At 56.1% G+C, this 57671-nt stretch carries 52 protein-coding genes (2 of these 52 running past the window's edge); 21 read left to right on the forward strand and 31 right to left on the reverse strand.

Translation table 11 applies throughout. From position 1 onward, the window contains the following. From FCL49_RS20845 to FCL49_RS20865, 5 genes are all read right to left on the reverse strand, one after another. Positions 1–375: the 5' portion of a Zn-dependent oxidoreductase gene (locus FCL49_RS20845; protein WP_174355036.1), read on the reverse strand. Its footprint begins 642 nt before the window's first position; the window shows 375 of its 1017 coding nt (coding positions 1–375); it begins with the start codon at positions 373–375; the stop codon falls past the left edge of the window. Positions 376–389: 14 nt separating this feature from the next. After that, positions 390–1604, reverse strand: coding sequence for a D-mannonate dehydratase ManD (gene manD, locus FCL49_RS20850; protein WP_174354974.1), 1215 nt, complete (start codon positions 1602–1604; stop codon positions 390–392). 181 nt (positions 1605–1785) lie between these two features. Next, on the reverse strand, positions 1786–2703 hold the full coding sequence (gene yegS, locus FCL49_RS20855; RefSeq protein WP_174354975.1) for a lipid kinase YegS: 918 nt from the start codon (positions 2701–2703) through the stop codon (positions 1786–1788). A 489-nt stretch (positions 2704–3192) separates the two neighbouring features. Continuing rightward, positions 3193–4545: a prephenate-dependent tRNA uridine(34) hydroxylase TrhP gene (gene trhP, locus FCL49_RS20860; protein WP_174354976.1), complete on the reverse strand. Its 1353-nt coding sequence runs from the start codon at positions 4543–4545 to the stop codon at positions 3193–3195. A gap of 178 nt (positions 4546–4723) precedes the next feature. After that, on the reverse strand, positions 4724–5062 hold the full coding sequence (locus FCL49_RS20865) for a YegP family protein (RefSeq protein ID WP_037417767.1): 339 nt from the start codon (positions 5060–5062) through the stop codon (positions 4724–4726). A gap of 352 nt (positions 5063–5414) precedes the next feature. On the opposite strand from FCL49_RS20865, the gene FCL49_RS20870 reads away from it, so the two are divergent. Next, on the forward strand, positions 5415–5678 hold the full coding sequence (locus FCL49_RS20870; protein WP_174354977.1) for an antitoxin: 264 nt from the start codon (positions 5415–5417) through the stop codon (positions 5676–5678). Positions 5679–5680: 2 nt separating this feature from the next. Then, complete coding sequence (locus FCL49_RS20875; protein WP_012146267.1) at positions 5681–6067, forward strand: type II toxin-antitoxin system VapC family toxin; 387 nt, start codon at positions 5681–5683, stop codon at positions 6065–6067. Here FCL49_RS20875 and baeR read toward each other — a convergent pair. From baeR to FCL49_RS20905, 6 genes are read right to left on the reverse strand one after another with little or no spacing between them, the layout of a single operon-like run. Continuing rightward, positions 6064–6780 (reverse strand): two-component system response regulator BaeR, encoded by a 717-nt coding sequence (baeR, locus tag FCL49_RS20880; protein WP_041418654.1) that lies wholly within the window; start codon positions 6778–6780, stop codon positions 6064–6066. The two genes, FCL49_RS20875 and baeR, sit on opposite strands and share 4 nt — an antisense overlap. Then, positions 6780–8162, reverse strand: coding sequence for a two-component system sensor histidine kinase BaeS (gene baeS, locus FCL49_RS20885; RefSeq protein ID WP_174354978.1), 1383 nt, complete (start codon positions 8160–8162; stop codon positions 6780–6782). Before baeS ends, baeR begins: the two co-directional genes overlap by 1 nt. Further along, complete coding sequence (locus FCL49_RS20890) at positions 8162–9592, reverse strand: MFS transporter (protein ID WP_174354979.1); 1431 nt, start codon at positions 9590–9592, stop codon at positions 8162–8164. The genes baeS and FCL49_RS20890 overlap by 1 nt, the downstream gene beginning before the upstream one ends. Before the next feature lie 10 nt (positions 9593–9602). Then, positions 9603–12683: a multidrug efflux RND transporter permease subunit MdtC gene (gene mdtC / locus FCL49_RS20895; protein WP_174354980.1), complete on the reverse strand. Its 3081-nt coding sequence runs from the start codon at positions 12681–12683 to the stop codon at positions 9603–9605. After that, complete coding sequence (locus FCL49_RS20900; RefSeq protein ID WP_174354981.1) at positions 12680–15799, reverse strand: MdtB/MuxB family multidrug efflux RND transporter permease subunit; 3120 nt, start codon at positions 15797–15799, stop codon at positions 12680–12682. Before FCL49_RS20900 ends, mdtC begins: the two co-directional genes overlap by 4 nt. Continuing rightward, entirely contained in the window at positions 15799–17040 is a 1242-nt protein-coding gene (locus tag FCL49_RS20905) for an MdtA/MuxA family multidrug efflux RND transporter periplasmic adaptor subunit (protein ID WP_174354982.1), read from the reverse strand. Before FCL49_RS20905 ends, FCL49_RS20900 begins: the two co-directional genes overlap by 1 nt. Positions 17041–17309: 269 nt before the next feature. Between FCL49_RS20905 and FCL49_RS20910 the strand changes: the two genes are divergently transcribed. Continuing rightward, positions 17310–18263: an aldo/keto reductase gene (locus FCL49_RS20910; RefSeq protein WP_174354983.1), complete on the forward strand. Its 954-nt coding sequence runs from the start codon at positions 17310–17312 to the stop codon at positions 18261–18263. Between the two features lie 24 nt (positions 18264–18287). Here the strand turns inward: FCL49_RS20910 and FCL49_RS20915 are convergent, their stop codons facing one another. Both FCL49_RS20915 and yegD read right to left on the reverse strand, forming a co-directional pair. Continuing rightward, a complete protein-coding gene (locus tag FCL49_RS20915) occupies positions 18288–18854 on the reverse strand; it encodes a GNAT family N-acetyltransferase (protein ID WP_174354984.1) in 567 nt (188 codons plus the stop codon). 152 nt (positions 18855–19006) lie between these two features. Beyond that, entirely contained in the window at positions 19007–20359 is a 1353-nt protein-coding gene (gene yegD / locus FCL49_RS20920; protein ID WP_174354985.1) for a molecular chaperone, read from the reverse strand. Positions 20360–20525: 166 nt separating this feature from the next. On the opposite strand from yegD, the gene alkA reads away from it, so the two are divergent. Continuing rightward, complete coding sequence (alkA, locus tag FCL49_RS20925) at positions 20526–22022, forward strand: DNA-3-methyladenine glycosylase 2 (protein ID WP_174354986.1); 1497 nt, start codon at positions 20526–20528, stop codon at positions 22020–22022. A 5-nt stretch (positions 22023–22027) separates the two neighbouring features. Here alkA and FCL49_RS20930 read toward each other — a convergent pair whose 3' ends face one another. The 5 genes from FCL49_RS20930 to FCL49_RS20945 form a co-directional block, all read right to left on the reverse strand. Continuing rightward, positions 22028–22378 carry a DNA-binding protein gene (locus FCL49_RS20930; RefSeq protein WP_174354987.1) on the reverse strand — a complete coding sequence of 117 codons (351 nt, stop codon included), beginning with the start codon at positions 22376–22378 and terminating at the stop codon, positions 22028–22030. Positions 22379–22655: 277 nt separating this feature from the next. After that, the gene (locus FCL49_RS20935) at positions 22656–24794 is read right to left on the reverse strand and encodes a PAS domain S-box protein (protein ID WP_254611122.1); all 2139 of its coding nucleotides are present in this window, start codon (positions 24792–24794) and stop codon (positions 22656–22658) included. Positions 24795–24803: 9 nt separating this feature from the next. Continuing rightward, positions 24804–25217, reverse strand: a complete 414-nt coding sequence (locus FCL49_RS24725; RefSeq protein ID WP_254611123.1) for an MASE1 domain-containing protein — start codon at positions 25215–25217, stop codon at positions 24804–24806. 162 nt (positions 25218–25379) lie between these two features. Then, positions 25380–26813, reverse strand: coding sequence for a magnesium transporter (gene mgtE / locus FCL49_RS20940; RefSeq protein WP_174354988.1), 1434 nt, complete (start codon positions 26811–26813; stop codon positions 25380–25382). 190 nt (positions 26814–27003) lie between these two features. Next, positions 27004–27183, reverse strand: coding sequence for a YfgG family protein (locus FCL49_RS20945; RefSeq protein ID WP_135317541.1), 180 nt, complete (start codon positions 27181–27183; stop codon positions 27004–27006). 398 nt (positions 27184–27581) lie between these two features. On the opposite strand from FCL49_RS20945, the gene FCL49_RS20950 reads away from it, so the two are divergent. Continuing rightward, complete coding sequence (locus FCL49_RS20950) at positions 27582–29801, forward strand: EAL domain-containing protein (RefSeq protein ID WP_254611124.1); 2220 nt, start codon at positions 27582–27584, stop codon at positions 29799–29801. 33 nt (positions 29802–29834) lie between these two features. Here FCL49_RS20950 and ppx read toward each other — a convergent pair whose 3' ends face one another. After that, a complete protein-coding gene (gene ppx / locus FCL49_RS20955; protein WP_153859435.1) occupies positions 29835–31385 on the reverse strand; it encodes an exopolyphosphatase in 1551 nt (516 codons plus the stop codon). 10 nt (positions 31386–31395) lie between these two features. Further along, the gene (gene ppk1, locus FCL49_RS20960; RefSeq protein WP_174354990.1) at positions 31396–33459 is read right to left on the reverse strand and encodes a polyphosphate kinase 1; all 2064 of its coding nucleotides are present in this window, start codon (positions 33457–33459) and stop codon (positions 31396–31398) included. A gap of 394 nt (positions 33460–33853) precedes the next feature. On the opposite strand from ppk1, the gene FCL49_RS20965 reads away from it, so the two are divergent. Genes FCL49_RS20965 through pstB form a run of 3 tightly spaced genes read left to right on the forward strand, consistent with a single transcriptional unit; the run spans position 33854 to position 38518 of the window. Then, the gene (locus tag FCL49_RS20965) at positions 33854–36028 is read left to right on the forward strand and encodes an ABC transporter permease subunit (protein WP_174354991.1); all 2175 of its coding nucleotides are present in this window, start codon (positions 33854–33856) and stop codon (positions 36026–36028) included. After that, positions 36025–37677 (forward strand): phosphate ABC transporter permease PstA, encoded by a 1653-nt coding sequence (gene pstA, locus FCL49_RS20970; protein WP_174354992.1) that lies wholly within the window; start codon positions 36025–36027, stop codon positions 37675–37677. Before FCL49_RS20965 ends, pstA begins: the two co-directional genes overlap by 4 nt. 28 nt (positions 37678–37705) lie before the next feature. Continuing rightward, entirely contained in the window at positions 37706–38518 is an 813-nt protein-coding gene (pstB, locus tag FCL49_RS20975; RefSeq protein ID WP_174354993.1) for a phosphate ABC transporter ATP-binding protein PstB, read from the forward strand. Positions 38519–38597: 79 nt separating this feature from the next. Here pstB and speG read toward each other — a convergent pair whose 3' ends face one another. Further along, positions 38598–39152, reverse strand: coding sequence for a spermidine N1-acetyltransferase (gene speG / locus FCL49_RS20980; protein ID WP_012146239.1), 555 nt, complete (start codon positions 39150–39152; stop codon positions 38598–38600). 145 nt (positions 39153–39297) lie between these two features. Here speG and relB point away from each other — a divergent pair, with 145 nt between their 5' ends. Next, a complete protein-coding gene (relB, locus tag FCL49_RS20985) occupies positions 39298–39492 on the forward strand; it encodes a type II toxin-antitoxin system RelB family antitoxin (protein ID WP_174354994.1) in 195 nt (64 codons plus the stop codon). Between the two features lie 3 nt (positions 39493–39495). Beyond that, a complete protein-coding gene (locus tag FCL49_RS20990) occupies positions 39496–39765 on the forward strand; it encodes a type II toxin-antitoxin system RelE/ParE family toxin (protein ID WP_112362990.1) in 270 nt (89 codons plus the stop codon). A gap of 50 nt (positions 39766–39815) precedes the next feature. Here the strand turns inward: FCL49_RS20990 and purN are convergent, their stop codons facing one another. Together purN and purM are read right to left on the reverse strand one after the other, a co-directional pair. Further along, positions 39816–40454, reverse strand: a complete 639-nt coding sequence (purN, locus tag FCL49_RS20995) for a phosphoribosylglycinamide formyltransferase (protein ID WP_174354995.1) — start codon at positions 40452–40454, stop codon at positions 39816–39818. Beyond that, positions 40454–41491, reverse strand: coding sequence for a phosphoribosylformylglycinamidine cyclo-ligase (purM, locus tag FCL49_RS21000; RefSeq protein WP_174355037.1), 1038 nt, complete (start codon positions 41489–41491; stop codon positions 40454–40456). Before purM ends, purN begins: the two co-directional genes overlap by 1 nt. Before the next feature lie 255 nt (positions 41492–41746). Between purM and upp the strand changes: the two genes are divergently transcribed. Continuing rightward, positions 41747–42373 (forward strand): uracil phosphoribosyltransferase, encoded by a 627-nt coding sequence (upp, locus tag FCL49_RS21005; protein ID WP_017893631.1) that lies wholly within the window; start codon positions 41747–41749, stop codon positions 42371–42373. Between the two features lie 61 nt (positions 42374–42434). Next, a complete protein-coding gene (uraA, locus tag FCL49_RS21010) occupies positions 42435–43724 on the forward strand; it encodes a uracil permease (protein WP_135317531.1) in 1290 nt (429 codons plus the stop codon). A 52-nt stretch (positions 43725–43776) separates the two neighbouring features. Here the strand turns inward: uraA and FCL49_RS21015 are convergent, their stop codons facing one another. Continuing rightward, a complete protein-coding gene (locus FCL49_RS21015; protein ID WP_174354996.1) occupies positions 43777–44292 on the reverse strand; it encodes an E3 ubiquitin--protein ligase in 516 nt (171 codons plus the stop codon). 228 nt (positions 44293–44520) lie between these two features. Here FCL49_RS21015 and hda point away from each other — a divergent pair, with 228 nt between their 5' ends. Beyond that, positions 44521–45222 (forward strand): DnaA inactivator Hda, encoded by a 702-nt coding sequence (gene hda / locus FCL49_RS21020; RefSeq protein WP_026142482.1) that lies wholly within the window; start codon positions 44521–44523, stop codon positions 45220–45222. A 6-nt stretch (positions 45223–45228) separates the two neighbouring features. Here hda and FCL49_RS21025 read toward each other — a convergent pair whose 3' ends face one another. The 4 genes from FCL49_RS21025 to FCL49_RS21035 form a co-directional block, all read right to left on the reverse strand. Next, on the reverse strand, positions 45229–45768 hold the full coding sequence (locus FCL49_RS21025; protein ID WP_174354997.1) for a helix-turn-helix transcriptional regulator: 540 nt from the start codon (positions 45766–45768) through the stop codon (positions 45229–45231). Then, the gene (locus FCL49_RS24730; RefSeq protein WP_254611127.1) at positions 45765–46010 is read right to left on the reverse strand and encodes a hypothetical protein; all 246 of its coding nucleotides are present in this window, start codon (positions 46008–46010) and stop codon (positions 45765–45767) included. Before FCL49_RS24730 ends, FCL49_RS21025 begins: the two co-directional genes overlap by 4 nt. Positions 46011–46201: 191 nt before the next feature. Beyond that, a complete protein-coding gene (arsC, locus tag FCL49_RS21030) occupies positions 46202–46555 on the reverse strand; it encodes an arsenate reductase (glutaredoxin) (RefSeq protein WP_174354998.1) in 354 nt (117 codons plus the stop codon). 20 nt (positions 46556–46575) lie between these two features. Beyond that, positions 46576–48039, reverse strand: a complete 1464-nt coding sequence (locus FCL49_RS21035) for a beta-barrel assembly-enhancing protease (protein WP_174354999.1) — start codon at positions 48037–48039, stop codon at positions 46576–46578. Between the two features lie 349 nt (positions 48040–48388). On the opposite strand from FCL49_RS21035, the gene FCL49_RS21040 reads away from it, so the two are divergent. Both FCL49_RS21040 and FCL49_RS21045 read left to right on the forward strand, forming a co-directional pair. Continuing rightward, positions 48389–48931 carry an RrF2 family transcriptional regulator gene (locus tag FCL49_RS21040; protein ID WP_174355000.1) on the forward strand — a complete coding sequence of 181 codons (543 nt, stop codon included), beginning with the start codon at positions 48389–48391 and terminating at the stop codon, positions 48929–48931. 148 nt (positions 48932–49079) lie between these two features. Continuing rightward, positions 49080–50288, forward strand: coding sequence for an NAD(P)/FAD-dependent oxidoreductase (locus tag FCL49_RS21045; RefSeq protein ID WP_174355001.1), 1209 nt, complete (start codon positions 49080–49082; stop codon positions 50286–50288). A gap of 38 nt (positions 50289–50326) precedes the next feature. On the opposite strand, the gene FCL49_RS21050 is transcribed toward FCL49_RS21045, so the two are convergent. Next, complete coding sequence (locus FCL49_RS21050; RefSeq protein ID WP_174355002.1) at positions 50327–50788, reverse strand: Lrp/AsnC family transcriptional regulator; 462 nt, start codon at positions 50786–50788, stop codon at positions 50327–50329. 194 nt (positions 50789–50982) lie between these two features. Here FCL49_RS21050 and FCL49_RS21055 point away from each other — a divergent pair, with 194 nt between their 5' ends. Further along, positions 50983–51600: a LysE family translocator gene (locus FCL49_RS21055; protein ID WP_174355003.1), complete on the forward strand. Its 618-nt coding sequence runs from the start codon at positions 50983–50985 to the stop codon at positions 51598–51600. 167 nt (positions 51601–51767) lie between these two features. Then, positions 51768–52838, forward strand: coding sequence for an AI-2E family transporter (locus tag FCL49_RS21060; protein WP_135317524.1), 1071 nt, complete (start codon positions 51768–51770; stop codon positions 52836–52838). 43 nt (positions 52839–52881) lie between these two features. Here the strand turns inward: FCL49_RS21060 and bcp are convergent, their stop codons facing one another. Further along, positions 52882–53346, reverse strand: coding sequence for a thioredoxin-dependent thiol peroxidase (gene bcp, locus FCL49_RS21065; RefSeq protein ID WP_012146223.1), 465 nt, complete (start codon positions 53344–53346; stop codon positions 52882–52884). 2 nt (positions 53347–53348) lie between these two features. Beyond that, positions 53349–53954 (reverse strand): glycine cleavage system transcriptional repressor, encoded by a 606-nt coding sequence (locus tag FCL49_RS21070; protein WP_206194290.1) that lies wholly within the window; start codon positions 53952–53954, stop codon positions 53349–53351. A 110-nt stretch (positions 53955–54064) separates the two neighbouring features. Between FCL49_RS21070 and dapA the strand changes: the two genes are divergently transcribed. From dapA to ypfJ, 4 genes are all read left to right on the forward strand, one after another. After that, complete coding sequence (gene dapA, locus FCL49_RS21075; RefSeq protein WP_012146221.1) at positions 54065–54946, forward strand: 4-hydroxy-tetrahydrodipicolinate synthase; 882 nt, start codon at positions 54065–54067, stop codon at positions 54944–54946. 16 nt (positions 54947–54962) lie between these two features. Further along, on the forward strand, positions 54963–56015 hold the full coding sequence (gene bamC, locus FCL49_RS21080; protein ID WP_174355005.1) for an outer membrane protein assembly factor BamC: 1053 nt from the start codon (positions 54963–54965) through the stop codon (positions 56013–56015). A 125-nt stretch (positions 56016–56140) separates the two neighbouring features. Then, on the forward strand, positions 56141–56854 hold the full coding sequence (gene purC, locus FCL49_RS21085; protein ID WP_135317520.1) for a phosphoribosylaminoimidazolesuccinocarboxamide synthase: 714 nt from the start codon (positions 56141–56143) through the stop codon (positions 56852–56854). Between the two features lie 166 nt (positions 56855–57020). Continuing rightward, positions 57021–57671 carry the 5' portion of a KPN_02809 family neutral zinc metallopeptidase gene (gene ypfJ / locus FCL49_RS21090; protein WP_135317519.1) on the forward strand. 216 nt of this gene lie beyond the right edge of the window, so the window shows 651 of its 867 coding nt (coding positions 1–651); its start codon is at positions 57021–57023; its stop codon lies beyond the right edge, outside the window.

The raw sequence follows: 57671 nt of genomic DNA on the forward strand, positions 1-57671 counted from the left end.
CGCCGGGGCACAGGCGTAGTCACTGAAACCGCCATCGCGATGCACACCGATCACTTGCAGCTCGGTGCAGACGTTGGGACGACCGATGGAACAAGGATAGCAATGGCCGCAGCTGACGACCGGATCGACCGAAACGCGTTCGCCGAGCCGCAGCGGGCTGACATCGCTGCCCACCTGATCAATCACGCCAAAAAACTCGTGGCCGATCACTCGTGGGTAGCGGGCGAACGGGTTATGCCCATGATAAATATGCACATCAGAACCACAGATACCGGCAAATTTAACCTTAACCCGCACTTCATTGGCCGCCGGTTGCGGCAAGGGGCGCTGCTGGATAGCCAGCAGGCCGGGCTGTTCAATGACCACGCTTTGCATGGCGCTTTCTCCTGTTACCAGTTCCATAGGGTGCCATCCTCCAGGCGTGCGACCGGCAGATAAGCCGGTTCGTACGGATAACGGGCGGCCAGTTTTTCGTCGAACTCAATGCCCAGTCCCGGTTTGTTGCCGGGGTGCATATAGCCGTCGTTAAAGCTCCAGCTATGTGGGAACACCTCGAGCATTTGTTCGGAGTAACCCATGTATTCCTGGACGCCGAAGTTCGGCACCCACAGATCAAAGTGCAGCGCCGCAGCCATGCAGATTGGCGACAGATCGGATGGCCCGTGTGACCCGGTACGCACCTGATACAGCGAGGCAAAATCGGCGATACGGCGCATGCCGGTAATGCCGCCGGCGTGGGTCAGAGTAGTGCGGATATAGTCGATCAGCTGTTCTTCAATCAGCTGTTTGCAGTCCCAGATGCTGTTGAACACTTCGCCGACGGCGATTGGTGTAACGGTGTGCTGGCGGATCAGGCGGAAACATTCCTGATTCTCCGCAGGCGTTGGATCTTCCATCCAGAACAGGCGGTACTGCTCAATGCTTTTACCGAAGCGCGCCGCTTCAATCGGCGTCAGCCGGTGGTGCATGTCGTGCAGCAAGTGCTCGTCAAAACCAAAGCGGTTGCGCACCGCTTCGAACAGTTTGGGGGTGAAATCGAGGTATTTTTCCGTTGACCACTGCTGCTCTTCCGGCCAGTTACCCTTGGTGGCGGGCTCGTAAGCCAGCCCTTTGCCTTTGGCCATGCCGTAGGTGGTTTTCATGCCGGGTACGCCGCATTGGGCGCGAATGGCTTTAAAACCCAACTCTTTATGTTTGGCATAGTCGTCGAGTACTTCGTCGATGGAGTGGCCGGTGGTGTGGCAGTAAACCATTACGCCGGTGCGCGATGCGCCGCCCAGTAGCTGATACAGCGGCATGTTGGCGGCTTTGCCCTTGATGTCCCATAACGCCATGTCTACGGCGGAGATAGCCGACATGGTGACCGGACCGCGCCGCCAGTAAGCGCCTTTATAGAAGAACTGCCAGATGTCTTCGATCTGATGAGCATCACGACCAATCAACTGCGGGCAAACGTGATCTTTCAAATAGGAGGCAACCGGCAGCTCGCGACCATTGAGGGTAGCATCGCCGATACCGGTAATCCCTTCGTCAGTGGTTAACTTCAGCGTGACAAAATTCCTGCCAGGGCAGGTCACAAACACCTCTGCGTTGATAATCTTCATGTGTCTAATCCTGTTCCCACGGGTCATCATAATGGACGAAAAATACGCCATGAACTAACTACCATACAAGTATGATTTAGTGAATTTGCCGGAGAAGATCACATTTTGTCGCGGAAAAGGAGGGGAGAGAACCGAAGACCAACAGGGGCTCAGCGCACAGGCCGAGCCCTATATCAAGCGGTTATTGAGGAGACTGGGGTTGCCCAAGCAGCTCGCAGTTGGGGGGCAGACGGCATTCGATGGCGTTCGGCAGTACTTCAATGCGGAAATGCTTACCCTTAAGCGGTTCGCCGTCGAGATTAAAGGTCATTTCATGGGGCGCATCGATTTCCAGCCACGGCAGGGCAGCACCGATCACGTTTTTGTTTTCTTCATCGTTAAACAGGCTGGCGATCAGTGCCGGTAACAGTTCGTCAGCAATCAACAGCCGCAGTTGCAGCAGGCCATCGTTGATCAGGGCATCCGGGCATAATTGCTGTCCGCCACCGGCCTGCTTGCCATTGCCGATACCAATCACCAGCGCGTCGCCGGACCAATGGAAATCCGGACCGCGGATCTCGCAGCGATCGGCTTTTAGCGTGTCCATGCGTAGCAAGCCGTGGATAAAGTAGGACACGCCACCCAACGCTGCCTTCAGTTTTTCCGGCGTTTCGGTAGTGATTCGGGTACCAAAACCGCCGGTCGCCATATTGATGAAATAGCGATGATCGTTAACTTTTGCCAGGTCTATCGGGACGGCACGGCCTTTCACCGCCAACCGCAGCGCCTGTTCCGGCATCAGCGGGATATTGCAGGCCATGGCGAAGTCGTTGGCGGTACCCAGCGGCAGAATGCCCAGTACCGGGCGTCCTTTGGCCGGTAACGCGGCCAATGCTGCAGCCACCTCATTGATGGTGCCATCGCCACCACCGGCAATCAGCGTGACCACCCCAAGTTGACAGGCTTCCTGTACATAGCGCGCGGCGTCACCCTGTTCCCAGGTCACGCGAACGTGCAGAGTTTGGTTCTCATCCCGCAATTTTTGTACCGCCAGGCGAACCTCTTCGTTGCCGGCGCCTTTGCCGTTGATGATAAGCAGCGCTGGTGCTGGTGGATGCATTCCCGATATCTCCCGGCTGTAAAACAGATAATGAGCAACGATAAACTACCCACCCGCGACAGGCCATCAGAATATTCAGTTAATTCTGGCTAATTGCCGTCTGGCAGAGATTATTCCTGCATAATTGACTTAATTTGAGATTTGCGCGGTAGATAAGTTAGCGATTTTTGTTAATGAATTAATTAATCTCTGCCGCATTATTTTTATATCATCGGAAGAACGGCAGATTATTAAAAGTAGATAACATGACGATTTGAATAAGGAAGCGTTATATTAGCGAGGCTATAAGGAATTGTGAGCTGAAACCAAAGAAAAAGCCAGTCCAAGGGAGATTGGACCGGCTAAGGAGGTGGTTCCTAGTATTGCTATGCAAATATTTTTCGTTCTTAGTTTTAAGCAGCCTGATGTTAACCAAGCTGCGCACTAATTGATGTGATCTAATTCTAATATTTGCCAAAAACCGCGATTAAATGGTGGCTCGCGGAATTTTTACACCGCAGGACTATTGGTATCCGGCAAATTGCGGATCAGCAACGCGTAATTGAGATCGATATCTGACGGAATTGGCAAATAAACGATATGCCCGTTGCCCGGAGCCACATCGATTGCTTCACCTTTCTTATTTTGCATGCTCTCCAGGGTAAACAAGACGTTACCGCCGGGGGTCATCATCTCGACACTGTCGCCGACCATGAACTTGTTTTTAACATCCACTTCTGCCCAACCATCACGGCGGACGCCGGTGAACTCACCGACAAACTGCTGGCGTTCAGACAGTGAGGAACCGTAATCGTAGTTTTGCTGAGCTTCATGCACATGACGGCGCAGGAAACCTTCGGTGTAACCCCGGTGGGCCAGACCTTCCAGCGTGGTGAGCAGGGTGGGATCGAATGGCTTGCCCGCGACGGCATCGTCGATGGCGCGGCGATAGACTTGTGCGGTACGCGCGCAGTAGTAGAAGGATTTGGTGCGGCCTTCGATTTTCAGCGAATGCACGCCGAGCTGAGTCAGGCGTTCCACATGCTGGATGGCACGTAAATCCTTCGAGTTCATGATGTAGGTGCCGTGTTCATCTTCAAAGGCGCTCATGTATTCATCCGGCTTTTGCGCTTCGGACAGCATAAACACTTTGTCGGTCGGCGCACCGATGCCCAACGTCGGCTCTACGGTCTGCACCGGGATCGGCTCATGCATATGTACGATGTTACCTGTCTCGTCCTCTTTGCCTTCTTCCGCTTTGTACTGCCAGCGACAGGCGTTGGTGCAGGTACCCTGATTAGGGTCGCGCTTGTTGATATATCCGGACAACAGGCAGCGGCCGGAATAGGCCATGCACAGAGCACCGTGGACGAAGATTTCCAGTTCCATCTCCGGTACCTGGCTGCGGATCTCGGCGATCTCCTCCAGCGACAGCTCGCGCGACAGGATCACTCGCGTCAGCCCCATTTGCTGCCAGAATTTCACCGTCGCCCAGTTAACCGCGTTCGCCTGTACCGACAAATGAATGTCCATCTGCGGGAAGGCTTCGCGCACCATCATGATCAGGCCGGGATCGGACATGATCAGCGCGTCCGGGCCCATGTCTATCACCGGTTTAAGATCGCGCAGGAAGGTTTTCAGCTTGGCGTTGTGCGGGGCGATATTCACCACCACGTAGAATCTTTTGCCCAGCGCGTGGGCTTCGTTAATCCCCTGCGCCAGGTTCTCGTGATTGAATTCGTTGTTGCGCACCCGCAGGCTGTAACGCGGTTGGCCGGCATAAACGGCGTCTGCACCATAGGCAAAGGCGTAACGCATGTTTTTCAGCGTACCCGCCGGGGAGAGGAGTTCCGGTGTAAACATAATGAGTCTCGGTCTGATTTCAGGTCAGTACCGCACCACCAAATGGCGCAGTAAAAGCGGGGGATTGTAGCGGCAGAGCGGCAAGAAATCAGCAGGTAACCGGATTTATTACAGGGAGATTGATCCTGGTCATAAGAAAAACGCGCGATGCTGACCATCGCGCGTCGCCCAGATGATGTTATGCGCTCAAATCGCGCACGTCAGTGTTCGGGCCGTTCTTGATTACCGACTGAATACCGTTTTTTGCCGCTGTTTCAGAGCTGTACATTTCGCTGACGCCAATCACCTGATGGTTTTTGGCTTTCAGCACAAAGTAAGGCTGATTGCTGGTGCTGTGCTTGAGTTCATATTGCGCTTCGTGGGGAGAATTGGTTTGCACCGAGGCAATGCCATTTTCCGCCGAGGCCTTGCTGGCGTACATTTCACTGGCCAGAATGATTTCGCCATTACTGGCTTTCAGGTTGAAGTGGTACTGTCCATTCTTTGCTTTTTTCAGCTCATAGTGACCGATTGCCATGGTTCCTCTCCTGTGGGTTCCGATAAGTGATGTAAGTGTAGCCAATAGCTTGAAATTGGGCGGCTAATAAACCTGACTTGCGCACAGTAGCGCAAAAAACAGGCGATTTTTTTGCGCTGGCGTTGAGTTTCAGCCAGCGAAAAGTGCTGTAGCACGAGATGCTAATGGCGGATTGTGATGCCGAAAGTTTGCGCAGCTTGCCGCATTCTTGCCAGGGCCGTATTTCGCCGGCGACGGTGACGCGTTAAGGTTGGCCCGCTGTGTAAGTGGTGGTTAAAAAATGATCACGGCATCTTGGCATCGACTCTCAACAGGCATATGCTTAGGCCTATGCCTGACAGAGGAGATGGAAATGGAAAGAATCGCGAAGCTGTTTAAAAACGGCAGAAATCAGGCGGTGAGATTGCCCGTGGAATTCGAATTCGACACAGATCGCGTGTATATCCGCCGCGATCGGGAGGGGAACGTGATTTTATCAAAATATCCGGCGAAACCTGACAGCTGGGCCCCGTTGCTGCAAATGATCGCACAAACTCAGGTGCCGCAGGACTTCCTGACCGCGGAGGAGCGTCAGCAGGGGATGGCCACCCGCGATCCGTTTGCCGGGGATGAATAAGCATGTATATGTTTGATACCAACACCGTCAGCCAGCTGTTTCGCCGGCACCCTCGTCTGCTCGGCTTAATGGAAAAGATCCCGCCTTCTGCGGTCTGTATTTCCAGCATCACCGAGGCGGAATTGCTCTATGGCGTCGCCAAACGGCAGAGCCTGACGCTGAAAGCGACGGTCGCGGCATTCCTGGATTCCGTGACGGTCTATGCCTGGGACAGCGAAGCTGCGCATTGCTATGGCGCTATGCGGGCGGAGATGACGAAAAACGGACGGGTGATGGGGGCTTTGGATCAGCTTATTGCCGCACACGCGCAAAGCCGTGGTGCGACAATAGTCACTAACGATAAGGCGTTCGCCATGGTGCCGGGCCTGGCAGTAGAAGACTGGACTTAAAGCCCATTCACCAGCCGACAAGGCTCGGCTTCCCAGCGATAGCCCACGCCGTACACTGAACGGATAAAGGATTTTTCGCCGTCGATCAGCTCCAGCTTGCGCCGCAGGTTTTTGATATGGCTGTCGATGGTGCGGTCGGTGACGACCCGGTAGTCGTCATACAGGTTATTCAGCAGTTGCTCACGTGAGAACACGTTGCCCGGCTGGCTGGCCAGCGTTTTCAGCAGGCGAAACTCGGCCGGGGTGAGATCCAGCATTTGGCCCTGATAGCTGGCCTGAAAGCGCGGTTCATCAATGTGAAGCTGGGTTTCTTCCTGCGTATTATCCAACGGGCGATAGCAACGACGCAGAATGGTTTTCACCCGGGCGACCACTTCACGTGGGCTGTAAGGCTTGCAGATATAATCATCTGCGCCGATCTCCAGCCCCAGCAGGCGATCGATCTCCTCGATTTTCGCCGTCACCATCACCACCGGAATATCGGTAAAACGACGCAGTTCACGGCAAACCGTCAAGCCATCACTGCCCGGCAGCATCAGATCCAGCAGGATCAAGGCAGGGGAGTGAGCATGTACCGCCGGTACCACTTCGCTGCCATTGGTCAGCCAATGCGTGGCGTATCCCGCAGCCTGCAGGTAGTCCACCAGCAGTTGGCCCAGCTTGGGTTCATCTTCAACAATCATAATTTGCAACGGCTGGTTCTGGGTTTCCATCATGACGCCTTATTCATTACCGGGGTGGCGAATTCTACCGTAATCCGCACGCCGCCCAAAGGCGAGTGCTGTGCGTAGATCTTCCCGTTGTGTGCTTCCACTATGTTTTGACAGATCGATAGCCCCAGTCCGGAGCCGCCGCTGGCGCGATTACGCGAACCTTCGGTACGGTAGAAGCGTTCAAAAATGAGTGCCAGTTGCTCGTCATTGACGCCCGGCGCGCTGTCCTGCCAATAAATTAGCAGGCGGCCCGGCAACGATTCAGCGCCGATCTCCAGCTTACCGTCTGCGTCGGTATAACGCAGGCTGTTTTCCAGCAGGTTGTTAAACAGCTGATTAAGCCGGTCGGGGTCGCCAAACAGCGGTGCCTGCTCCGGTAGCCGGGTCACGATTTCCAGCCCCTTGGCGTGGAACCGGTCGCGGAAGCTGGCGACCGCAACTTGCAGCAGGTGCACACAGTCGACCGGTGATTTACGGTAGGCGAGCGCGCCGAGATCGGATAACGACAGCTGGTGCAGGTCATCCACCAGCTTGGTCAGGGTGGCGACCTCTGCCAGCAGTGAGCTGAGTGAGGCCGGGGTGGGTTGACGCACGCCATCTTGCAAGGCCTCAAGTTCGCCGCGCAACACCGCCAGTGGGGTGCGTAATTCGTGCGAGACGTCGGCCATCACGGCGCGCCGCATCTGTTCATTTTTTTCCAGCGAGGTGGCAAGCTGGTTGAAGTCCAGCGCCAGTCGGCCCAGTTCATCCTGGCTGCTGACCGCCACGCGGGTGCTGAAATCCCCCGCAGCCAGCCGATGGGTGCCTGCGACCAGGCGTTTGACCGGCGCCAGTAATCCGCGCGACATCAGCCAGGTCACCGCCGCTGCCAGCAGGGTGGAGAGGGCGACAATCATCCAACTGGTGCGTCTTTGCTGTTGGTCGAAGTTGATGTCGGTATTACGCGTCAGCCTCTCTACCGGGGTGGTAAGCACCCAGCCGACAATTTCATTGTTGTAGCGGATGGGATGACGCGGGCCTTCCTTTGGCAGCGGGCCGGAATGCCCCACCAACCGGTTAAACTGGCTGTCTACCACCCAGAACTGGGTACGCCAGCCCTTGGGTGGCAGATTGTGGCTGCTGTCGCTGTTTTGTTCGAACGAACGCATGATCTGGTAAACCACCTGATCGTTATTGCGCAGAAAGACCCAGTTGCCGTGGCGGCTGTACTGCTCTTCCAGCGCTTCACCCAGCATGTTGATGCGTTGTTCGTTGCTGTTTTTGATGTAGTCGATAAAACCCCGCTCGAAGCTGACACGTACACCCCAGTGCATGGTGATTAACACCAGCATGCAGGTGGCGAAAATCGCCATGAACAGTTTACCGGTAATGCCTATTTTCATTATTGCAACCTCGTGGAGCCTGTACCCGGCTCTTTGGTCAGCGTACGGTTAGTGGTGGTATCGGCCGGGACGCGGGCGAAGGCCAGTGCGGGCAGGGCGATGATTAACGCCATGCAGCAGTAGCTGTAAATAAATGCGCTGTGGATAGCCGGGCTGTCGGTGACCACCTGGTGATGGGCGAAGCTGCCGATCAGAATACCGGCGATGCTGACACCAAGGCTCATCGATAGTTGCATCACCATCGACAGCAGGCTGTTGCCGCTGCTGGCCAGCCGGTCCGGCAAATCTTTCAGCGTCAGGGTATTCATCGCCGAGAAGCGCAGTGAGTTAACCATGCCCTGGAAGAACAGCACCACCGGCAGCAGCCAGATCCAGCCGATCATGGCCACCAGTGGGAAGCTCAGGCTGACAAACGCCAGCATCAGCGTTGCGGCCACCAGCACGTTGCGGTAACCGAAACGGTTGACCACCCGCACCACTATGCGTTTCATCCCCATGCTGCCGATGATCATCGGGATCATCATCAGTCCGGCATGGAACGGGGAAAAGCCCATCCCGACCTGCATAAACAGCGGTGTCATAAACGGCAGCATGCCGCTGCCGATACGGCCCAGCAGGCTGGCTGTCAGCCCGACCTTGTAGGTCTGGGTTTTGAACAGACGCAGCGAGAACAGGGCCCGGCTGTTGCCGTGGGCATGCCACCAGTATCCCGCTAGCGCCGCTATGCCAGCCACCACCAGCCCGGCGATGGCGGCAGCGGACAGCCCCATGCCTTTGTGGCCGTCAAGCGCCAGCGTCAGCGTTGCCATACCGATTGCCAGCATGATAAAACCGCTGATGTCGAAGCGCCGGGTCTGCATGCGGTAGTTGGGCATCAGCAGCAGCGTGGCGATGGCCCCGGCGATCCCCACCGGAATATTGATCAGGAAAATCCAGTGCCAACTGGCGTACTGCACCAAAAAACCGCCCAGCGCCGGCCCCATCAGCGGACCTATTTGGCCGGGCAGGGTGACGAAGGTCATTGCCGCCATATATTGTTCGCGCGGGACGATTTTCATCACCGTCAACCGACCGACCGGCACCATCATTGCACCGCCGATACCCTGAACCACGCGTGAGGCGATCAATTCGTTCAGCGTTTCTGAGCGGGCGCACAGGATTGAACCCAAAGTGAACAGCACGATGGCGCTGAAGAATACCCGCTGCACGCCAACCCGATCCGCCAGCCAGCCGCTGGCCGGCAACATCACCGCCACCGTCAGCACATAGGAGACGATCACCGACTGCATGCGCAGCGGGTTCTCCCCCAGGCTGACGGCCATCGACGGCAGGGCGGTGTTGACGATGGTGGTGTCCAGCGTCTGCATAAAAAAGCCGAAGGCCACAATCCAGAGTTGCCACTGTACTGAGGCGGTGTGTTTTATCAGCATCAATCAGCCATTATTGGGGCAAAGGATCCAGTTTCTTGCCGCGACGGAACTTCATCTGCAGCCGGTCAAAATACAGGTAAACCACCGGGGTGGTGTAGAGCGTCAGCAGTTGGCTGACGATCAGCCCCCCGACGATGGTGATACCGAGCGGTTGACGTAACTCGGCGCCATCGCCGTGGGTCAACACCAGGGGCAGTGCGCCGAAAAGTGCCGCCAGCGTGGTCATCATTATTGGCCTGAAACGCAGCAGGCAAGCCTGGAAAATGGCGTCATGTGCGCTGATACCGCCGTTGCGTTGTGCATCCAGGGCAAAGTCGACCATCATGATGGCATTTTTTTTCACTATGCCGATCAGCAGCATAATGCCGATCAGCGCAATCAGGCTGAACGGTGCGCCGAACAGCTCCAGCGCCAGCAGTGCGCCGACTCCGGCAGAGGGCAGGGTGGACAGGATGGTCAGCGGGTGAATATAGCTTTCATAGAGAATGCCTAGCACGATATACACCGTGGCGATGGCGGCGGCGATCAGCAGCAACTGGGATTTCAGCGTTTCCTGGAAGACCTGAGCGGTACCGGCAAAGGCACCACGAACGGTAGCGGGGACGCCGAGCGCCGTCATACTGCGCTCTACGGCGGCGGTGGCGTCAGACAGGCTGCCGCCATCGGGCAGGTTAAACGAGATGGTCGAGGCGGCCGACAACCCCTGATGGTTGACCGACAGCGGCGCATTGGCCGGTCGCCAACTGGCGAAGTAGGACAGCGGGATCGCCTTGCCGTCCTTGTTGATCACAAACATCTTGTCCAGCGAACTGACGTCCTGGGTATAGGGCGGTGCGACTTCCATGACCACTTTGTACTGATTGAGCGGCTGGTAGATGGTCGAAATCTGGCGCTGACCGAAGGCGTTGTTCAGCAGGTTATTGGCGTCTGAAACCGAAATCCCCAGCCGGGCCATGGTCTCGCGATCGTAAACCAAATCCATTTCCGAGCCTTTGTCCTGCTGATCGGAGTTGACGTCGGCCAGCTCCGGCAAGGCGGCCAGCGCGGTGCGGATTTTCGGTTCCCACTCGCGGAGTGCGGCGAGGTCATCTGCCAGCAGCGTGTACTGGTAGCTGGCATTAGCCTGCCGACCACCGACGCGGATATCCTGCACCGCCATCAGGAACAGGCTGGCACCCGGCTCTTTGGCCAATTTGGCGCGCAGGCGGGCGATCACTTTCTGTGCATCATCGCTGCGCACCGACAGGGGTTTCAACGAGATAAACATCGAACCGCTGTTGGTGCGTGAGCCGCCGGTGAAACCGGTGACGTTTTCCACATCCGGATCTTCACGCACGATTTTCATGAAATCTTCCAGCTTAACGCGCATCGCCTGGAAGGAAATACTCTGATCGGCCTGGATAAAGCCCATCAGCCGGCCGGTATCCTGCTCCGGGAAGAAGGTTTTTGGAATACTGACGTACAACCACACGTTGAGCGCGATGGTGGCCAGAAACACCGCCAGCACCCAGCGCGAGTGGCCAAGTACCCAGCTTAGCGAACGGCCATACCCCTTTTGCAACGCCAACAGCATTTTACCGAAGCCGCGTATGCGCCGCTGCGAGCGCGGCGGTTGGTGGCGCAGCAGGTAGGCGCACATCATCGGGGTCAGCGTCAGCGAGATAATCAGCGACAGCCCGATCGACACCGACAGAGTGACGGCAAACTCGCGGAACAGGCGGCCGGGCAGGCCTTCCATCAGCAGCAGCGGAATAAACACCGCCACCAGCGACACGCTCATCGACAGCACGGTGAAGCCCACTTCACGCACCCCGACCAGCGCCGCATTAATGGGTTTCATGCCGGCCTCGATGTGGCGAGAAATATTCTCCAGCACCACGATAGCGTCGTCGACCACGAAGCCGGTAGCGATGGTCAGCGCCATCAGCGACAGGTTATTGAGACTAAAACCGCACAGATACATGGCGGTGAAGGAGCCGATCAGCGAGACCGGAACCGCTACCGCCGGGATCAGAGTAGCGCGGCCGGAACGCAGGAAGATGAACACCACCAGGATCACCAGCCCGATGGCGATCACCAGCGACTGCTCCACCTCGGCCAGTGAGGCGCGGATGGTCGGTGAGCGGTCCTGGGCGATATTCAATTGGATCGACGCCGGGATATTGTCTTGCAGCGCGGGCAGTTCGGCGCGGATCCGATCGACGGTTTCAATGATATTGGCATCCGGCGCCCGGCTGATGGCCAGAATAATCGCCGGCTTGGCATTGGTCATCCCGGCGTTGCGCACGTCCTGTACCGAGTCGTTGACTTCGGCCACGTCGCTCAGGCGCACCGCCGAGCCGTTGTTGTAGTGGATAATCAGCGGCCGATAGGCATTGGCGGTTTTCAACTCGTCGTTGGCCTGGAGCTGCCAGCGCTGCTGAGGATCCTCCACCGCGCCTTGTGGCCTGCGCACGTTGGCATTGCTGATGGTCTGGCGTACGGCATCTAGTGATATGCCCTGATTGAACAGGGCGCTTGGGTTGAGTTCGACCCGCACCGCAGGCAGTGAGCTACCGCCAACCGAGACGTCGCCCACCCCTTCGGTCTGGGCGATTTTCTGTGCCAATTGGGTAGAGGCAAAATCGTAAAGCTGGCCCTGGCTGTAGGTATCCGAGGTCAGCGTCAGGATCATGATCGGCGCATCGGACGGGTTAACCTTACGGTAGCTGGGGCGGCTTGGCATACCGGTGGGCAGCAGGCTCTGTGCGGCGTTAATTGCCGCCTGCACGTCACGCGCGGCGCCGTTGATATCACGATCGAGATCGAACTGCAGAATCACTCTGGTGCTGCCCAGCGAACTCATCGAGGTCATCTCATTGACCCCGGCAATCCGGCCCAGCGCCCGTTCCAGCGGCGTTGCCACCGACGAGGCCATGGTCTCTGGGTCAGCACCCGGTAGTGAAGCGCTGATTGAAATCACCGGATAGTCGACCTGCGGCAACGGCGAGACCGGCAGCAGGCTGAAGCTGATCACGCCGCTGATGGCGATGGCCAATGTCAGCAGCGTAGTGGCGACCGGCCGATAGATAAACAGGGCGAAGAATTTCACGGCAGCTCCTGCACATCCGGCTGGTGACGAGTGTTACGCGCCAGCTTGTCAAACAGCAGGTAGATAACCGGCGTGGTGAACAGCGTCAGGATCTGGCTCATCACCAGCCCGCCGACCATACAGACCCCGAGTGGGTGGCGCAGCTCCGCGCCGACGCCGGTGCTGAGCATCAGCGGCAGGGCGCCCAGCAACGCAGCCAGCGTGGTCATCAGGATCGGCCTGAAACGCAGCAGACAGGCCTGATAAATCGCGTCATACGGCGTCATTCCCTGTTCCCGTTCGGCGGCCAGGGCAAAGTCGATCATCATGATGGCGTTTTTCTTCACGATGCCGATCAGCAAAATGATGCCGATAATGGCGATCACATCCAGTTCGCTGCCGGACATCATCAGCGCCAGCAGGGCGCCGACCCCGGCGGTGGGCAGGGTAGAGAGAATAGTTACCGGGTGAATAAAGCTCTCATACAGCACGCCCAGCACGATATACATCGCCACGACTGCCGCCAGGATCAGCCATAAGGTGCCGCCCAGCGCTGCCTGGAACGCCAGCGTTGCGCCCTGGAATTGGGTGGTGATGTCTTTCGGCAGGTTGAGATTTTTTTCCGCCAGGGTGATGGCGTCGACCGCTTCACCGAGCGAATAATTACCCGCCACGTTAAAGGAGATGGTGGCCGCCGGGAACTGATCCAGATGGTTAACCGACAGCGGCCCGAAGCGCTGTTCAATTTTGGCGATGGTGCTCAGTGGCACTATGGTTCCGTTGCTGCTGGTCAGACGGATATCATTCAGCGCCGCCAGCCCTGGGGTGGTGCTGACGTCATGTTCCAGCACTACGCGGTACTGGTTGGCCTGGGTGTAAATGGTGGAGATCAACCGCTGACCAAAGGCGTTATACAGCGCATTATCCACGTCGCTCATACTGATGCCGAGGCGAGAGGCCGAATCGCGATCGACGTTGACATAGGCCACCAGGCCTTGGTCCTGCCAGTTGCTGGTCACGTCCGCCAACTGTGGCGTTTGTTTCAGTTCCGCCATCAACTGCGGAACCCACAGGCTGAGATCGTCCAGCGACATGGCCTGCAGGGTGAACTGGTACTGGGTGCGGCTGACCTGAGTATCGATAGTCAAATCCTGTACCGGCTGCAGATACAGTTTCACGCCGGGGAACTGGGTACTCATTTGTTGCAGGCGGGTGATGATGGCCGGAATGCGGTCTGCACGTTCGCTTAAGGGTTTGAGGTTGATCTGCAGTCGGCCGCTGTTGAGCGTGGCGTTGGTGCCGTCGACGCCCACAAACGACGTCAGGCTTTCCACTGCCGGATCTTTAAGAATTTCTGCCGCCACCTGCTGTTGGCGTTCGGCCATATTGCTGAATGACACCGACTGCGGCGCTTCCAGCGTGCCCTGAATGATGCCGTTGTCCTGCACCGGGAAGAAGCCTTTCGGGATCAGCAGGTACAGCAAGACGGTGAGCACCAGCGTGCTGAATGCCACGCCGAGCGTCAGCCACGGGTGATTCAGCACCGTTTTCAGCCATTTACCGTAGCGGGCGATAACCCGATCAAAGAAACGTTCGGAGGCAGCGGAAAAACGGTTCTGCTTACGCAGCGATTCGTGGCTCAGCATACGCGCGCACATCATTGGTGTCAGCGTCAGAGAAACCACGGCGGAAATCAAAATCGCCACCGCCAGCGTTACCGCAAATTCGCGGAACAGTCGGCCGACGATATCGCCCATAAACAGCAGCGGGATCAGTACTGCCACCAGTGAGAAGGTCAGCGAGATAATGGTGAAGCCGATTTCACCGGCTCCTTTCAATGCCGCGTCGAGCGGTTTTTCCCCTTTTTCGATATAGCGCGAGATGTTCTCGATCACCACGATGGCGTCATCGACCACAAATCCGGTGGCGATGGTCAATGCCATCAGCGTCAGGTTGTTAATTGAGAAGCCCAGGAAGTACATGGCGGCAAAGGTACCGATCAACGACAGCGGTACCGCCACGCTCGGAATAATGGTGGCCGGCACGTTGCGCAGGAACACATAAATCACCATCACCACCAGCGCCACCGCCAGCAACAGTTCGAACTGCACGTCGCTGACCGAGGCACGGATGGTGGTGGTGCGATCGGTCAGTACCTTGACGTCGACCGACTTCGGCAGGCTTTTAATCAGAGTAGGCAGCATCTCGCGGATGCTGTCGGCGGTGGTGATCACGTTCACCCCCGGCTGGCGCTGAATGTTCAGCACAATCGCCGGTTGTTTGTTGGCCCAGGCCGCCAGGCGGGTGTTTTCTGCGCCTTGTTCGATGGTGGCGATATCTTGCAGACGGATCGCCGCACCGTTTTGGTAGGCAACAATCAGTTGGCGGTAATCGTCGGCAGACTTCATCTGATCGTTGGCGGACAGCGTGACCGAGCGCGTCGGGCCATCCAGGCTGCCTTTGGCGGAGTTGACGTTGGCATTGCTGATGGCGGTGCGGATGGTTTCGCTGTCCAGGCCGTAGGCGGCAACGGCCGCGGCATTAAGTTTTACGCGCACCGCTGGCCGCTGACCACCGGATATCGTGACCAGCCCGACGCCGGTGACCTGCGATATTTTCTGCGCGACGCGGGTTTCCACCATGTCTTCCACCTGAGTCATCGGTATGGCGGATGAAGTCACGGCCAGCGTCAGGATCGGCGGATCGGCAGGGTTAACCTTGCTGTAAATCGGCGGATAGGGCAGATCGCTTGGTAACAGGTTGGTGGCGGAGTTGATCGCCGCCTGCACTTCCTGTTCGGCGACGTCGAGCGGCAGCTCAAGCTGGAATTGCAGCGTCACTACCGAGGCGCCGCCGGAGCTTTGCGACGCCATCTGTTTCAGGCCGGACATCTGACCAAACTGGCGCTCCAGCGGGGCGGTGATGGCAGAGGTGACCACGTCCGGGCTGGCACCGGGGTACAGCGTGACCACCTGAATGGTCGGATAGTCGACTTCCGGCAGGGCGGAAACCGGCAGAGCGCGATAACCGATAATCCCCGCCAACAGGATCGCCACCATCAACAGCGTGGTCGCGACCGGGCGCAGAATAAACAGGCGGGAGGGGCCACCGCCGGGGTTAGGTGGCATCACCTGCATCAGGATTTCCCCTGAGTACGCGATGGGTGGCCGGATTGAGTCGCTGCCGGGGTCTTTTGCGGCGTGACGACCTCAACCTGCATGCCCTCGGTCAGGCGATCGATACCGTCGGTCACCACCCGATCGCCGACGTTCAGACCGGCGTTGATCACTACCTGCTGGCTGTCCTGCATGCCGGTGGTAACCAGGTGCTTGCTGACCTTGTTCTCTTCACTCAGGGTCCAGACGAAGTTGCCCTCGTTGCCCATTTGCAGCGCCGCGGTTGGGATGACCATGGCATCGTGCAGCGTCGCCACCTTCAGGCGTGCATTAACAAACTGGTTGGGAAACAGCGCATCGTCCTGGTTGGTGAAACGCGCCTTGAGTTTGATGGTGCCGGTGGTGGTATCAATCTGGTTATCCAGGCTCAGCAACGAACCGGTTGCCAGTTGATTTTGGTTGGTGCGATCCCAGGCTTCGACGCTGACCGGGCCGGCTTTTTGCGCTTTGATCAAGTCGCTGATATTGGCTTCCGGCAGAGTAAACACCACGTCGATCGGATGAGTTTGGGTGATCACCACAATGCCGGTCGTGCTGCCGCTGGTGATGTAATTGCCGACATCCACCAGTTTCAGGCCGACGCGACCGTCAATCGGCGCGGTGATTCGGCTGTAGGTGATTTGCAGTTTGGCACTGTCGACCGTGCCCTGATCGGCTTTGATCGCTCCCTCAGTCTGTTGCACTAATGACAATTGGGTATCCAGATCCTGGCGTGAAACCAGATTGGTTTTGGCCAGTTGCTGGTAACGCGCCAAATCGCGCCGGGCATTAGCGAGCGTGGCCTGGTCTTTTGCCAGTTGCCCCAACGCCTGGGTCAGCTGCACTTCAAACGGGCGCGGGTCGATTTCCACCAGCAAATCGCCGGCCTTGACCTGTTGGCCTTCGGTAAAGTGGATAGCCATCAATTGGCCGTCAACCCGACTGGTAACGGTTACGGTGTTGGCGGCGGTCGCGGTGCCCAGTCCGGAAAGATAGCGTGGCACCGTTTGCTGTGTGACGGTGGCCGCCTGCACCGGTGACATCGGTGCCCCGCGTCGGCCACCGGCAGCCTTGCCATTAGCTGCTTGGCGGGCACCCGGCGCGGCATCCGCCGCCGGTCGCGAAGCGCTGAAGTGACGCCAAATCAGCACGGCGGCAATAGCCACAATGACCACCACCAGCAGGCGCAGTATCAGTGAACGACGTGGGTTTTTTGCATTCATGGTGGCGAAAATCTCTCCAAAAGGCAGGCGTGCGGGCACTCATTGCCAAAAAAGTTACACTCCTTACAGAATACTAGTTTAGCCAGCCAAGACGGCATAAAAATGAAGGAAATATGGAGTAACCGTCAGCATTGTCCTAATAAGTTGCAGATTTGTGCATACCCGCCTTATAAGAGACTTAATCCGACTTATAGCCAATACGTTTTGGCGTATTTTCTGGTTTGGCGTTAATAATTACCATGCGAATCATTATTCCCTTGGAGAATGCAATGAGCAACAGAGAACTGGGCCGTTCGGGCATCAAAGTGCCGGCATTGACCTTCGGCGGTAACGTGTTTGGCTGGACTGCCGATCGCGAAACCTCATTCAGCCTGCTGGATGCGCTGGTGGAGAATCAGCTCAATTTTATCGATACCGCCGACGTGTATTCCAGCTGGGCTCCGGGCAACCAGGGCGGAGAGTCCGAAACTACCATTGGCCAGTGGCTGAAAAAAAGCGGTAAGCGCGAGCAGGTCATCATTGCCACCAAGGTCGGCAAGCCGATGGGCGAAGGCAAACAGGGGCTGTCGCCACGCTATATCCAGCAGGCGGTTGAGGATTCACTGCGTCGTTTGCAGACCGATTATATCGACCTTTATCAGTCACATGATGACGACCGGGACACGCCGCTGGCGGAAACCCTGGCGGCGTTTGATGCGCTGATCAAGGCCGGCAAGGTGAGAGCGATAGGCGCTTCCAACTATCAGGCCGACCGTCTGGAAGAGGCACTGAACGTCAGCCAGCGGGAAGGGTTGGCGCGTTACGAAACCCTGCAGCCGGAATATAACCTGTATGCGCGTGAAGGCTACGAGCAGGGGCTGGAGGCAGTGGCGCAACGCCATGGCTTAGGGGTGATTAACTTCTTCTCGCTGGCCAGCGGTTTCCTGACCGGCAAGTACCGCAGTGAGCAAGATATCGGCAAGAGTCAGCGTGGCGATACTATTATTGAGCGATACCTCAATCCGCGTGGTTTTAATATTTTGACGGCGCTGGATAAGGTTGCGGCGAAACACAACACTTCACCGGCGCAGGTTTCATTGGCCTGGCTGATAGCGCGACCCAGCATCACTGCGCCAATTGTCAGCGCCACTTCGCTAAAGCAGTTGGATGAGTTGGTTAGCGCAACCCGTCTGCGGTTGGATGCTGAGGATATCAGTACCCTGAACCAGGCCAGCGCCTGGTAATCTTACCAACAGCGGCTGGCGGGGTTAGATGTGGAATTTATCCCGCCAGGTTTGTTGCGCCAGCCGATACAGTATATGTTTTTGCAGCGGATGGCCCTGCGGCAGCCGTGGGTGCAGGAAACTTTCGTCACGGGACGTCATGCCAATACGTTCCATAACCCGGCGCGATGGCTGGTTGGTCTCGGCGGTGAAAGATACCACTTCAGCCAAATCCAGCTGTTCGAAAGCGTAGCGCAGTGCGGTGCGGGCGGCCTCAGTGGCGTAGCCTTTGCCCCAGTGCGCTGCCGCTAACCGCCAGCCAATTTCTATGCAGGGGGAGCAGGGCAGATCTTCCGCCGGGATAGCCAGCCCGACAAAGCCGATAAAAGGCGCGCCATCTTTTTCTTCCACCGCCCATAAACCCCAGCCGTTTTGTTGCATGTACTGACGAATTTTGTCAGCTTGCGCGTGGCTTTGTTCAGCTGTCAGCGGGGCAGGGAAATAACGCATCACCTGGGGATCGGCATTAAGGGCGGCAAATGCCGGTAGATCTTCGTCACGCCAGGCGCGCAATAGCAACCGGTCACTCTCGAAGGGGAGTATTTCACTCATCGACTTTCCTCCAATAACCAAGTGCCCCGTGGTTTCATTGTAGGGGCGCTGCATGCTGCGCCCAATAGTATAATCAATGGGTTAAATTGGGTCGAACATGTTCGACCCCTACCGTTTAGCCGTTTTTTTGGTTTATCAGCACCCTGAGATCATTAACGGAACAGCGTTTGCGCCCAGCGTGCCAGCCCGGCGGTGACCGAGCCAAAGTCGTTGCCCCCGACGATAGGAATGCCCGGCAACTGCTGTTGCAACGCAGCGCGCAGCAGCGGTGAGCGCGCGCTGCCGCCGGTGAGATAAATCACCTGTGGTGCGGTCTGGCTGCTGGCCAGCGCAGCGCTGACCTGTTCCTGGATGCGCAGTAGCGGCTGCGAAATGGCTTCAGCAAGCTGATCCTGGCTGATGGTTTCCGCCAAATCAGTCTGGACGAAAGCCAGCGGTGCGCTGATGTTTTGCTGCGCGGACAGGGCGATTTTGCTTTCCTCCGCCGCACGCACCAAACGGTAGCTCAGACGTTGCTGGTGGACTTTCAGCAGGCGTTTGACCTTTTCCGGCTCGGCAGCATCGCGGATCAGATCGCGCAGCATGCGGCCGTTGGCGACGCTGTAAAAGTCGTTCTGTGCCGGCACGTCGTTGGTGGCGACCGCGTTCCAGTAAGGTAGCGCAGGCAGGGCGATGCCCTTGCCGGTTTCGCCGCCCATGCCGAACAGTGGCATCAGCTGTTTGAATGCCAGCATGATATCCAGGTCGTTACCGCCCACGCGGCAACCGCTGTGCCCCAACAGGCTTTGCTGGCGATCGGCGCGGTCACGCCATTGTGGCCCCATCAGCAGCACCGAACAGTCGGTGGTACCGCCGCCGATGTCTACCACCAGCACGGTTTTCTCTTCGGTCAGCGTGGCTTCGAAGTCCAGGCCTGCCGCGACCGGTTCGAACTGGAATTCAATGTCTTTGAACCCGGCACGCTCGGCAGCGCGTTGCAAAATGCCCTGCGCCTGCTGGTTGGCATCTTCACCGCCCATGCCCTGGAAGTTGATCGGGCGACCGATGACCGCCTGACTGATGCTGTCCTGCAGGACGTTTTCCGCCTGGCGCTTGATGTGGAACATCATGGCGCACACCAGATCTTCAAACAGTGCGATCTGCTGTGGCTTCAGGCCGTTGGCACCGAGGAAGGATTTCGGTGAGCGAACAAAATATACCTCTTCCGGATCTTCAACGTAGTGTGCCAGCGCTTGCAGGCCGAACAGTACGCTGTTGCTGGCGACCGGGATATCTTCTTCACGGTTGTAGTTGATCGCCCGGCGCAGCAGTTGCTGGTTCTCTTCGCTGCCGGTGGGGACTTGCCAGTGACGGTGCAAACACTCGCTCACGGCTTCACGCGTCGGTGCGCACAGCATCGACGGTAGATAGGGTTCGTTGTTTTCCAACGTCAGCAGCTCGGGGCCGTTATCACGCATCACTGCAACGGAACAGTTGGCCGTTCCGTAATCGAATCCAATAAACATGTCTTTTCTCACTCCCCATGCCGATGAAGGGGGGCGACTTTACCCGAGACTTGCCCCTCGGGCAACGTGCTAGCGCATAACAGACGAAAATTTTAGCGGCGAACGGGAGCGCGTGCTTAACTTAATGTCCGAATCCCGCACGTCAGCGCAGCAGCCGAGCCGCATAATGAACAAAAAACTGACCCCGAGCCTAGCCATGAAAAACCAGCAACAGGCGCTGTATCAGGCACTGAGTGCGCGCGATCGCAAATTCGACGGCCGCTTTTTTGTCGGCGTTTCTTCGACCGGCATTTATTGCCGCCCGGTGTGCAGTGCCCGCACGCCGAAAATAGAGAACTGTACCTTTTACCCGAGCGCCGCGGCGGCGGAGCTGGCCGGGTTTCGGCCCTGTCTTAAGTGTCGGCCGGAATTGGCGCCGGGGCTGGCGTTGATTGATCTGGGCAATCGCTATGCTCAGGTCGCGGTACAGCTGATTGAACAGGGCTATCTGTCAGAGCACAGCTGCGAGCAACTGGCTGCACGCTTGGGCATTTCCGACCGTCACCTGCGGCGTATCTTTGCCGACCAGTTTGGTGCATCGCCGATTGATTACGCCCAGTCGCACCGGCTGTTACAGGCCAAACGGCTGCTGGCGGATACCGATATGCCGCTGAGTGAGGTAGCGTTTGCCGCCGGTTTCGGCAGCCTGCGGCGTTTCAACGAGTTGTTCAAGGCACGCTATCGGCTGATCCCCTCGGCGCTGCGCAGCAGCAGCGGCCGCAATGAACGCACCGTAGCCAGCGGGCTGGTATTTCATCTGGGTTACCGGCCGCCCTATGACTGGCCGCGTATGTTGAGCTTTTTGCAAACTCGTGCGGTGAGCGGGGTGGAAAAAGTGGAAGGGCAGCAGTATCTGCGGGCGATCGCGATTACTCAGGGCGGTATTGATTATCACGGCTGGGTCAGCGTGCAGCCGGAGGAGAGTCACAATCGGGTGCGGGTGGAGATTGCCCCAGCCCTCAGCCGGGTGACCACGGAAGTGCTGCGTCGCATCCGCCAACTGTTTGACCTCGATGCGGCACCAGATCTGATCGTTCAGGCTTTGGGGCTGCTTGCTGCCGATGCGCCGGGTCTGCGCTTGCCCGGCTGCGTCAACAGCTTTGAACAGGCGACCCGGGCGGTGCTCGGGCAGCTGGTCAGCGTCAAGATGGCGGCGACCTTTGCCGGACGCATGGCTGAACGCTGGGGTATGCCGCTGGAACAGCCTTACGCCGGTATTACTCATGTGTTTCCCAACGCTGAGCAAATTGCACAACTGCAACCCGAAGAGCTGCGTCCGTTGGGGGTGCAATTGAAACGCGCAGCGGCGATTATCGCCATCGCGCGGGCGGTCACCGAAGGGCGGTTACAGTTGGAAAACGTGCTGGATATTGAGCAAGGGATCAAGGCGTTGACCGCGTTGCCGGGGATTGGCAGTTGGACCGCCAGTTACATCGCCATGCGCGCCTGGTCATGGCCGGACGTGTTTCTGACAGGGGATTATCTGATCAAACAGCGCTTTCCTGGGATGACGCCACGCCAGATTGAAAACTATGCCGAACGCTGGCGGCCGTGGCGCTCCTACGCCACGCTGCATCTGTGGCATAACCCGGATTGGGCACCGTCAGCGGACACCGACGGGTAGCCGCGTTATTCTTTGGTGGCAATAAGCGCCAGCAGGCTGTCGATCCCTTCACGCATCAGGAAGGTGAGTACTTTCTCACGTTCGCTCTCGCTCAGGTGATAGTAATACTCCACCCAAACTGCCAGCGGATCCTGGCGTTCAACCTGATATTCAGCGGGATCTTCTTGCAGTACCAACAGGCTGCGCGCGCCGATCGGCAGGCTGTTGATGTGGTATTCCACCGCTTTGCCCTGCACGCCTTTTCGACGGCGACTGATCCAGCCTTCGCGGCGGGCCATCAAATTGATTCCCTGCGGCGAGGAGGGCAGTCCTGCAATGCCGGTAAGCTCTCTGGCGGCAAACCACTCGTTTTTCATAGCCATTATCCCTGAGCAATCACGTTTATAGATGGTGGTGGAAATTAACGCGCGTGCTGATTTCCGTATCGAGGTATTGTTCAAACGATTAACTTTAACTCGTTAGTTATACCACTAACCTCAGGCAGGCTAAGCAAAAAAAATGTGACAGGGAGCATGGGCCAATGCTACCAAGGCCCGAAAGGCAGGGGAGTTCTGTGGGATAAAGAGGATTAGCGAATGCCGCCATAACCCCCGCAATGAGTCAGGGGGGTAGCGTCACTGGCAAGGTCTTGCGCTAGTTTCTGTGGTGTGGCGCGGCGGGGTGCGCCTGGTATAAATAGACCTGCCCACGGCCCTGATGCTTGGCGGTATAGCAAGCGATGTCAGCCTGTGCCAGCAGTTCGGTACTCTTGCCGCTGTCGCTATCGATAAGGGTGATGCCGGCGCTGGCCCCCACGTGATAAATCTTGCCTTCCCAATAAAACGGATGCTGACTGATGTGGTTGACCAACTGCTGCATCAGGGACTTGGCCTGCTGGTACGGACAGTCAAACAGGATTAATCCGAACTCATCGCCCCCGAGCCGCGCCAGACAATCGTTGTGGCGCAGGTGGTGTTGCATCAGTTTTGAGATATCTCTCAGCAAGGCATCGCCAGCCGCATGACCGGCGCTGTCATTGACCGCTTTGAAACGGTCGAGATCGAGGAACACCAGGGCATGCTGCCGTTGCTGCCCGGCGACGTCGGCGATGGCTTTTTTTAGCCGTTTCTCAAAGCTGGCCCGATTGGGCAGGGTGGTCAGGTCATCGTGAGAGGCGTTGTAACTCAGTTTCCGCATCAGTTCGCGAGAGGCGGTGACATCTTGCAGCACCATCACCGCGCCCATGACTTCATCATTGAGAGTTTTCAGCAGCGATACCGATTGTTGAATATCGAAGTGGCGACCATCACGGCTGTGCAGCACCAGGGCATAATCCGCTGAAAGTTGACGACCTTCCTGCAGGCAGCACTGAACCGGGTTTTCGACTTCCGGGCCATCTTTGCCGTGGGTCATGCGTACCACCCCGGCAATCGGCATGCCGACTGCCAGGCTCAGTGGCCAGCCACACATCTGCTCGGCTACCGGGTTCATAAAGGTAATCTGCATCGCGTCGTTGGTTGAGATCACACCTTCACCGATGGCGTCGAGGGTGGTGTGCAGGCGCTCTTTCTCCTGGTGCAATGCTTCGGTCAGATTGCGCACTTCCGTCATGTCAATATTGGTGCCAATCATGCGTAACGCCTTGCCCTCACCGTCCAGAATGACGTTGCCCTGGCCGCGGATATGACGCACTTTCCCCTGGCGAGTGAGTAGCCGGAATTCCAGGATAAACGGCCGTGGCTGGTCCAGCAAAGAGGACATTTCATGGTCGGTACGCTCGCGATCTTCCGGCAGCAACCGCGCCCGCCAGAGTGACAGCGTCGGTTTCTGGTCTGGGCCAAGGTCATAAAGTTCAAACATGCGCTTGTCCCAGATGCGCTCTTCGCCATCCATCATCCACTCCCAAACGCCGATCCCCCCGACCTGATTAGCCAGGGTGATACGTTCTACCAGACGATGATTTTCCGCTGCGGTGCGTTTCAGTTCGCTGATGTCTTCCACCTGGGAAATAAAATACAGCGGCAGCCCTTCAGCATCGCGCACCAGCGATACCGCCAGCAGCGCCCAGACATGTTCGCCATCACTGCGGATATAGCGTTTTTCCAGGGTATAGCTGCTGATATGGCCGTCGAGCAGGTCATGCAACTGCACCAAATCGGCATTCAGATCGTCCGGGTGGGTGATTTCCTGAAACGTCAGCCGTCGCAACGCTTCCGGGGTATACCCCAACAGTTTGCACAGCGCCTGATTGACCTGCAGCCATTTCCCCTGTGGCGACACCAACGCCATGCCGATGGCGGAATACTCCAGCGCATTACGAAAACGGGTTTCACTCTCGACGATATGCTGTTTCTCTACCCGAAAGGAGTGCATTACCATCGCCATAGAATGCGCCGGGATCAGAATCAACAGGATTGGCAGATAGATTACGATGTCGCCGAGCGGGGTGGTGGGGGCACGAAAATGCAACAGCCCGAATGAGATCATCAGCGTGGTGCAAAAGCAGACGGTAAAGGTTTCCAGCCGTGGCAAAGCGATCGCCGCCCACAGTAACGGAAGAATGACGAAGGTGAACGGAAAGGGCAGATAGGTCAGCGCCAGATAACAAAAAACCAGCGACGCTATCAGCACCAGCAACAAGGGAAATGGGTTCAGCTGTTCCAGCATGCGGCGGCGGTACACCAGCCCAATAGGCGTTAGCGACAGCACGCCGATGGCTTCTGAAATAAACCAGGTGTTGAACGGCTGCCAGAAGCTTTGTCCGGGGGCAGGAACCCACCAGGCGGCCAGCAAGGCGCTGAATTACGGGGTGAAAATTACCGCGCAAACCACAAATTTCAACCAACTGGCCAGGCTATTTATTGGGTCGTCCGGCAACAGCATACGGCGCAGCAACAAAGTACAGGTACCGGCTTCCAGCAGGTTGATCAACGACAGTTTGACCGGTAGCCAGCTAAAGCCATACAGCAGCGTGCTGGCGGTGACGATGGCGGCTCCGCTGGCCAACAAGGGCAAGCCCCATTGTTGCGGCGGGTAACGATACAGCACCGTGATGATGGCGGCGGTCGGGAACCACAACGGGGTAAAATGGCTGGACTCACTGGAGAGTGCCAGGCACAGCAGCGCCAACAGGAAAACCACAGCGGCTGCCAGCAACGTATGCGTCAGCAGCGCGCCCTTGCGCGTGGTGAGATGATTCGGTGCGCTGATATCCATAGACAACCTTAACGCTGGCGTCTGTCACTGAACGACGTCATGACGCGGATGAGGTGGAAAGTTCATTGCCAAAGGGTAGTACAGCGCGGCAATAAAGCCTACTGAATCAGGCGGTTTTAGTGAGCTGTTTCAAATGCCGGCGTTGTCGCCGGCCTTCAGGATTCAGAGCAGGAAGAGGGTGGCCAGACCGAGGAAAATAAAGAAGCCGCCGGTGTCGGTTAGCGCGGTAATCAGAACGCTGGAACCGACTGCCGGATCGCGTCCCATTTTTAGCATGGTCATCGGGATCACCACTCCCATCAGCGCCGCCACCAGCAGGTTGAGGATCATCGCCAGCGTCATTACGCCGCCCATCGCCCAGTCGCCATACAACAGCCAGGTGACTATCCCCATGATACCGCCCCAGACCACGCCGTTGATGATGGCGACGCCCAGTTCCCTGAACATCAGGCGCGAGATATTACCGACTTCAATTTGGTGCAGCGCCAGTGCGCGGACAATCATGGTGATGGTCTGGTTGCCGGTGTTGCCACCGATACCGGCGACGATCGGCATCAATGCCGCCAACGCCACCAGTTGCGAAATAGTGTGTTCAAACAGGCCGATAACGCGTGACGCGATAAATGCGGTACACAGGTTGATCGCCAGCCAGGCCCAACGGGTTTTCACCGCTTTGCTGACCGGGGCAAACACGTCTTCTTCCGGGCTTAAGCCCCCCATGCGGCGCAGGTTGCTGTCGCTTTCCTCGTTGACCACGTCAACGATTTCTTCAATGGTTAAACGCCCCATCAGCTTGCCTTTGGCATCGACCACCGGGGCGCTGATCAGGTCATAACGTTCGAACGCACTGGCCGCGGCCTCGGCTTTCTCTTCCGGCAAAAAACGGGTGGGATCGCTGTCCATCACCGCCTGTACCGGTGTTTCCGGATCGTTGAGCAGCACCGCGGTGAGCGGCAACTCGCCGAGCAGGGTATTTTTACGATCGGTGACAAAAAGTTTATCGGTGGCCGCCGGTATGGTTTTGCGCAGGCGCAGGAAGCGATGCACCGCACCGAGGGTGACGTCCGGGCGTACCGTGACCAGTTCAAAATCCATCATCCAGCCGACGGTGTCCTTGCCGTAGTGGATCATCTCGCGCACCTGGGCGCGCTGTTCCGGCTCCATCGAGGTCAGCAGGCGACCCATCAGGTTACGTGGCAGGTATTGCGCCAGATAGGCCTGTTCATCAACGTCCAGCGTTTTGATCGCTTTGAGCAGGTCTTTATCGCTCATTTCTTCGATCAGGCTGTCCCACACCGGTTCTGCGACTTCCACCAGTGCCTGGCCGCGTTTGGCATTACCCACCAGCCGCCACAATGCCAGACGTTCGTCCTGCGGCAGCGCTTCGAGCAAGTCAGCCAAATCGGCGGCATGCATATCGTCCAGCATGCCGGTAATTTCAGCGGTTTGGTTGAGCAGCTCATTTTTGCCAAGGGCGTTTTCGTCCCCCGGTCGGCCGAGAATGCCGTCGACCAGATCTTTGTTATTTAACAGCAGAGAAAGAATGCGCTGGCGGTGCTCAGCGACTTTTTGAACATTATGCGTTGCAGCTGACATGGTATTCCTTACTGGCACTCAGGGGTCCTTGCAGACAAGCTCTGAACAACAGAGAGCTTAGTGAATGCAGACGTCATTTTTATGAAATGGCAGCAGAAGCTGAGGAATAAGTAAGGGGCCTGGCATGCCGAAACGCCGGCAGGCTGCTTAACTATTCGCAAGCCCTGCAGAGCAGCTTGGATCTTTGAAATCAGGGGGAGGTGTCCTGTTTTTCGCCACCGGCCTCGGTGGTGGTTTGATAAGGGGCGAGCTTTTTTTCCTGATGATGGGGTACCGCGACCACCGCCGCATACAGCAGACGGCCAACCAAAATGATAAAGCTGACAAACAACACTATTTTTGTCATCTGTCCGGTGGTTTTTTTACGCATATATCACCCGGCATGCCGGTTTCCTGTGTCATTCAACGACGGTGAAAGCCGATAAATTGTAAACGGAATTTTAGCTATCGATGACAAATATTGTCCATTTATTTCCAGTTGGTACAGCCGGATATTTTACTTATGTTTAGTCCGGGTTTCGGTTTGTCTATAAGATCATGGGGTTAAGATAATACTAAAAATAGACTTACACATTTTTACCCAACTTTTCCTTCTTGCTTGATCGCAGTCAAACCCTTGCTGACCCTGGCGCATAAAATTCCACCCCATTCTCCTGTCGCATATGTTACTTTCACTTTGCCTCATGAATGGATAGAGGTACGTAAAGGAACCTGCCTTATTACCTGAACGCGCGAATGGAATTGCGCCCTGACGGACTCGTTATTTTTATGGTTAAGCCAATATTCTGGAAGCATTTACGCGAGCGCTGGTGGGGTTATCCCCTCATCTGGGGCTTGTTGTTGATCCCGTTCGCCGGTTGGCTGTCACCGCGCATTATGCTGTCCGAGGCTAAAGTCTACCTGCTCTATCTGCCACTGGCTGCCTGCATTGCGTTGCTGATGGTTTACGACTGGCGGGCACTGCCGGGCATTACCCTGGCCATCATGTTTCGATACGCGAGCCGACTGGGGCTGGAGATCGGTATATTGGTCACCTCGCTGTACCTGCTTTGCCTGATCCTGTGCTGGTTGGGGTATCGCAGCCAGACTCAGCGTCGCTGGTGTGCGGCTCCCGGCGTACCGGCCCTGGTCAAAGCGAGGTTGATCTGGCTGGTGGTGCTGCCGGCGTTGCTGTTTGTTTTCGGTCTGAAACTGCTGGTCGGTCTGGCACAAGTGCCTGACGAACTGGGGATGATGCCCGGCAATAGTGACTATTTGTTGGCTCTGGTTAATTTTCAGGCGTTGCTGCTAGGCTGTCTGTCCGCTATGCCGCTGTTCTACTTTATGTTGCGTCTGTTGAACAAGCCCAGGTTCGCACTGACGCTGTGGCGACGTTTTGGCCGTGAAATGGCACCTACTGCCGATAAAAAAGAATTGTCCCTGTGGTTGCTGGTGCTGGTCAGCATGGTGGCCTTGCTGTCTTACTACGCCAAAAACGCCCCCCCTTTGCTGCTGGGAGGCTATGGCCTGATATTGTTGCTGCCGGTGATGCTGTACGGTGCGATGCGCTTTGGCTATCAATTCAACTGTATTATCTGGTCTTCGACGCTGCTGGTGCTGTTTTTCCATTATCCCGGTTATGCGCAGCGCGACAATTTATTGCATAACCTGGCGGTCATCTCTTCGATGATGGTGGTGTTTACCCTGTGCATTTACCTGATGTCGGCGCTCAATACCCGCCAGCGGTTAAGTCATGCCAGAGCGCAAAGCGCCGCGCTGCAAGATCCGGTGATTGGTTTGCCTAACCTGCGCGCCCTCAAGCGCGATCTGGCACAGTCACTCCCTTCAACGCTGTGTTTCCTGCGCGTTAGCGAGTTGGATTTGCTGAGCCGCAACTACGGTATGCAGTTGCGCATTCGTTTCAAACAGCAGTTGGCGGCGCTGTTGTATCAGGTACTGGCACCCGGCGAGGGCGTTTATCATCTGCCGGGTTATGACTTATTGCTGCGGGTGGATGGCGAAGACAGCGAAGAAAAGGTTTTGCAGATCTACCGCGCGCTGGAGAAATTCCGTCTGATATGGAATGGTTTGCCACTCCATCCACCGCTGGGGTTAGGTTATTGCAGCGTGAATGCCGATTTCGAGCACCTCTATCTTCTGTTGGGCGAACTTAGCTCGTTGGCCGAAGTATCATTGACCAGCGGCAAACCGGAGAGTGTGCAAAACGGTGGCCAATGGGTGCAGGAGGAGATCAAACACAAAGTCGCGCTACTGCACGGCGTACAGCATTCGCTGGATAACGACGGGTTCATTCTGATGGCGCAGCCGATCGTGGGCCTGCGCGGTGACCGATATCATGAGATTCTGCTGCGCATGCGTGACGTGAGCGGAGAGATCATATCGCCTAATGATTTTCTGCCGGTGGCGCATGAATTCGGCCTGGCCTATCGCCTGGATCTGTGGGTGTTGCGCAATACGCTGAAATTTATGGATCAGTATCGTGTCGAACTGCCCAGTGCGCGCTTTGCGGTTAATCTGTCACCAACTTCGCTGTGCCGACCTATGCTGCGCCACGATGTTAACAGCCTGCTGGAGCAGTACCAGATTGAGCCATACCAACTGACGCTGGAGGTGACCGAATCGCATCTGTTGCAGGATACGGCCTACGCCGGGGCCAACTTGCAGGCACTGCGTGAGATGGGGTGTCGCATTGCGCTGGATGACTTTGGCACCGGCTATGCCAGTTACGATCGGCTGAAGATGCTGCCGGTCGACATGTTGAAAATCGACGGCAGTTTCGTGCGCGACATGCTGACCAATCCGGTGGATTTCCAGGTGATTACGTCTATCTGCAAGGTTGCGCGCATGAAGCGGCTGACGATAGTGGCGGAATATGTGGAAAGCATGGAGCAGTTGGTCGCGCTGAAAGGGGTTGGCGTGGATTATATGCAGGGCTATTTCATCGGCGAGCCACAGCCCTTGCTGGCGCTGTTACCAACACCGCGTTGAGTGTTGCCCCCCGACAGGCAGGGGGCGACAGACTCAGGCAGAGCGTTGCTCGTTTTGGGTATCTTCTTCTTCGCAAATCAGCTTCCAGCCGACGACGTCATTCCAGTAGGCCTGTTCACGTTCGAGATCCAGTTGCACCAGGTTGTTTAACGCCAGATAACCGGCCGGGAAACGCAGCGTCCAGTGATTATCGTCGGTACTCAGGCGCAGCGTCTCGGGGGTGGTGGTCGACTGACGCTGGTTGTTGAGCAGGGTGCTCAAACGCAGCAGTTGGATCAACGGCAGGTAATGCTTTTTCTTGAACAGGTTCAGCCGCGGCAGTTCTTCCAGCTTGATCCCCTTGCGGTGGAAACGCACCAGCGCCGCCAGCAGCAACTGCTGCTCCTGATTAAAGCCAGGCAGGTTGGTGTTTTGCAGAATATAGGCCGAGTGGCGATGCATGCCGCTGTGGTTGATGCTCAACCCCACCTCATGCAGCATGGCGGCCCATTTCAATAGCGCTTCCAACTGCGGATTTGCCAGCTTGGTGTTTTGCGCCATCCACTGGGCGTACAGCAGCTCGGTGGTTTCCAGCACTCGCTTGGCCTGCTCACGATCGATATTGTAGTGATCGGCCAGGCTTTTGGCGGTACGGCTGCGGATGTCCTGATGGCGGAAACGGCCCTCCATCTCGTACAGCACGCCTTCGCGCAGTGCACCGTCGGAAAGACGCAGATCGCGGATTGCCAGCGCGTCGAACACGCCGCACAAGATGGCCAGACCCGGTACAAACACCGACTGACGGTCTTCCGATAGCCCCGGCAGGCTCAGCGAACTGAAGCTTTTAAACTGTAATACCTGTTCCGCCAGCATTTCCAGGCGTTCCAGGGTGATCAGGCCATCTTTTTCACCCATCTCCACCAGCACTTCGTGCGCGGCCTTGATAGTGCCGGAGGCACCCAATGCGTATTGCCAACCCTGAATACGGTACTGCCAGGCCAGGGTTTCCAGTTTCTGTGCCGCTGCCAGGCGCGCACGCTTGAAATTGTTTTTGCTGATTTCACCGCCTGGGAAAAACTGCTGAGCAAAGCTGACGCAGCCCATGCGGCGGCTTTCCGCCAGCAGTGGCTCAAAGTCTTCACCGATCACCAGCTCAGTGGAACCCCCACCGATATCGATCACCAGCTTGCGGCCTTTTTCCGGCTGGGTGTGTTCCACGCCCATGAAGATCAGACGTGCTTCTTCCTGCCCGGCGATGATTTCAATCGGGTAGGGGATCACTTTAGCGGCACGTTTGAGGAACACTTCCGCGTTAACGGCCTGACGCAGGGTGTGGGTACCGACGATGGTGACGTTATCCGCCGGGAAACCCTGCAGCCGTTCGGCAAACAGCGCCAGGCAGGCCAGTCCACGTTCTATTGCCTCTTCACTGAGCACATTGTTGCTGTCCAATCCATCGGCGAGGTGGACCCGTTGCTTTAAACGGCCCAATACCTGTAAAGCGCCGTTGACGACGCGGGCAATCACCATATGGAAGCTGTTCGACCCGAGGTCGATGGCAGCAATTTCCTGCGGTTTGTTTGTTGCAGTGCTTTTTAGCGGCATAGTTGCTGGCCTACTGTCCTGGTTGTTCCAGAGCTTTTAAATACTCGTAAATGGCAACCTGAGAACGGACTTTACGGCGATTGCCGCGTGGTACGTACTGGTTACTCAGTTCTTTATCGAGGTAACGCGCCTTGACCGTGTCGCTGAACAGGATTTCCAGAATATCCAGAACCCGTTGTTTCAGCGTTGGATCCAGCAGCGAGACCGCGACTTCGATGCGGTAATCTATGTTACGGGTCATCCAGTCGGCAGAGGACAGATAAACCAGTTTGTCACCTTTGTTTTCGAAAACGTAAACCCGGTCGTGTTCCAGATAGCGGTCGACGATGCTGATTACTTGAATATTGTCACTGATCCCCGGCAGGTTGGGAATCAAAGAACACATCCCTCGCACCAACAGGCGGATTTTTACACCGGCGCCGGATGCGGTATATAACCGATCTACCAGCCCTTTATCCACCAGATTGTTGATTTTCAGCATAATGCCGGCGGGAAGCCCGGCCTCGGCATTGGCAATTTCCCGGTCGATCAACTCATACAGCTTCAGGCGCGAGTTCTGCGGCGACACCATCAGGTTGTCGAAGGTGACCGGCCGGTACGGGTTTTCGATAAAGTTAAACACCCGACGCACTTCGTTGGTGATGCGTGAGTCGGCGGTCAGCAACGAATAGTCGGTATAAATACGCGCGGTTTTCTCGTTAAAGTTGCCGGTACCGATATGAGCATAGCGCACAATCTCGTCGCCTTCACGGCGTGAGATCAGGAACAGTTTGGCGTGGATTTTCAGGCCCGGAGCAGAGAAGATGACGTGCACGCCGGCTTCCGTCAGGCGCTTGGCCCAGTGGATGTTGGCCTCTTCATCAAAACGTGCCTGCAGCTCTACCACCACCGTGACTTTCTTGCCGTTGTGGGCGGCGTGGATCATCGATTCGATAATCCGCGAGTCCTTCGCTACGCGGTAAATATTGATTTTTATCGCCAGCACGCTGGGATCAAATGACGCCTGACGCACCAGTTCCAGCACGTGCTCAAAGGTGTGGTACGGGTAGTAAAGCAGCACGTCCTGTTCGCGGATGGCGTCAAAACCGTTGCGGAACTTTTCGAACCAGGTATGGCGCAGGCGCGGCAGTGGTTTGTTGACCAGATTGGCCTTGCCGACGTTCGGGAAGCCGATAAAGTCTTTAAAGTTATGATAGCGGCCACCGGCGATCACCGAATCGTAGTTGGAGATACCCAGCTTGCCGCGCAGCAGCTCCACCATTTCATTTGGCATGTCACGCTGATAAACAAAACGTACCGGCTCGGCGGTCAGGCGCTGTTTCAGGCTGGAGGACATCAGTTCCAGCAGGCTCGATTCCATCTCGGTAACCAGATCGTATTCCGCGTCGCGGGTCATTTTCATCGAATAGGCATTGAGCGCGTCGTAGTCGAAGAAGCCCTTGAAAATATCGTCCAGGCAGTAGCGCAGAATGTTGTCCAGCAGGATCATCGGTTTGCGACGGCGCGGGGCTTCCGGCGGCAGGTTGACGAAGCGCGGCACCTTGTCGGACGGGATCTCCAGCAGCGCGTACTCGATATGAACGCCACGGATAATCTCTACCGCCAGATAGGTGTAATCGTCTTTCAGGAACTGCACCAGGTTGGTTTCGTGGTTGATCAGGATGGGCGTGATGTGCTGACGCAGATGCTGCTTGAAGTATTGTCGCAGCCAGATTTGCTGGTTCTCCGACACCTGACGTTCGTTGATCAGGAAGATCTGATTACGCGCCATTTCCAGCAGCAAATCGTTATACAGGCTGTCGAATTCCTGATCGGTTTTTAATACCTTGGCCTGGATCTTTTTCAGCAGATGGCGTGAAGCGCCGCCAGAGCCTTGCTCTTCGCTGATCAGAATGCGTCGTTTGAGATCGGCAAAGCGGACCTTATAGAACTCGTCAAGGTTATTGGAGTAAATGCCCAGAAAACGCATGCGCTCAATCAGGGGATTGCTCTTATCTGCGGCTTCCTGCAATACGCGTTCATTAAAGGATAACCAGCTTAGTTCTTTTTCGATGTAGAGCTTTTCCTGACCCATTGCCACTCCAGTTCAATTTTAGAAAAGGATCCGGGACGCAGCCCGGATGCCGCTTCAGTGTCCTTCATCATTATTGCGAGAGATTGACAGGAAAGTCCAACATATCCATTACCCTGGCGCGAGGCATTTTGAGGCGTAAAAATATTTTCTGCGGCGTTGGCATCCTGTGCCATTACCAACTGGCATAAAATGGCGCCTTTCCTGCTTTATGCTTATAGATGTGATCGGGTTTATCATCATTTTTCAGCAATATATGTGATTAATAATGCTTATGTGTAGCCTAAAGTTCGCCGCACTCGGCGGGTAACTTTGTCATGCAAACGTCATAAAACTGACATAAGATGCCCGGTTATTCTATGGCGCAAGCCTGCTTACATCAGCGACAGCGAGAGACATGGCACAGACTACGGTAAACCAACATCCCCGGGATCGGCTGCGTGCGCGCATCGACCGTAGCGTGCAGGCGGCCGTGACCGTCAGCGGGCTGCTGGTGCTGATGACGTTAATGCTGATCTTCGTTTACCTGCTGTTTGCGGTGCTGCCGCTGTTTAAACCGGCGGCGATGGGGCAGGCCAAGCCGTTACCGATTAGCGCCACCGCGCCTGCGCTGGCGCTGGGCATGGATGTGCAGCAGCGTATCGGCTATCGCATTGATACGCAGGGTGTAGGGCAGTTTTACTCGCTGACGCCGCAGGACTCCGCCGGGGCCGGCTCACCGCTGACGCAGCAGCCATTGCTGACCAAACCGACGTTGCTGACCCAGGCGGCCGGGGAACGTGACCTGTTTGCCCTGGCGCAGGCCGATGGTCGCTTTATCGTTGCCAGTGCGGATTTCGCCGCCGCGAGCACCTCTGCACCCCAGTGGCTGTTCCCACTGGGGCAGCAACCATTGGCGCTGGATAAACAGGGGCGCCCCCTGGCATTGTTGGCACTGTCTGAAGCGCGGCACGGTCAGTATTTGCTGGCCGGGGTTACCGAAGACCGGCGTTTGGTGTTTGGCCGTTTTGGTAGCGACCAGGCACCGCAGCTGAGTGAAAGCCCGCTGGAGAGCGCGGTGCAGCAGCTGGTGCTGACGCCGGATGGCCGTCAGTTGTATCTGCTGTCGGGTAACCGACTGGCGCGTTACCAAATTAACGACACCCAGTTACAGCTTAAAGAAACGCGTATCCTCGGCGATCGCACTCCCTATCAACTGACGGCCTTGCCCGGTGGCAGTGCGTTATTGATTGAAGCGGCTGACGATAGCCTGCGTGAATGGTTTGATGTTGAAAAAGATCGGCGCTGGCAACTGACGCCGGTGCAGCATTTCGAGCATCAGTCCGAACCACGGGATTTGCTGGTGGCCGAACCTTATCGTCGGGTGTTCGCTACCCTGAGACCCGACGGGGGCTTCTCGCTGTTTTCCAGCATTCAGCCGCAGCCATTGTTGAATGGCAGGTTAAGCACCGGCGTACAACAAATGGCGTTTGCTCCGCGTGGTGACGGCCTGCTGCTGGAAACGGCGCAGGGCTGGCAGCATTATCCAATCGATAACCCTTATCCCGACGTCACCTGGCGCTCGCTGTGGCACAAGGTGTGGTATGAGAATTACCCCGAACCGGCCTATGTATGGCAATCGACCTCCGGTGAGGACAGCTATCAGGCCAAATTCAGCCTGATGCCGGTCATTTTTGGCACCTTTAAAGCGGCGGCTTACGCCATGCTGTTTGCCATTCCGTTGGCATTGGCCGGGGCTATTTATACCGCCTATTTCATGTCGGCCGGACTGCGGCGGGTGATCAAGCCGGCGATCGAGGTGATGGGCGCCCTGCCAACGGTAGTGATTGGGCTGGTGGCCGGTATCTGGCTGGCGCCGGTGATTGAACATTATCTGTTGGCGGTGTTATCGCTGCCGCTGTTGTTGGCGGCGGTGGTGCTGGCCTGCGGCGCTCTGGTGAACAAGCTGGCACCGCGCCGCTTGCCGCCGGGCATGGATCTGCTGATCCTGCTGCCGCTGATGATAATGACTGTCTGGCTGGCGTTCAGCGTGGGGCCATGGCTGGAGCTAAAACTGTTTGGCGAGCCGCTGCATTTTTGGCTGGGCGATGATTACGACCAGCGCAATGCACTGGTGGTGGGTGTGGCAATGGGTTTCGCACTGGTACCGATCATCTTCTCACTGGCGGAAGATGCCTTGTTCAGCGTGCCGGCTACCCTGAGCCAGGGATCGCTGGCGCTGGGCGCGACCCAGTGGCAAACCGTGATACGGGTGGTGTTGCCTTCGGCCAGCGCCGGTATTTTTTCGGCGCTGATGATCGGCTTTGGCCGAGCGGTGGGTGAAACCATGATTGTACTGATGGCGACCGGCAACACGCCGGTGATCGACGGTAGCCTGTTCCAGGGCTTGCGCGCCCTGGCGGCCAATATCGCCATCGAAATGCCGGAGGCGGTGGCCAACAGCAGCCACTACCGGGTGCTGTTCCTGACCGCACTGGTGCTGTTTATTTTCACCTTTGTCTTCAACACGCTGGCGGAGGCTGTCCGTCTGCGTCTGCGTAAACGCTATACCCTGAATCAGGAGGCGCCATGAGGCTTTGGGCCAAGAGCGGCTCGCCGTGGATCTGGCTGACCGCCGGATCGGTGGCCGTCAGCCTGCTGGCGTTGATCGGCATTATGCTGTTGCTGGCCGGGCAGGGGATGCGCTATTTCTGGCCCAGCCCGGTCTATCAGTTTGAACTCAATCAGAGCGCAGCAGGACCGGTGACCCTGATTGGCGAACTGTACCAACAGCAGAGCATTCCGCGCCGTCAATTGCTGGAGTCCGGCGTTGCCTTGCCGCCAGGAGATGCACAGAGTTTTGAGCGCTATTTGATCAAAGTGGGTAATCGTGACAGCGAAGGGCAAGACTTTCGCACGCTGCTGGCCGGTGACATTCTGAGCCAAAGCACGCCGCGCAATTTGCTGGTACTGGAACGCAACAGCAATGGCACCGCTTATGGGTATCTGGCGGGCATGCTGGAGGACGGCCAGCCGTTAACCGGGCGTAATCTCAGCCAGGCGCTGTTGCAGCGTTTGCCGCAAATTGCCGCGCTTTCGCGTCAGGCGCATGATATTCAGTTCCGTGATATGGCGCGTATTAACCAACGGTTTGACGCGTTGCGGCTGCGGGAGAAAAGTCTGCTGCATGACGACAAGCTCGACGCCCGTGCGCAGGCCTCTATCAACGCCGAGAGACTGGAGCTGCAACGCCAGTATCGGTTGCTGTCGGATCGACTGGAAGGCTTGAACCGCGATCGTCACCGTGATGCGCTGCTGCTGCGTGATATGCACGGTCAGGTTCATACCATTGCGCTCAGCCAGGTGCGCGATGCCTGGTATCCCAATGCGATGACTACCACCCAGAAGCTGGTGCACTGGGGCGAGCAGGTAAAGAAATTCCTTACTGACAGCCCACGTGAAGCCAATACCGAAGGCGGCGTATTCCCGGCCATTTTTGGCACGGTGCTGATGGTGATCCTGATGTCGATTGTGGTGATGCCGTTTGGCGTCATTGCCGCGGTTTATCTGCACGAGTACGCCGGTAATAATTTGCTGACGCGGCTGATCCGTATTGCGGTGGTGAATCTGGCTGGCGTACCTTCGATTGTCTACGGGGTGTTTGGTCTGGGCTTCTTTGTTTATATGATTGGCGGCACCCTCGATCAACTGTTCTTCCCGGAATCGCTGCCCAACCCGACCTTTGGCACGCCGGGCGTGTTGTGGGCGGCATTGACGCTGGCGCTGCTGACGCTGCCGGTGGTGATTGTCGCCACCGAAGAGGGGCTGTCGCGTATTCCTGCCTCTTTGCGTCAGGGGTCGTTGGCCTTGGGGGCCAGCCGGGCGGAAACGCTGTGGCGCATTGTGTTACCCATGGCAGCCCCCGCGATGATGACTGGCTTGATCCTGGCGGTAGCGCGTGCCGCTGGGGAGACCGCGCCGCTGATGCTGGTGGGCGTGGTGAAATCCGTGCCGGTGTTGCCGGTAGATGATATTTTCCCGTATCTGCATCTGGAGCGGAAGTTTATGCACCTGAGCTTCCAGATTTACGATATGGCCTTCCAGAGTCCGAGCGTAGAAGCCGCCCGGCCGCTGGTGTTTGCCACCGCCTTCCTGTTGGTGGCGATTGTGGTGGGGTTGAATCTGGCGGCGATGGGCATCAGACATTCGCTAAGGGAGCGGTACAAAGCATGGTCGCAGTAACAATAAAGCTATTGCTGGAGAGTGCCCAATGGGTTTGATGACGCCAGGCAGTTTGCCCCGGCTGGATGTCCAGCATCTTGGTGATGAAGATACCGCGTTGGCGGTAAAGGATCTCAAGTTGTTTTATGGTGAGAAGCAGGTGCTGCACGATATTTCGCTGCGTATCCCGAAGCACCGGGTGACGGCGCTGATCGGCCCGTCCGGCTGCGGTAAATCGACGCTGCTGCGCTGTTTCAATCGCATGAATGATTTGGTGGACAACTGCCGGATTGAAGGTGAATTGCAACTTAACGGCCAGGGCATCTCCGGGACGCAGATCGACGTTGCGGCGCTGAGACGGCGGGTTGGTATGGTGTTCCAGCGCCCGAATCCCTTCCCGAAGTCGATTTATGAAAACGTGGTTTACGGCCTGCGGTTGCAGGGCGTGCGCGATCGACGCATCCTTGATGAAGCGGTGGAACGTTCGCTGCGTGCTGCGGCGTTGTGGCACGAGGTAAAAGACCGGCTGCGCGAGAACGCGTTTCGCCTTTCCAGCGGCCAGCAACAGAGATTGGTGATTGCGCGGGCGATCGCCATTGAACCGGAAGTACTGCTGCTCGATGAACCGACCTCGGCGCTGGATCCGATCTCCACGCTAACCATTGAAGAGCTGATTTCCGCGCTGAAGCAGCATTACAGCGTGGTGTTGGTGACCCACAACATGCAGCAGGCGGCGCGGGTATCCGATTACACGGCGTTTATTCACCAAGGCCGATTGGTGGAATACAACGACACCGACGACATCTTCACCTCGCCGCGCCAGCGCCGTACCGAGGATTACATTACCGGGCGCTATGGTTAAGCAGCCATGGTTGCTTTCTGTCGGTGAAATAGAATTCAGGTATTGATGGCGCTAAAACCCGCTTTCGCGGGTTTTTTGTTCACTTCACCAGGGGCTTATCGCTGGCAGCGGTTTTGAACTTGGCCATGTATTGCGGCTGGAAGATGCACATGCGCAGCACGGTGCGGTATTCGCCGTTAACGAAGAACTCGTCAATCAGCTCACCTTCTACCTCGAAGCCCAGTTTGCTGTAAATGTGGATCGCCTTCGGGTTCTCTTTGTCGACGATCAGATACAGCTTATACAGGTTCAGCACTGAGAAACCGTAATCCATCGCCAGCTTGGCAGCGATAGTGGCGTAACCTTTCCCCTGATGAGTCGGATCAATAATGATCTGGAATTCCGCGCGGCGGTGGATGTGGTCGATCTCCACCAGTTCCACCAACCCGACTTTGGCGCCCTGGTGTTCGATAATAAAGCGGCGTTCGCTCTGATCGTGGATGTGCTTGTCGTACAGGTCGGAAAGCTCAACAAAGGCTTCGTAAGGTTCTTCGAACCAATAGCGCATCACGCTGGCGTTGTTGTCCATCTGGTGGACGAACGTCAAATCATCCCGTTCCAGTGGGCGTAGCTTGACGTTGGTAGGGCTGGACATGGGGGTTCCTTATGTCGTGGATGGGTACCAATGATAATACCGGACAATATATTATGGTCAGGATAAGGGGCGGAGTCGCGTATTTTTTCGTAAACAAAGCCGTTATACTGCCTGAAATATAGACAATTCAGAGAGGACGTATTCCATGGCGATAAAACCTCCACTTTCTACCTTGCCGGTGCTGGGTTCGGCCGAAAAAACAGAGAGCTACGATCGGTGGTACCGGGGCAAGATTGAGGCAGCCATTAACAGTGAGCAGCCAAGAATTCCGCACGAACAAGTGATGACTGAACTGCAAACTCGTTTAGCGGCAAAGAAAAAATTGCGCAAAATGGGATGATCAATGCGGATAGAATGGAGCAGTGAAGCTCAGGAAGAGCTATGGAGCATTATTGATTATATTGATGACAGAAATCCGCGGGCTGCGCGAAAATTGCAGCACGAAATCGAAGCGGTGGTACTTTCCCTGCCGTTAAACCCCTTAATGCATCGTTTGGGTAGGGTAGATAATACGCGTGAAATTGTCGTCCATCCCAACTACCTGATTGTTTATAGAATCATCGGACATATAGAAGTTCTGAGTGTCATTCATGCCAAACGTGAATATCCCTAAATAAAAAACCCCGGCTGAAAGCCAGGGTTTGAAGAACTTCAAGAGACGCTTTAGTCCGCCGCATGCCCCTGTTCGGGCAGGCGCTTGCCATCGAGCCAGGCCGCGTCATCACGCATCGCCAACCGACCTTCGACAAACCAGTTCACCACCAGCGGGTAAATCAGGTGTTCCTGTGTTTGCACTCGCTCAACCACCTCATCCTCCCCGTCACCGGGGAAAATCGGCACCTTGGCTTGCAAAATCACCGGGCCGCCGTCGAGCTGTTCGGTCACGAAATGCACCGAAGTGCCGTGTTCGCTGTCACCGTTGTCGATGGCTTGCCGGTGGGTGTGCAACCCTGGGTATTTTGGTAGCAGGGAAGGGTGGATGTTCAGCATGCGTCCGGCAAAGTGCTGCACAAACTGCGGGCTGAGAATGCGCATATAACCCGCCAGCACCACCAAATCCGGTTGATACTGGTCAATGGCTTCTGCCAATGCGACGTCAAACGCCGCACGGTCGGTATAGGCCTTGGCATCCAGCGCATGGGCGGCAATGTCTGCCGCCTGCGCACGTTGCAGGCCATAAGCCTGCGCCCGGTTGCTGAATACCGCCACAATTTCGGCGGCAATCCGGCCCTGCTGGCAGGCGTCAATCAGCGCCTGGAGATTACTCCCCTGGCCGGAGACCAACACCACGATCTTTTTCATCAGTTGATGACCACTTGTTGTTCGTCAGAAGAAGCGGTCAGTTTACCGATCTTCCACGCTTTTTCACCGGCAGCGGTCAACAATGCGATGGCGGACTCAACCGCTTCTTCCGGCAGTGCGATCACCATGCCCACGCCACAGTTAAAGGTGCGGTACATTTCGTGACGGCTGACGTTGCCGGTCTGCTGCAGCCAGGTGAATACGGCCGGCCACTGCCAGCTGGATTCGTCGATCACCGCCTGCATGCCTTCCGGCAGTACGCGTGGGATGTTTTCCCAGAAGCCGCCGCCGGTCAGGTGAGCGATAGCGTGCACGTCGATTTTCTCGATCAGCTCCAGCACGGATTTCACATAAATTTTGGTCGGTGCCAGCAGATGATCAGCCAGTGGTTGGCCTTCCAGATCGGTGGTGGTTGGGTCGGTGTTGCTGACCTCCAGGATTTTGCGCACCAGCGAATAGCCGTTGGAGTGCGGGCCGGAAGCCCCCAGGGCGATCAGGGCATCGCCGGACTGCACCTTGCTGCCGTCGATGATTTCGGATTTCTCGACCACGCCAACGCAAAAGCCGGCCACATCGTAATCTTCGCCATGGTACATGCCCGGCATTTCGGCGGTTTCACCACCCACTAACGCACAGCCGGACTGTTTGCAGCCCTCGGCGATACCGGTGATCACGCTGGCCGCGGTGTCCACGTCCAGTTTGCCGGTTGCGAAGTAATCCAGGAAGAACAGCGGCTCAGCGCCCTGTACCACCAAATCGTTCACACACATTGCAACCAGATCGATGCCGATGGTGTCGTGTCGTTTCAGGTCCATCGCCAGACGCAGCTTGGTGCCTACGCCGTCGGTACCGGAAACCAGTATCGGCTCGCGGTATTTCTGCGGCAACGCACACAGGGCGCCAAAACCGCCCAGACCACCCATCACTTCAGGGCGGCGGGTCTGTTTAACTACACCTTTGATGCGGTCTACCAATGCATTGCCAGCATCGATATCGACACCTGCGTCTTTATAGCTGAGAGAGGTTTTGTCGGTCACTGCGCGATCCCCACGACGGTTTGCGGTTTGAAAACTGTGCATCCGGCATTGATTCCGGACTAAGGCGCGGCAATTCTAACAGCGCAGGCAAACGTTTGCGAGTGGCTTGTGAACCAGCTCCGCTTTTTCGTCATCTATACTGTTATTCAATCTTTTGTTGATCCCGATCGGGCTATTGTGGGTGGCGCAGTCGGCAAAAGGAGGTATAATCCGGCGATTTTTTTGGCCGTCAACCACCTTAATAGGAGAAAAATGATGAAGATCGTTGAGGTGAAACACCCGCTGGTGAAACACAAGCTTGGCCTGATGCGTGAAAATGACATCAGCACCAAACGCTTCCGTGAGCTGGCTTCGGAAGTGGGTAGTTTGCTGACCTATGAAGCGACCGCCGATCTGGAAACAGAGAAAGTGACCATCGATGGCTGGTGTGGTCCGGTTGAAATTGACCAGATTAAAGGGAAAAAAATTACCGTCGTACCTATCCTGCGTGCCGGTCTGGGCATGATGGAAGGGGTATTGGAAAACGTCCCTAGCGCGCGCATCAGCGTGGTTGGCGTTTACCGTGACGAAGAAACTCTGGAGCCGGTACCTTATTTCCAAAAGCTGGTGTCCAACATCGAAGAGCGTCTGGCGCTGGTGGTTGACCCGATGCTGGCGACCGGTGGCTCGATGATCGCCACTATCGATCTGCTGAAGAAAGCCGGCTGCAACAGCATCAAGGTGCTGGTACTGGTCGCGGCACCGGAAGGTATCGCCGCGCTGGAGAAAGCGCACCCGGACGTCGAACTGTACACCGCTTCTATCGATCAATGCCTGAATGACAAGGGCTACATCGTGCCGGGCCTGGGTGATGCGGGCGATAAGATATTTGGTACCAAATAAAAATTGAAGCCGACGTGAGTCGGCTTTTTTTTGACCGGAAAATAATTAGAGGAAAAACCCCATGACTCGTCGCGTCATCGGCGTCAGTGAACGCCCGCCGCTACTGCAGACCATTCCGCTCAGCTTCCAGCATCTGTTCGCCATGTTTGGTGCTACCGTGCTGGTGCCTATCCTGTTCAAGATAAACCCGGCGACGGTGTTGCTGTTTAATGGCATCGGCACGCTGCTGTATCTGTTTATTTGCAAGGGCAAGATCCCGGCTTATCTCGGTTCCAGCTTTGCCTTTATCTCCCCGGTATTGTTGCTGCTGCCATTGGGCTATGAAGTGGCATTGGGCGGTTTCATCATGTGTGGGGTGCTGTTCTGCCTGGTGGGGCTGCTGGTCAAAAAAGCCGGTACCGGCTGGCTGGACGTGATATTTCCGCCGGCGGCGATGGGGGCGATTGTCGCGGTCATAGGTCTGGAATTGGCGGGCGTAGCAGCCAATATGGCGGGCCTGCTGCCAGCCGACGGTGTCAGCGCGGATACTACGACCATAACCATTTCGCTGGTGACGCTGGGCGTGACGATCCTCGGTTCGGTGCTGTTTCGCGGTTTTCTGGCAATTATCCCGATATTGATTGGCGTGTTGGTGGGCTATGCGCTGTCGTTCTTTATGGGCGTGGTGGATTTAACCCCGATCCGTGAAGCGCACTGGTTTGCGTTGCCGACTTTCTACACGCCACGTTTTGAATGGTTTGCCATCTTCACCATTCTGCCGGCGGCACTGGTGGTGATCGCCGAGCACGTCGGTCATCTGGTGGTGACGGCCAATATCGTGAAAAAAGATTTGCTGCGTGACCCTGGTTTGCACCGTTCCATGTTTGCCAACGGCATCTCGACGGTGATCTCCGGTTTCTTCGGCTCAACGCCTAACACCACCTACGGTGAGAATATCGGCGTGATGGCCATCACCAAGGTTTACAGCACCTGGGTGATTGGTGGCGCGGCGGTTCTGGCGATCCTGCTTTCCTGCGTTGGCAAGTTGGCGGCGGCCATTCAGGCGGTGCCGGTACCGGTGATGGGCGGCGTATCACTGCTGTTGTACGGGGTGATCGGCGCGTCCGGTATTCGCGTGCTGATTGAATCCAAGGTGGATTACAACAAGGCACAGAACCTGATCCTGACTTCGGTGATCCTGATTATCGGCGTCAGCGGTGCCAAGGTGCATATCGGTGCTGCCGAGTTGAAAGGCATGGCGTTGGCGACCATTGTTGGCATCGGCCTCAGCCTGCTGTTTAAGGTGATCAGCCTGTACCGCAAGGAAGAGGTAGTTCTCGAAGAGCCGGACGAACCTGCCGAACAGAAGTAATGAATAAAAAACGGGCAGCCGATGAGCTGCCCGTTAGTTTGCTATCCACTAATTATTGTTGCGTTGCCGGCGGGGTATGGTTGGTCCCTGTTGCATCGACATCACTTTTTAATTCTTCCGCTTTATTCTCTGCGCTGTTTTTAATCGCTTCGGTTTTCGCTTTGGCTTGTTCTGTCAGGTCGTTGGCACCATTAATGGCGTCGTTCTTAATGGCTTTAGCCTGATCGACCAACTGCTGGCTTTGTTTGCTGGCGTCATCTTTGATGGCATCGGCCTTGGCTTTGGCATCATTGGTGATGGCATCCGCCTGCTTGCCGGCATCGTCTTTAATCGCCGAGGCCTTGTCTTTAAGCTGGTCAGCCTGAGTGGTGGCTTCTTTCTTGATGTCCTTGGCTACGGCTGCGGCTTCATCGGTCAGATCGTCCGCTTTTTTCTGGGCGGCGTCTTTCATCTGCTCTGCGCTGTCTTTGGCTTTTTCAAGATTGGCATCGACCTTGGATGAGTCATCACAACCGGCAAGCACTAGCCCAATGAGTGAGGCCAAAATCACTTTATTCCATACTTTCATTGTCTATATCCTTGTAGAAACCTTGTTTATGGTAACTGCGTTTCGCCTTTCTATACTAGGATAAGTCTTGGATAAAAGACAAATTTCACCCACTCTGTCCGTGGGGCATTTGGCTTCCCCCGACGCCTTTGCTCACTATTGCGGCATAAAATCCTGCCGGTTCAACAGCAACCATTTTCTGTGGTAGACTGACCGCGTTTTCCTGCCAGTTTTGGTTGAGGTGCTTTTCTGAATACACCGGCACAGCTTTCACTGCCACTTTATCTTCCCGATGATGAAACTTTTGCCAGTTTTTATCCGGGGGAGAACCCATCCCTATTGAGCGCGATCCAGTCTGCCGTTCGTCAGGAACATGGCAGTTATATCTATTTCTGGTCACGCGAGGGCGGTGGGCGCAGCCACCTGTTGCATGCGTCCTGCGCGGAGCTTTCGCTGCGTGGCGAGGCCGTAGGCTATGTGCCACTGGATAAGCGAGCCTATTTCGTGCCTGAAGTATTGGATGGCATGGAGCAGCTGGCCTTGGTGTGTATCGATAATATCGAATGCATTGCCGGTGACGAAGAGTGGGAAATGGCCATCTTCAATCTCTACAACCGCATTCTGGAAACCGGCCGTACGCGCCTGTTTATTACCGGCGATCGCCCGCCACGCCAATTGAATCTCCATTTGCCCGATCTGGCTTCACGCCTGGATTGGGGGCAAATCTACAAGTTACAGCCGCTGTCGGATGAAGAGAAATTGCTGGCGCTGCAACTACGCGGCAAGCTGCGCGGTTTTGAATTGCCGGAGGACGTGGGGCGTTTCCTGTTGAAGCGGTTGGATCGCGAAATGCGCACGCTGTTTATGACGTTGGATCAACTCGATCATGCCTCCATCACCGCCCAGCGCAAGCTGACCATCCCGTTTGTGAAAGAGATCCTGGGGCTGTAACCGGGCTTAATTTTTGCCGTGTTCCAGTAAGCTGACGTAGCTTTCGATCTGGCTGCGTTGTTTGCTGGCTCGGAGCTGCAACGCCAGATTGATATTCTCCAGACATTGCGCGTTATCCGCCAGTTCTTGCCCCAATTTACCCTTGTTTGCCAGCCAGGCAGCAACACTGCGCCAGTTCCATAAGGGGGAAGCCCCTTTGAGCCGTTGGATGGGAGAGGGAAAATCCCCAGAACCGCGAGTGCCGTCTTTCAGCATAGCGATAGCCTGCCGGGACATGCCGGTAAGCTGCGCAATGTCGCTTAGTCCTACCAGATATGAATCGACCGACATTGATTGGGCTCCGATGCCGGCGGATTCGATATCCTTAATGGCGCTGAGAATGGCGTGGGCGAAGCTGTCGCTTTCCCGATCGAACTCCACATAGACCGATTTGCCATAAAAACAAATCAACCCGTCATCACAGCCACTGGCATATAGGGCATCTTCTAAACCTGGAGTTTCTGAAGTCACACCGGCAAGCGTCAATGAGAAATTATAAAGTGTCATCGTGAACCTCTTTTATCCTTATTGGGCAGTTCCAGGCATTGATCGACTTTACGGCGTATCTGTTTGGCATGTTGCTCCGGATTTTTTGGAGTAGACCAGATACTCATCATATGTTCTCTATGGTTGGGAAGAGCGCAATGGAGGCGACCAAACGCGTGTCCATTGCTGGCGTGAAATAACCAACCCCGTGAAATTGCATAGGCTAATGCTGCCTGAATATGTTTATTAGGATGGTTTTTCATCACCCACCTATAGATGTTATTGAGGGTGTTGACGTATGTCAACGGCGATTGTGCATTAAAACAACACACCAGAGGGATGATATCAGCCAGAGTGAGACGGGGTGATGAAAAGTATTTATATAACAAGCAATTAAAAATAGCCCTGATAAGGGCTATTTTCATAATCGGGGTCAATAGGGGCGGATACCAGTTTACAGAATCTCCAGCACCTGCTCAGGCGGTCGGCCGATACGCGCCTTGTTGCCTTTAACCACGATAGGGCGTTCGATCAGCTTCGGATTCGCCACCATGGCGGTTAACAACTGGTCTTCACTCAGGCTTTCATCCGCCAGCTTCAATTCCTTGTACAGGTCTTCTTTCTTGCGCATCAGCTCGCGCGCCGAGGTGAAACCCAGCTCCTTCAGCAGTTTTTTCAACCGCTCGACCGACGGTGGCGTCTCCAGGTACAGCACCACTTCAGGGGTTACGCCATGTTGTTCCAGCAGCGCCAGGGTTTCGCGGCTCTTGGAACAGCGCGGGTTGTGGTAAATAGTGACTTTTTTCAACTAACTCATCCTTTTCAAAATCAGCTGCGTTGGTACTGGCGGAAACGCTCCTGCAACTGGCGCAACTGGTCGATGCGCGCATCATAGCGCGCCTGTTTCAGACTGCCGAGTTTTTGCAACGAACTGGCATTGCTGAGCAGACCGATGGCCTGATCGAGACGGCCGGTTAGCGCCAGGCTTTCAGCGCGGGCGGAAAGTTCTTCATCGCGCAACCCCTGCGCGGCACTGGCCTGGGCCAGCAGATCCCAGGCATTGGGATCGTCAGGATGGGCGAAGGTATAACGGTTAAGAATTTTGGATGCCTGAGCCGGCTGGTTGCCTTCAACATAGGCGTTAGCCAGGTTGAGCTGCAGCACCGGATTGTTGCTTTGGGCTGCATTGGCGGCCTGCAGGCGGGCGATGGCCTGCGGCGCACGTTTCTGGCCAAGGTCGATGTCGGTCATCAGGTCGAGCAGCCAGACGTTTTTTGGATCTTGCGTCAGCAGCGGCTGAATGATGTTACGGGCGTCGTCATATTTTTTCGCCTCATAGAACAGAATGGCACGGCCATACTTGGCGGCGGTCTGTTCACGTATATTGCCTTTGCTGTAGGTATCAAGCAGTTCTTCGCGCAGCCCGTAACCTTCGGAGCTGTACATCCCCAGAGAGCGCACTTTGGCCATCAGGTAATCCTGGGTGGACTGCACCAGATGCTTGGGCATCTGGTTGGCGCGGTTACGTGCGTCAGACAGGCGACTGTCAGGCAATGGGTGGGTCAGCAGCATTTCCGGTGGTTTTGACGCGTAGCGCGACTGGTCAGACAGTTTCTGCAAGAAATCAGGCATGGCTTCCGGATCAAATCCGGCACGTTGCAATACCTGAATACCGATGCGGTCGGCTTCCTGTTCATTTGACTGGGTAAAACTGATCATGCCCTGTTGGGTACCGGCCAGGGTGCCGCTAAGCGCCGCCATACCCATGGTAGGGTTAGCCATCGCCAGCAGGATTGAACCGAGGGCGCCGACCCAGGTCAGCGGGGCATTGCGTTGCTGGTCTTCCATCGCCCGCGCCAGGTGGCGTTGGGTCACGTGCGAGATTTCATGCGCCAGCACCGAAGCCAGCTGGCTTTCGTTGTCGGTTTCGCGGAATAGGGCAGAGTGCAGCACCACGTTGCCGCCGAAGAAGGCAAAGGCGTTGATTTCGTCGTTACGCACCAGATAGAAATGGAATGGCGTACGCACCGAATAGGCGCTTGCCACCAGCCGGTTGCCCAACTGGTTAATATATTGAGTCAGCAGTGGGTCATTGATCAGCGGTGCGCTGGCGCGAAGCTGACGCACGTAGAAATCCCCCATCGCCATTTCCTGGCCAATGCTTAGGGTGCCGCCCGCAGAGGTGCCGATATCCGGCAGTTGATCCTGGGTTTCCGCCAGCACCGGCGCCGTGGCGTTGAGCGTGCCAAGTAACAGTACTGCAATCGCTGTTTTGGTCAACCGGGTGGTCATAGTCAGGCCTTTCCCTTAAAGAGTCATTTCTAAGACGTCAGCATTACCCAAGAGTTCTTGTTCCCTGCCGGACTCGCCAAAACAATCGGTGCGGAAGCGTGTTGGTTCACAAAAATGCACGCGTTGCGGTGGTCTGTTGGCAGTTAACATCATAGTCAGCCGGAAGCGACAATGAAACTTCTGTTCGGCAATATTCGAGCAGAAATGCTTTATTTTTCATTTCTCAATATTGCCATTGGGGTCGTCAGATAAAACAAAGACAAAGTTTGTCCGCGTTTTAAATTGACAGAGTAAACGTGGACTAATATAGTCTGTGTTATTGAATTCATAGATACACCTCAAACCCAATATGGCTTACATCACTACCAGCGTTGAATATGGCATCCACTGTCTGCTTTGGTTAGTCGGCGACAATCAGCGCGCGCTCAGCAGCCGTGAACTTGCCGAACTGCAGGGGATCTCACCGAGTTTCCTGGCCAAAATCTTTCCCAAGCTGGAGAAAGCGGGGATCGTCGCCGCGAGCGAAGGCGTGCGCGGCGGCTATCGGCTGGCCCGCCCGGCGGATGAGATCACGTTTCTGGAGGTCATTGATGCCATTGAAGGGCACAAGCCGTTGTTCGATTGCCAGGAGGTACGCGGCCGTTGCGCGGTGTTTGACGACAGCCCACCTGACTGGGCGGTGTCCGGCAAGTGTGCGATCCATGCAGTGATGCTGCAGGCCGAAAAGGCCATGCGCGATGCACTGGCATTACAAACTCTGGGGGCCGTCGCCTCGCGTTTCGGGCGCAAGGCGCCAGAGGGATTCTTTGGTGAGGTCAACCTGTGGATGGATGAACGCATGAGCGAGCGTACCACCCGAAGCGGCAAACCGGCCCGCACCAAGTCTAAATAACGTCTCAGCAGTTTCTCTGATTCTTTTTTCCCGCCTGTGTGCCACAGGCGGTAGCCCTTCTGCACCCTTTTGACAGGTGGCGGAACGGCGCCACTCGCCTGGAAAATAGTACGGGCATCTGATTAAACCTGTAGGAAGGAGTTATTCCATGACGCAAAAAATAGTGATCGCCGGTTCTGGTTTTGCTGGTTTTTGGGCTGCAGTTTCCGCCATGCGAGCGATAGCACTGGCTGGTAAAGAAGGGGAGATCGAAGTGACGATGGTTTCGCCGACACCGAATGTCACCATTCGCCCAAGGTTGTATGAAGCGGTGCTGGAGAACATGAGCCCGGATATTTCGGCACAGCTTGCCGCTATTGGTGTTCGCCATTTGGCCGGTTTGGTTGAGCAGATAGACAGTGAAAACCAGACGCTGGTGGTAGCCAGCGCTGCGGGGCAAAAGCTCCGGTTGGATTATGATCGCCTGGTGTTGGCGACCGGCAGCCAGCTTTCTGTTCCACAGGTTGCCGGTTTCGCCGAGCACGGGTTCAATGTGGATACGCTGCAAAGCGCGCACCGACTGGATGCCCATTTGAAGGCCTTGGTGGCACAACCGGAAACGCCGGCGCGTAACACCGTAGTGGTGGTTGGCGGTGGGCTCACCGGGTTGGAAAGCGCGTCCGAAATGCCAATGCGCCTGCGTGCGATTCTGGGCAGTGAAGCGGACATCCGCGTGGTGATTGTCGATACTGCGGCAGAAGTGGGGGCGGGTATGGGGGCCGAACCTGGCATCGTGATCCGCCAGGCGTTGGAAGAATGTGGCGTTGAATCAAGGGCCGGGATGCGCGTTACGGCGATCGATGCCGACAGCGTTACTTTGTCGAATGGTGAGCGTATTGCCGCCAACACGGTGATATTGGCTGCCGGTGTACGGGCAAATCCATTGGTCGAGCAAATTCCGGGCGAGCGTGACGGCTCCGGACGCATCGTTGGTGACGCCTTCCTGCATGCGCCGGCGGCGGCTGGCGTTTTCGTTACCGGGGATACGGTTAAGGCAGCGAGCGACGAGTTGGGCAACCATAACCTGATGACCTGCCAGCATGCGATGAGCCTGGGACGCGTCGCCGGGCACAATGCCGCAGCGGAACTGCTGGGGCTGCCGCTGCACCCTTATAGCCAACCCAAGTATGTGACTTGCCTCGATCTCGGTGCCTGGGGCGCGCTCTATACCGAAGGTTGGGATCGCCAGGTGCTATTCACACGTGCAGAGGGCAAAAAGATCAAACAGGAAATCAACACCCAGTGGATCTATCCACCGGCAGCGGATCGCGATGCGTTGTTCGCCGTCGCCAATCCGGATTTTGTGATTGTGCCTTAAGCCTTAAGTTAACAACGGGAACAGAGACGCTCCCGTTGTTATTTCCCCAGGGGTAAAAAGGAGCGCTCGGGGACCACGGTTTTCATCACCAATGTGGAACTGAGGCGCTGAACGCCGGGCAGGGCGGAGAGCTTCTCGTCGTACAGTTGCTGGAAAGCGGGCAGATCGCGGGAGATCACATGCAGCAGATAATCGGGGTCACCGAACAGCCTTTGCGCCTGCACCACCTGAGGAATATCGATCATCGCATCCTCAAAGGCGGCTACGGCGTGGCGATCGCCTTCTCTCATGGTGACGAAAACCAATGCGGAAAAGTTAAACCCCAGGCTGGTGGGTTCAAGCTGTGCGCGATAGCCCCTGATCACCCCTGATTCTTCCAGGGCCTTCACCCGGCGGTGGCAGGGCGAAACGCTAAGCCCGACACGTTCGGCCAGTTCGGTGACAGAAAGTCGCCCATCCGTTTGTAGTTCAGCAAGAATTTTGCGGTCTATCTTATCCATTTAGAAAAATTTCCCCGAATTTGTAGTTTTCAGGCAAGTAATTGGCAGCACATTTTAACGCCCTAAAGATATTCTTTCCAATAATTAAGTGGCCGGGGCCGATCGCACTTAACGCGGTTTGCAGGCCCCTATGATGAGGAAAGTCAGGTGAAAATACGCGTAACAGAGCAACCTCGGCAGTGGAGCAATCTGTCATGACGCCGGCCATTTTTGCCGCCTTCTGGGCAGTTTCGATTCTGTTTGTCATCACGCCGGGCATGGATTGGGCATACGTGATATCGGCGGGTATACGCGGCAGGGTGGTAGTACCGGCAGTCGCCGGATTATTGTTCGGGCATCTGCTGGCTATTGCGGTAGTGGCGGCCGGTGTCGGCGTGTTGGTTACCGGTAACCCGCTGATCCTGACGGTACTCACCGTCGTGGGGGCATCCTACCTGCTGTGGATCGGTATCAATCTGCTGTTGAATCCTCCCGTTCCCAATGCTGCGGAGAAACAGAGTTCAGATTCATGGATGCGCTGGGCGGGCAAAGGGGTTTGCATCAGTGGCATGAATCCAAAGGTCTTTCTGTTATTTCTGGCTCTGTTGCCGCAATTCACCGATCCACATGCCCCGTGGTCGATTCCGACGCAGATCCTGGCCCTCGGCCTGCTGCATCTGGTCAGTTGTGGGCTGGTTTATCTGCTGGTGGGTTATGGCTCGCAGTCAGTATTGCAGACGCGCCCACAGGCGGCACGGGTGGTCAGCCGCATCTCCGGTGTCGCGATGACCCTCATCGCCGTTGTCTTGTTAGCTGAGCAGGCGCTTAAATGAGGGCGAATATTTAGAACGATTCGACAGTGATAGCTGGATGGCAAATGGCCGGCATGGTACAACGATACGCTTGAACCCCGGTTCGTACCGGGGGAGCAATAAATTAAAAAATATCCCACCACAGGAACCGCAATGCCTGCCAGTCAAACCTCTAGGAGCACTCTCTGATGCTGGAGATGTTATTACAGTGGTACCGTCGTCGTTTTACCGATCCGCAGGCCATCGCGCTGTTGGTGATCCTGGTTGCCGGCTTCCTCATCCTCTATTTTCTGCATGGCATTCTGACCCCGCTGTTGGTGGCGATAGTGCTGGCGTACCTGCTGGAGTGGCCGACCGCGCGCCTGCAACGTATCGGTTGTTCGCGTAACTGGGCGGCGAGCATGGTGATGATCATGTTTGCCGGCATCGCAATGCTGCTGGTGTTTGTGGTGGCGCCGACCGCGTGGCAGCAGGGCATCAACCTGATGACCGATCTGCCTGGCATGCTCAATCAGTTCTATAACTATGCCGCGACGCTGCCGAAGCGTTATCCGGCGCTGGTGGATGCCGGCATCATCGATATGATGGCGGAAAACCTGCGTGGACGCCTGTCGGGTATGGGCGAGTCGGTAGTGAAATTCTCACTGGCTTCTCTGGTCGGGTTGCTGACCCTGGCGATTTACCTGATCCTGGTGCCGATGATGATGTTCTTCCTGCTGAAGGACAAAGAGCAGATGCTCAACGCGGTGCGCCGCGTGTTGCCGCGTAATCGCGGGCTGGCCGGGCAGGTGTGGATCGAGATGAATCAGCAGATCACCAACTATATTCGCGGCAAGGTGCTGGAGATGGTGATCGTCGGTGTAGCGACCTATCTGGTATTCGTGGTGCTGGATATGCGCTATTCGCTGCTGCTGGCGGTGCTGGTCGGTGTCTCGGTGCTGATCCCCTATATTGGTGCGGTGCTGGTGACCATTCCGGTGGTAGTGGTGGCGATGTTCCAATGGGGTATCGGAGCCGATTTCTGGACGCTGATCGTCGCCTACCTGGTGGTGCAGGGGCTGGATGGAAATCTGCTGGTGCCGATTCTGTTCTCTGAGGCGGTTAACCTGCATCCGCTGGTGATTATTTTGTCGGTGATCATTTTCGGCGGATTGTGGGGGTTCTGGGGTGTGTTCTTCGCTATCCCACTGGCGACCTTGGTGAAGGCGGTGATCCACGCCTGGCCGGACGAACTGCGAGTGGAAACGGAAGCGGAATAAGCGGGAATAACGAAGCGCAGCAAGTTGCTGCGCTTCGGTTTAATTATTGCTGCAGATAGCTCAGAACGATGTCGTGATGATTGGTGGTCTTGAAATCATCAAACACTTTTTCAACCTTGCCTTTGCCATCGAGCAGGAAGCTGATGCGGTGAATACCATCATAGGTTTTGCCCATAAAGGTTTTCTCACCCCAAACGCCGAACTGCTGTGCTACCTGATGATCCTCATCAGATAACAACGTGAAGTTTAACAACTCTTTCTCGGCAAAACGCGACAGCTTCTCTGGTTTATCCGTGCTGATGCCCAGAACTTCGACACCTGCTTTTTTCAGTTCATCCATGTTATCCCGCAAACCGCAGGCCTGTACGGTACAGCCCGGCGTCATCGCCTTGGGATAAAAATAAACCAGTACTCGTTGTCCCTGGAAGTCGGCCAGATTAATTTCCTCACCGTCCTGGTCAGGCAAACTAAAGTTTGGCGCTGTGTCACCGGCTTTCAATGGGGTCATCACTACTCTCCATCTTTCTCATCATGCTGTGGATAGTTCACAACACTAATACTGCCTTGTGCTTTCAATTCTGTACATAGGCGATGAAAGGCTTGCTCAATATTTGATGCATCGGCGTTGCCAGGGCTGTGTGCGGTGATCTGGATATGAAGCTGGGGCGGCAGGTCGCTTTCTGCCGGTTGGGTGCGCGACACCAGCTCGGCAATGTTCATTTGGCTGGAGTGGAACAGATCGGTAAAACGCTCAATGATATGCGGGGAGTCTTTCACCTCCACCTGCACCCACACCGTAGCCGGCATCGGCGGCCTCTCGTGCGAGTTGGTGCGCTTCATCACAATCAGCAGTTCCAGCTCCGCGCCTTTTTGCGGCAGGGTAGATTCAATCAGGGTAATGGCGTTCCAGCTACCGGAAAGCAGCATGATGAAAGTGAACTCCTCACCCAGCATGGCCAGACGGCTATCTTCGATATTGCATCCGCAACTGCTGACGTGGCGGGTGATGGCATTGACGATCCCGGGGCGGTCGGTACCGAGCGCGGTAATCACGAGATAGTGTTCATCTGGCTTAGGCAAAATGGAGCTTCCTGTCGTGCACAATGGGGTTACCATGGTAAACATAAAAAAAACCGCCTGCCAAGCGCTTACAACGCCGTTGTTTGCTTGCTTTTGGATAGGCAGCAAAAGTACCATGAGTGACTTGTTTGTGGAGGGGACGGCCAATGTTTACGGGAAGTATAGTTGCACTGGTTACGCCGATGGACGACACAGGTGCTGTCGATCGCGCGAGCCTAAAAAAATTGATTGATTATCATGTAGCCAGTGGAACTGCGGCCATCGTTTCCGTAGGGACTACCGGCGAGTCTGCAACGCTTGCCCATGACGAGCACGTTGACGTGGTATTGCAGACGCTGGAACTGGCTGCAGGCCGTATTCCGGTGATTGCCGGTACCGGCGCCAACGCCACCGCCGAAGCCATTTCGCTGACCCAGCGCTTCGAAAATAGCGGCGTAGTGGGTTGCCTGACGGTCACGCCTTACTACAATAAACCGACTCAGGAAGGGCTGTATCAGCACTTCAAGGCCATCGCCGAAAGCACCGCACTGCCACAAATCCTCTATAACGTGCCTTCTCGCACCGGGTGTGACATGCTGCCGCCGACGATTGCGCGCTTGGCAAAAATCAAGAATATTGTTGCTGTTAAAGAAGCAACAGGGAACTTAAGTCGTGTAAGTCAGATCCAAGTGCTGGTTGATGATGAAGATTTCATTTTGCTGAGCGGCGATGACGCCAGCGGTCTGGATTTCATGCAACTGGGTGGCAAGGGCGTGATTTCCGTGACGGCCAACGTGGCTGCACGTGAAATGGCGCAACTTTGCGCGCTGGCAGCACAGGGCAACTTTGCTGAGGCACGCCGCTTAAATCAACGCTTGATGCCGTTGCATCAGGATTTGTTTGTAGAAGCAAACCCAATTCCGGTGAAATGGGCCTGTAAAGCATTGGGATTGATGGCAACCGATACGATGCGTCTGCCTATGACGCCGTTGACCGACGCTGCCCGTCCGGTAGTGGAACGCGCGTTGAAAAGCGCCGGTTTGCTGTAACTCTAAGGGAAATTTGATGGTTTATTCATTGCAAAAGTCGACGGTAGCAAAAGTCGTGGGTATTTCGCTGGTTATGATGCTGGTCGGTTGTACCACTGACCAACGCTACAAACGCCAGGTTAGCGGCGATGAGTCTTACCTCGACGCGTCGGTGCTCAAGCCACTGAACGCACCCGCAGGTATGATCCTGCCGGTGCAAAGCGGTAATTATGATGTTCCGGCCACCACGCTGAAAGGCGGCGTCGGCAAGCAACTGGATATTCGTCCGCCGGTACAGCCACTGGCATTGCTGAGCGGCTCACGCGCGCAATATGCCGGCGACAGCGGTACGTTGCTGTTGGAAAACAGCCCGCAGAACCAGAACCTGTGGTCACGCGTTACCAGCATGCTGCAAGCGAAAAACATTACGATCGCCTCACGTCAGGACGCTACTCAAACTCTGACCACCGACTGGGTGAAGTGGAACCGTCTGGATGAAGACAACCAGTACGAAGGCCGCTACCAGATCAGCGTACAGCAGCAGGGTTACCAGCAGGCGCTGGTGGTGAAAACCGTCGGCCTGCAGCAGCAGGGCAAAACCGAACAGGTGACCGACCCGTCCGAAGTGCAGCGCTACAACGGCATGATGATGAACACCATCGTCGAAGGTCTGGACAAGCAGGACACCCTGGCGAGCAACCAGTCTGCCAACCGTTTCGGTGCGCTTGACGTGCAGAGCGGCGCGGATGATACCGGTCTGCCAATGTTGGTAGTACGTGGTCCGTACACCGTGGTGTGGGATCGCCTGCCAGCGGCATTGGAAAAACTGGGGATGAAAGTGGGTGACCGCAGCCGTCCGCAGGGCACCGTTGCCGTGACCTACAAATCCCCGAGCAGCAGTGACTGGGATGCGTTGGGCGTCAAGGATCCTGAACTGAAAGAAGGCGATTACAAACTGCAGGTGGGTGATTTGAACAACCGTACCAGCCTGCAATTTATCGATCCTAAAGGGAAGCCATTGACCCAGTCGCAAAACGACGGCCTGGTTGCGGCATTCCAGTCAGCATTCAGTAAAACCAGCGTTAAATAATCGAAAAGGGGCTACGGCCCCTTTTTTCTTTGAATGATACGGTATCGTTTGCGTCGCGGATTTGGCACAATAGACGCATCATCCTTGCAGCGTTTTTAAATAATTCTTTTATTGGAGTAAGTCAGATGCAAAAGCTAGCTGAGCTGTATCGCGGAAAGGCAAAAACCGTCTACACCACTGAAAATCCTGATCTGCTGGTGTTGGAATTCCGCAACGATACGTCAGCACTGGATGGTCAGCGCATTGAGCAGTTTGATCGCAAAGGCATGGTGAACAACAAGTTCAACCATTTCATCATGAGCAAACTGGAAGAGGCCGGCATCCCGACGCAAATGGAACGCCTGCTGTCAGACAACGAAGTGCTGGTGAAGAAGTTGGACATGGTGCCGGTAGAGTGTGTGATCCGCAACCGCGCCGCCGGTTCACTGGTGAAGCGTCTGGGCATTGAAGAAGGCCTGGTGCTGAACCCACCGCTGTTTGACCTGTTCCTGAAAAACGATGAAATGCACGATCCCATGGTCAACGAATCCTACTGCGAAACCTTTGGTTGGGTGAACAAAGAGCACCTGGCACGCATGCGTGAGCTGAGCTACCAGGCGAACGACGTGTTGAGCAAGCTGTTTGACGACGCAGGCCTGATCCTGGTCGACTTCAAGCTGGAGTTTGGCTTGTTCAACGGCGAAGTGGTGCTGGGCGATGAATTCTCGCCTGATGGTAGCCGCCTGTGGGACAAAAACACCCTGGACAAGATGGACAAGGACCGCTTCCGCCAGAGCCTGGGTGGCCTGATCGAAGCCTACGAAGAAGTCGCTCGCCGCATCGGCGTCAAACTCGACTAAGCGTTTTCCTGCTATACGGGGTCTCTCCGGCCCCGTCATTATCCTTACTTTCCCCGCCGTCTATTCCCGTTTGCCTGCATTTCCAGAAAAATTCTACATTTCCTTTGCCGCTGAGCATTTATAATGATCTACGTAACATGACAAAAACCTAATCTGGAGTTTACTTATGCGTTGGCAAGGGCGTCGGGAAAGTGACAATGTTGAGGATCGTCGCGGGCAGTCTTCAGGTCTGGGTGGCGGTGGCGGCGGTTTCCGCGTGCCTCGCGGCAAAGGCGGTATCGTTATTCTGGTGGTAGTGTTGGTGGCCGGTTATTACGGCGTCGATCTTTCACCGCTGTTGAACGGTGGGGACGTTAGCCCGCAAACTCAGCAACAGAGCGCCAGCATCAGTCCAAAAGACGATGAACTGGCCAAATTTACCTCGGTGGTGCTGGCCTCCACCGAAGACAACTGGAAAGAAGTTTTCCAGCGCATGGGTAAAACCTATCAGCCACCCAAGTTGGTGATGTATCGCGGCGTAACGCGTACCAGCTGCGGCACCGGTCAGGCGGCGATGGGGCCATTTTATTGCCCGGGCGACAAAACGGTGTATATCGACCTGTCGTTCTATCAGGATATGAAAACCAAACTGGGTGCCGGCGGAGACTTCGCCCAGGCCTATGTGGTGGCGCATGAGGTCGGTCACCATGTGCAAAACCTGTTGGGCATTGAGTCCAAAGTGCGTCAAATGCAGCAGGGTGCCAGTCAGGCAGAAGTGAATCGTCTGTCGGTGAAAATGGAACTGCAGGCGGACTGCTTTGCTGGCGTTTGGGGCAAA

It is taken from the genome of Serratia proteamaculans, assembly GCF_013337185.1.
GTDB lineage: Bacteria > Pseudomonadota > Gammaproteobacteria > Enterobacterales > Enterobacteriaceae > Serratia > Serratia proteamaculans_D.

What these genes read in the sequence shown, in the direction of transcription:
- FCL49_RS20870 (WP_174354977.1), top strand. Translation starts at nt 5,415, where the DNA reads ATGGAAAGAATCGCGAAGCTGTTTAAAAACGGCAGAAATCAGGCGGTG.
- speG (WP_012146239.1), bottom strand. Translation starts at nt 39,152, where the DNA reads ATGTCCAGCCCTACCAACGTCAAGCTACGCCCACTGGAACGGGATGAT.
- ppk1 (WP_174354990.1), bottom strand. Translation starts at nt 33,459, where the DNA reads ATGGGTCAGGAAAAGCTCTACATCGAAAAAGAACTAAGCTGGTTATCC.
- FCL49_RS20875 (WP_012146267.1), top strand. Translation starts at nt 5,681, where the DNA reads ATGTATATGTTTGATACCAACACCGTCAGCCAGCTGTTTCGCCGGCAC.
- FCL49_RS20905 (WP_174354982.1), bottom strand. Translation starts at nt 17,040, where the DNA reads ATGAATGCAAAAAACCCACGTCGTTCACTGATACTGCGCCTGCTGGTG.
- baeS (WP_174354978.1), bottom strand. Translation starts at nt 8,162, where the DNA reads ATGAAAATAGGCATTACCGGTAAACTGTTCATGGCGATTTTCGCCACC.
- FCL49_RS20865 (WP_037417767.1), bottom strand. Translation starts at nt 5,062, where the DNA reads ATGGCAATCGGTCACTATGAGCTGAAAAAAGCAAAGAATGGACAGTAC.
- FCL49_RS21045 (WP_174355001.1), top strand. Translation starts at nt 49,080, where the DNA reads ATGACGCAAAAAATAGTGATCGCCGGTTCTGGTTTTGCTGGTTTTTGG.
- FCL49_RS21060 (WP_135317524.1), top strand. Translation starts at nt 51,768, where the DNA reads ATGCTGGAGATGTTATTACAGTGGTACCGTCGTCGTTTTACCGATCCG.
- FCL49_RS21035 (WP_174354999.1), bottom strand. Translation starts at nt 48,039, where the DNA reads ATGACCACCCGGTTGACCAAAACAGCGATTGCAGTACTGTTACTTGGC.
- yegD (WP_174354985.1), bottom strand. Translation starts at nt 20,359, where the DNA reads ATGTTTATTGGATTCGATTACGGAACGGCCAACTGTTCCGTTGCAGTG.
- baeR (WP_041418654.1), bottom strand. Translation starts at nt 6,780, where the DNA reads ATGGAAACCCAGAACCAGCCGTTGCAAATTATGATTGTTGAAGATGAA.
- FCL49_RS20950 (WP_254611124.1), top strand. Translation starts at nt 27,582, where the DNA reads ATGGTTAAGCCAATATTCTGGAAGCATTTACGCGAGCGCTGGTGGGGT.
- FCL49_RS21040 (WP_174355000.1), top strand. Translation starts at nt 48,389, where the DNA reads ATGGCTTACATCACTACCAGCGTTGAATATGGCATCCACTGTCTGCTT.
- upp (WP_017893631.1), top strand. Translation starts at nt 41,747, where the DNA reads ATGAAGATCGTTGAGGTGAAACACCCGCTGGTGAAACACAAGCTTGGC.
- purC (WP_135317520.1), top strand. Translation starts at nt 56,141, where the DNA reads ATGCAAAAGCTAGCTGAGCTGTATCGCGGAAAGGCAAAAACCGTCTAC.
- bamC (WP_174355005.1), top strand. Translation starts at nt 54,963, where the DNA reads ATGGTTTATTCATTGCAAAAGTCGACGGTAGCAAAAGTCGTGGGTATT.
- uraA (WP_135317531.1), top strand. Translation starts at nt 42,435, where the DNA reads ATGACTCGTCGCGTCATCGGCGTCAGTGAACGCCCGCCGCTACTGCAG.
- FCL49_RS24730 (WP_254611127.1), bottom strand. Translation starts at nt 46,010, where the DNA reads ATGAAAAACCATCCTAATAAACATATTCAGGCAGCATTAGCCTATGCA.
- FCL49_RS20915 (WP_174354984.1), bottom strand. Translation starts at nt 18,854, where the DNA reads ATGAGTGAAATACTCCCCTTCGAGAGTGACCGGTTGCTATTGCGCGCC.
- pstB (WP_174354993.1), top strand. Translation starts at nt 37,706, where the DNA reads ATGGGTTTGATGACGCCAGGCAGTTTGCCCCGGCTGGATGTCCAGCAT.
- purN (WP_174354995.1), bottom strand. Translation starts at nt 40,454, where the DNA reads ATGAAAAAGATCGTGGTGTTGGTCTCCGGCCAGGGGAGTAATCTCCAG.
- FCL49_RS21055 (WP_174355003.1), top strand. Translation starts at nt 50,983, where the DNA reads ATGACGCCGGCCATTTTTGCCGCCTTCTGGGCAGTTTCGATTCTGTTT.
- FCL49_RS20890 (WP_174354979.1), bottom strand. Translation starts at nt 9,592, where the DNA reads ATGCTGATAAAACACACCGCCTCAGTACAGTGGCAACTCTGGATTGTG.
- FCL49_RS20965 (WP_174354991.1), top strand. Translation starts at nt 33,854, where the DNA reads ATGGCACAGACTACGGTAAACCAACATCCCCGGGATCGGCTGCGTGCG.
- ppx (WP_153859435.1), bottom strand. Translation starts at nt 31,385, where the DNA reads ATGCCGCTAAAAAGCACTGCAACAAACAAACCGCAGGAAATTGCTGCC.
- pstA (WP_174354992.1), top strand. Translation starts at nt 36,025, where the DNA reads ATGAGGCTTTGGGCCAAGAGCGGCTCGCCGTGGATCTGGCTGACCGCC.
- alkA (WP_174354986.1), top strand. Translation starts at nt 20,526, where the DNA reads ATGAACAAAAAACTGACCCCGAGCCTAGCCATGAAAAACCAGCAACAG.
- mgtE (WP_174354988.1), bottom strand. Translation starts at nt 26,813, where the DNA reads ATGTCAGCTGCAACGCATAATGTTCAAAAAGTCGCTGAGCACCGCCAG.
- FCL49_RS20900 (WP_174354981.1), bottom strand. Translation starts at nt 15,799, where the DNA reads ATGCAGGTGATGCCACCTAACCCCGGCGGTGGCCCCTCCCGCCTGTTT.
- FCL49_RS20930 (WP_174354987.1), bottom strand. Translation starts at nt 22,378, where the DNA reads ATGAAAAACGAGTGGTTTGCCGCCAGAGAGCTTACCGGCATTGCAGGA.
- FCL49_RS24725 (WP_254611123.1), bottom strand. Translation starts at nt 25,217, where the DNA reads ATGGATATCAGCGCACCGAATCATCTCACCACGCGCAAGGGCGCGCTG.
- dapA (WP_012146221.1), top strand. Translation starts at nt 54,065, where the DNA reads ATGTTTACGGGAAGTATAGTTGCACTGGTTACGCCGATGGACGACACA.
- trhP (WP_174354976.1), bottom strand. Translation starts at nt 4,545, where the DNA reads ATGTTTACACCGGAACTCCTCTCCCCGGCGGGTACGCTGAAAAACATG.
- FCL49_RS21070 (WP_206194290.1), bottom strand. Translation starts at nt 53,954, where the DNA reads ATGGTAACCCCATTGTGCACGACAGGAAGCTCCATTTTGCCTAAGCCA.
- relB (WP_174354994.1), top strand. Translation starts at nt 39,298, where the DNA reads ATGGCGATAAAACCTCCACTTTCTACCTTGCCGGTGCTGGGTTCGGCC.
- FCL49_RS20990 (WP_112362990.1), top strand. Translation starts at nt 39,496, where the DNA reads ATGCGGATAGAATGGAGCAGTGAAGCTCAGGAAGAGCTATGGAGCATT.
- FCL49_RS21025 (WP_174354997.1), bottom strand. Translation starts at nt 45,768, where the DNA reads ATGACACTTTATAATTTCTCATTGACGCTTGCCGGTGTGACTTCAGAA.
- yegS (WP_174354975.1), bottom strand. Translation starts at nt 2,703, where the DNA reads ATGCATCCACCAGCACCAGCGCTGCTTATCATCAACGGCAAAGGCGCC.
- FCL49_RS20910 (WP_174354983.1), top strand. Translation starts at nt 17,310, where the DNA reads ATGAGCAACAGAGAACTGGGCCGTTCGGGCATCAAAGTGCCGGCATTG.
- bcp (WP_012146223.1), bottom strand. Translation starts at nt 53,346, where the DNA reads ATGACCCCATTGAAAGCCGGTGACACAGCGCCAAACTTTAGTTTGCCT.
- FCL49_RS21015 (WP_174354996.1), bottom strand. Translation starts at nt 44,292, where the DNA reads ATGAAAGTATGGAATAAAGTGATTTTGGCCTCACTCATTGGGCTAGTG.
- FCL49_RS21050 (WP_174355002.1), bottom strand. Translation starts at nt 50,788, where the DNA reads ATGGATAAGATAGACCGCAAAATTCTTGCTGAACTACAAACGGATGGG.
- manD (WP_174354974.1), bottom strand. Translation starts at nt 1,604, where the DNA reads ATGAAGATTATCAACGCAGAGGTGTTTGTGACCTGCCCTGGCAGGAAT.
- FCL49_RS20945 (WP_135317541.1), bottom strand. Translation starts at nt 27,183, where the DNA reads ATGCGTAAAAAAACCACCGGACAGATGACAAAAATAGTGTTGTTTGTC.